The organism is Nocardiopsis moroccensis (genome assembly GCF_055763695.1).
In genome coordinates this window covers 173,015-230,685 of the sequence record NZ_CP199747.1, presented here as the reverse complement: position 1 = coordinate 230,685, position 57,671 = coordinate 173,015, and the positions used below count along the sequence as shown (strand labels likewise).

Annotated in this window: 46 protein-coding genes (2 of these 46 running past the window's edge); 33 read left to right on the top strand and 13 right to left on the bottom strand. The window is 70.9% G+C overall.

Annotated features, from left to right (window positions below):
- Positions 1-932, bottom strand: partial view of a hypothetical protein gene (locus ACUKCB_RS00935; protein ID WP_473038551.1) — the 5' portion only. 157 nt of this gene lie to the left of the window's left edge; only the first 932 of its 1,089 coding nucleotides appear in the window; it begins with the start codon at positions 930-932; the stop codon falls past the left edge of the window.
- A gap of 333 nt (positions 933-1,265) precedes the next feature.
- Between ACUKCB_RS00935 and ACUKCB_RS00930 the strand changes: the two genes are divergently transcribed.
- Positions 1,266-3,347, top strand: coding sequence for an acyltransferase family protein (locus tag ACUKCB_RS00930; RefSeq protein ID WP_473038550.1), 2,082 nt, complete (start codon positions 1,266-1,268; stop codon positions 3,345-3,347).
- Between the two features lie 57 nt (positions 3,348-3,404).
- On the opposite strand, the gene ACUKCB_RS00925 is transcribed toward ACUKCB_RS00930, so the two are convergent.
- Together ACUKCB_RS00925 and ACUKCB_RS00920 are read right to left on the bottom strand one after the other, a co-directional pair.
- Positions 3,405-4,418: a serine/threonine protein kinase gene (locus tag ACUKCB_RS00925; protein ID WP_473038549.1), complete on the bottom strand. Its 1,014-nt coding sequence runs from the start codon at positions 4,416-4,418 to the stop codon at positions 3,405-3,407.
- 237 nt (positions 4,419-4,655) lie between these two features.
- The gene (locus ACUKCB_RS00920) at positions 4,656-5,027 is read right to left on the bottom strand and encodes a hypothetical protein (RefSeq protein WP_473038548.1); all 372 of its coding nucleotides are present in this window, start codon (positions 5,025-5,027) and stop codon (positions 4,656-4,658) included.
- A gap of 878 nt (positions 5,028-5,905) precedes the next feature.
- On the opposite strand from ACUKCB_RS00920, the gene ACUKCB_RS00915 reads away from it, so the two are divergent.
- The 5 genes from ACUKCB_RS00915 to ACUKCB_RS00895 all read left to right on the top strand — a co-directional run bounded on the left by ACUKCB_RS00915 (position 5,906) and on the right by ACUKCB_RS00895 (position 13,143).
- Complete coding sequence (locus tag ACUKCB_RS00915; protein ID WP_473038547.1) at positions 5,906-7,609, top strand: SaeA-related protein; 1,704 nt, start codon at positions 5,906-5,908, stop codon at positions 7,607-7,609.
- On the top strand, positions 7,606-8,805 hold the full coding sequence (locus ACUKCB_RS00910) for a TRAFAC clade GTPase domain-containing protein (protein WP_473038546.1): 1,200 nt from the start codon (positions 7,606-7,608) through the stop codon (positions 8,803-8,805). Before ACUKCB_RS00915 ends, ACUKCB_RS00910 begins: the two co-directional genes overlap by 4 nt.
- A gap of 77 nt (positions 8,806-8,882) precedes the next feature.
- Positions 8,883-11,408, top strand: coding sequence for a GTPase-associated protein 1-related protein (locus ACUKCB_RS00905; protein WP_473038545.1), 2,526 nt, complete (start codon positions 8,883-8,885; stop codon positions 11,406-11,408).
- Positions 11,405-12,994, top strand: a complete 1,590-nt coding sequence (locus tag ACUKCB_RS00900) for a TRAFAC clade GTPase domain-containing protein (RefSeq protein WP_473038544.1) — start codon at positions 11,405-11,407, stop codon at positions 12,992-12,994. The genes ACUKCB_RS00905 and ACUKCB_RS00900 overlap by 4 nt, the downstream gene beginning before the upstream one ends.
- Positions 12,991-13,143 (top strand): hypothetical protein, encoded by a 153-nt coding sequence (locus ACUKCB_RS00895; RefSeq protein ID WP_473038542.1) that lies wholly within the window; start codon positions 12,991-12,993, stop codon positions 13,141-13,143. The genes ACUKCB_RS00900 and ACUKCB_RS00895 overlap by 4 nt, the downstream gene beginning before the upstream one ends.
- A 144-nt stretch (positions 13,144-13,287) precedes the next feature.
- Here ACUKCB_RS00895 and ACUKCB_RS00890 read toward each other — a convergent pair whose 3' ends face one another.
- Entirely contained in the window at positions 13,288-13,722 is a 435-nt protein-coding gene (locus tag ACUKCB_RS00890) for a YkvA family protein (RefSeq protein WP_473038541.1), read from the bottom strand.
- Positions 13,723-14,492: 770 nt separating this feature from the next.
- Between ACUKCB_RS00890 and ACUKCB_RS00885 the strand changes: the two genes are divergently transcribed.
- From ACUKCB_RS00885 to ACUKCB_RS00850, 8 genes are all read left to right on the top strand, one after another.
- Complete coding sequence (locus ACUKCB_RS00885; protein ID WP_473038540.1) at positions 14,493-15,605, top strand: hypothetical protein; 1,113 nt, start codon at positions 14,493-14,495, stop codon at positions 15,603-15,605.
- Positions 15,606-15,669: 64 nt separating this feature from the next.
- Positions 15,670-16,461, top strand: coding sequence for a Flp pilus assembly protein CpaB (gene cpaB / locus ACUKCB_RS00880; RefSeq protein ID WP_473038538.1), 792 nt, complete (start codon positions 15,670-15,672; stop codon positions 16,459-16,461).
- Positions 16,462-16,467: 6 nt separating this feature from the next.
- Positions 16,468-17,868 carry a CpaE/TadZ family protein gene (locus ACUKCB_RS00875; protein WP_473038537.1) on the top strand — a complete coding sequence of 467 codons (1,401 nt, stop codon included), beginning with the start codon at positions 16,468-16,470 and terminating at the stop codon, positions 17,866-17,868.
- Positions 17,861-18,328 (top strand): pilus assembly protein, encoded by a 468-nt coding sequence (locus ACUKCB_RS00870; protein ID WP_473038536.1) that lies wholly within the window; start codon positions 17,861-17,863, stop codon positions 18,326-18,328. The genes ACUKCB_RS00875 and ACUKCB_RS00870 overlap by 8 nt, the downstream gene beginning before the upstream one ends.
- A complete protein-coding gene (locus tag ACUKCB_RS00865; RefSeq protein ID WP_473038535.1) occupies positions 18,325-18,759 on the top strand; it encodes a TadE/TadG family type IV pilus assembly protein in 435 nt (144 codons plus the stop codon). The genes ACUKCB_RS00870 and ACUKCB_RS00865 overlap by 4 nt, the downstream gene beginning before the upstream one ends.
- A 56-nt stretch (positions 18,760-18,815) precedes the next feature.
- Positions 18,816-20,141: a CpaF family protein gene (locus ACUKCB_RS00860; protein ID WP_473038534.1), complete on the top strand. Its 1,326-nt coding sequence runs from the start codon at positions 18,816-18,818 to the stop codon at positions 20,139-20,141.
- A gap of 49 nt (positions 20,142-20,190) precedes the next feature.
- Entirely contained in the window at positions 20,191-21,123 is a 933-nt protein-coding gene (locus ACUKCB_RS00855) for a type II secretion system F family protein (RefSeq protein ID WP_473038533.1), read from the top strand.
- 48 nt (positions 21,124-21,171) lie between these two features.
- On the top strand, positions 21,172-22,074 hold the full coding sequence (locus ACUKCB_RS00850; protein ID WP_473038532.1) for a type II secretion system F family protein: 903 nt from the start codon (positions 21,172-21,174) through the stop codon (positions 22,072-22,074).
- Positions 22,075-22,154: 80 nt separating this feature from the next.
- On the opposite strand, the gene ACUKCB_RS00845 is transcribed toward ACUKCB_RS00850, so the two are convergent.
- Both ACUKCB_RS00845 and ACUKCB_RS00840 read right to left on the bottom strand, forming a co-directional pair.
- The gene (locus ACUKCB_RS00845; protein ID WP_473038531.1) at positions 22,155-23,204 is read right to left on the bottom strand and encodes a nitroreductase/quinone reductase family protein; all 1,050 of its coding nucleotides are present in this window, start codon (positions 23,202-23,204) and stop codon (positions 22,155-22,157) included.
- A 512-nt stretch (positions 23,205-23,716) separates the two neighbouring features.
- Positions 23,717-25,936 (bottom strand): serine/threonine protein kinase, encoded by a 2,220-nt coding sequence (locus ACUKCB_RS00840; RefSeq protein WP_473038530.1) that lies wholly within the window; start codon positions 25,934-25,936, stop codon positions 23,717-23,719.
- Positions 25,937-26,910: 974 nt separating this feature from the next.
- Between ACUKCB_RS00840 and ACUKCB_RS00835 the strand changes: the two genes are divergently transcribed.
- Positions 26,911-28,227 (top strand): MATE family efflux transporter, encoded by a 1,317-nt coding sequence (locus tag ACUKCB_RS00835; protein WP_473038529.1) that lies wholly within the window; start codon positions 26,911-26,913, stop codon positions 28,225-28,227.
- A 59-nt stretch (positions 28,228-28,286) separates the two neighbouring features.
- Here the strand turns inward: ACUKCB_RS00835 and ACUKCB_RS00830 are convergent, their stop codons facing one another.
- The gene (locus ACUKCB_RS00830; protein ID WP_473037630.1) at positions 28,287-29,498 is read right to left on the bottom strand and encodes an IS30 family transposase; all 1,212 of its coding nucleotides are present in this window, start codon (positions 29,496-29,498) and stop codon (positions 28,287-28,289) included.
- Positions 29,499-29,629: 131 nt separating this feature from the next.
- On the opposite strand from ACUKCB_RS00830, the gene ACUKCB_RS00825 reads away from it, so the two are divergent.
- Entirely contained in the window at positions 29,630-30,379 is a 750-nt protein-coding gene (locus ACUKCB_RS00825) for a TioE family transcriptional regulator (RefSeq protein WP_473038528.1), read from the top strand.
- On the opposite strand, the gene ACUKCB_RS00820 is transcribed toward ACUKCB_RS00825, so the two are convergent.
- Positions 30,370-32,622, bottom strand: a complete 2,253-nt coding sequence (locus ACUKCB_RS00820; RefSeq protein WP_473038527.1) for a serine/threonine-protein kinase — start codon at positions 32,620-32,622, stop codon at positions 30,370-30,372. The two genes, ACUKCB_RS00825 and ACUKCB_RS00820, sit on opposite strands and share 10 nt — an antisense overlap.
- 1,523 nt (positions 32,623-34,145) lie before the next feature.
- Positions 34,146-34,430, bottom strand: coding sequence for an ArsR/SmtB family transcription factor (locus ACUKCB_RS00815; RefSeq protein ID WP_473040877.1), 285 nt, complete (start codon positions 34,428-34,430; stop codon positions 34,146-34,148).
- 257 nt (positions 34,431-34,687) lie between these two features.
- Between ACUKCB_RS00815 and ACUKCB_RS00810 the strand changes: the two genes are divergently transcribed.
- Both ACUKCB_RS00810 and ACUKCB_RS00805 read left to right on the top strand, forming a co-directional pair.
- Positions 34,688-35,749, top strand: coding sequence for an LLM class flavin-dependent oxidoreductase (locus ACUKCB_RS00810; RefSeq protein ID WP_473038526.1), 1,062 nt, complete (start codon positions 34,688-34,690; stop codon positions 35,747-35,749).
- Between the two features lie 292 nt (positions 35,750-36,041).
- Positions 36,042-38,933, top strand: a complete 2,892-nt coding sequence (locus tag ACUKCB_RS00805) for an ABC transporter substrate-binding protein (RefSeq protein ID WP_473038524.1) — start codon at positions 36,042-36,044, stop codon at positions 38,931-38,933.
- Between the two features lie 190 nt (positions 38,934-39,123).
- Here the strand turns inward: ACUKCB_RS00805 and ACUKCB_RS00800 are convergent, their stop codons facing one another.
- Complete coding sequence (locus ACUKCB_RS00800; RefSeq protein ID WP_473038523.1) at positions 39,124-39,366, bottom strand: GntR family transcriptional regulator; 243 nt, start codon at positions 39,364-39,366, stop codon at positions 39,124-39,126.
- 160 nt (positions 39,367-39,526) lie between these two features.
- On the opposite strand from ACUKCB_RS00800, the gene ACUKCB_RS00795 reads away from it, so the two are divergent.
- Both ACUKCB_RS00795 and ACUKCB_RS00790 read left to right on the top strand, forming a co-directional pair.
- On the top strand, positions 39,527-39,874 hold the full coding sequence (locus ACUKCB_RS00795) for a hypothetical protein (protein WP_473038522.1): 348 nt from the start codon (positions 39,527-39,529) through the stop codon (positions 39,872-39,874).
- Complete coding sequence (locus tag ACUKCB_RS00790) at positions 39,871-40,236, top strand: hypothetical protein (protein ID WP_473038521.1); 366 nt, start codon at positions 39,871-39,873, stop codon at positions 40,234-40,236. Before ACUKCB_RS00795 ends, ACUKCB_RS00790 begins: the two co-directional genes overlap by 4 nt.
- A gap of 277 nt (positions 40,237-40,513) precedes the next feature.
- Here ACUKCB_RS00790 and ACUKCB_RS00785 read toward each other — a convergent pair whose 3' ends face one another.
- Positions 40,514-40,981 carry a hypothetical protein gene (locus ACUKCB_RS00785; protein WP_473038520.1) on the bottom strand — a complete coding sequence of 156 codons (468 nt, stop codon included), beginning with the start codon at positions 40,979-40,981 and terminating at the stop codon, positions 40,514-40,516.
- Positions 40,982-41,394: 413 nt separating this feature from the next.
- Positions 41,395-42,513 carry a TIGR04222 domain-containing membrane protein gene (locus ACUKCB_RS00780; RefSeq protein WP_473038519.1) on the bottom strand — a complete coding sequence of 373 codons (1,119 nt, stop codon included), beginning with the start codon at positions 42,511-42,513 and terminating at the stop codon, positions 41,395-41,397.
- Positions 42,514-43,311: 798 nt separating this feature from the next.
- On the opposite strand from ACUKCB_RS00780, the gene ACUKCB_RS00775 reads away from it, so the two are divergent.
- From ACUKCB_RS00775 to ACUKCB_RS00715, 13 genes are all read left to right on the top strand, one after another.
- Positions 43,312-43,524, top strand: a complete 213-nt coding sequence (locus ACUKCB_RS00775; protein ID WP_473038518.1) for a hypothetical protein — start codon at positions 43,312-43,314, stop codon at positions 43,522-43,524.
- Between the two features lie 179 nt (positions 43,525-43,703).
- The gene (locus tag ACUKCB_RS00770; RefSeq protein WP_473038517.1) at positions 43,704-44,684 is read left to right on the top strand and encodes an OmpA family protein; all 981 of its coding nucleotides are present in this window, start codon (positions 43,704-43,706) and stop codon (positions 44,682-44,684) included.
- An 8-nt stretch (positions 44,685-44,692) separates the two neighbouring features.
- Positions 44,693-45,220, top strand: coding sequence for a hypothetical protein (locus tag ACUKCB_RS00765; protein ID WP_473038516.1), 528 nt, complete (start codon positions 44,693-44,695; stop codon positions 45,218-45,220).
- A gap of 78 nt (positions 45,221-45,298) precedes the next feature.
- Positions 45,299-45,988, top strand: coding sequence for an aggregation-promoting factor C-terminal-like domain-containing protein (locus tag ACUKCB_RS00760; RefSeq protein ID WP_473038515.1), 690 nt, complete (start codon positions 45,299-45,301; stop codon positions 45,986-45,988).
- A 945-nt stretch (positions 45,989-46,933) separates the two neighbouring features.
- Positions 46,934-48,406: a catalase gene (locus ACUKCB_RS00755; protein ID WP_473038514.1), complete on the top strand. Its 1,473-nt coding sequence runs from the start codon at positions 46,934-46,936 to the stop codon at positions 48,404-48,406.
- A gap of 155 nt (positions 48,407-48,561) precedes the next feature.
- Entirely contained in the window at positions 48,562-48,954 is a 393-nt protein-coding gene (locus ACUKCB_RS00750) for a VOC family protein (protein ID WP_473038513.1), read from the top strand.
- Positions 48,955-49,293: 339 nt separating this feature from the next.
- Positions 49,294-51,879, top strand: a complete 2,586-nt coding sequence (locus ACUKCB_RS00745; protein WP_473038512.1) for a glycosyltransferase family 4 protein — start codon at positions 49,294-49,296, stop codon at positions 51,877-51,879.
- Between the two features lie 142 nt (positions 51,880-52,021).
- Positions 52,022-52,423, top strand: a complete 402-nt coding sequence (locus ACUKCB_RS00740) for a hypothetical protein (RefSeq protein WP_473038511.1) — start codon at positions 52,022-52,024, stop codon at positions 52,421-52,423.
- A gap of 77 nt (positions 52,424-52,500) precedes the next feature.
- Positions 52,501-53,199, top strand: coding sequence for a DsbA family protein (locus ACUKCB_RS00735; protein WP_473038510.1), 699 nt, complete (start codon positions 52,501-52,503; stop codon positions 53,197-53,199).
- Positions 53,196-53,849, top strand: a complete 654-nt coding sequence (locus ACUKCB_RS00730; protein WP_473038509.1) for a vitamin K epoxide reductase family protein — start codon at positions 53,196-53,198, stop codon at positions 53,847-53,849. Before ACUKCB_RS00735 ends, ACUKCB_RS00730 begins: the two co-directional genes overlap by 4 nt.
- 223 nt (positions 53,850-54,072) lie before the next feature.
- Positions 54,073-55,152, top strand: a complete 1,080-nt coding sequence (locus ACUKCB_RS00725; RefSeq protein ID WP_473038508.1) for a VldE C-terminal domain-containing protein — start codon at positions 54,073-54,075, stop codon at positions 55,150-55,152.
- Between the two features lie 334 nt (positions 55,153-55,486).
- A complete protein-coding gene (locus ACUKCB_RS00720; RefSeq protein ID WP_473038507.1) occupies positions 55,487-56,224 on the top strand; it encodes an endonuclease domain-containing protein in 738 nt (245 codons plus the stop codon).
- A gap of 158 nt (positions 56,225-56,382) precedes the next feature.
- Positions 56,383-57,204: a hypothetical protein gene (locus ACUKCB_RS00715; protein WP_473038506.1), complete on the top strand. Its 822-nt coding sequence runs from the start codon at positions 56,383-56,385 to the stop codon at positions 57,202-57,204.
- A gap of 59 nt (positions 57,205-57,263) precedes the next feature.
- Here the strand turns inward: ACUKCB_RS00715 and ACUKCB_RS00710 are convergent, their stop codons facing one another.
- Positions 57,264-57,671, bottom strand: partial view of a pectate lyase family protein gene (locus ACUKCB_RS00710; RefSeq protein WP_473038505.1) — the 3' end only. 726 nt of this gene lie beyond the right edge of the window; the window shows 408 of its 1,134 coding nt (coding positions 727-1,134); the start codon falls outside the window, past its right edge; its stop codon occupies positions 57,264-57,266.

Sequence of the window (57,671 nt, the reverse complement as noted above, 5' to 3'; positions counted from 1 at the left end):
TCCATGGCGTCCGCGCCCTCGCCCGCCTCCTGCTCGGCGGGCCACCAGTAGCTCTCGTAGCCCTCCTCGTCGACCCCGCTCCCGGGCATCGGGATGTCGGGCTCGGGCGGCTCGAGGTCGGACAGCCCGAGCACGTCGGGTTCCTCGTGCCCGGCGTGCTGCGGCCGGGGTCGCGGGGGGAGATCGGTGGACAACGCCCGCCCGGGCTCACCGGACACCGCCGCACGGCCCCGCTCGGCCTCGTGCTCGGCGGTCCAAAGGGCGCGGTCCTTGCGCAGGCAGGCCATGCGGCGGAGGCGTTCGTCGTCCTCGGCGGACAGTTCCAGCCGGACCTCGTCCGCCCACACCTGGATGGTGCCTCCGGCGACGGGGGCCTCCACCGCGAACACCGACCCGAGTTCGCTCTCGGTCACCGAACGGTCCTCGGGATGCACCTCGCACAGGATGTCCCGGGCACGCAGCACGATCGAGTGGACGGCCGGTCCCGCGGGGTTGCGCAGGCTCAGGTCGACGCGGTGGGCCCAGCGCCAGTGGACGAGCGCGGAGAACTCGAACACGTAGTCGTCCAGAGCGCTCGGCAGTTCGGTGCGGCGCGTGCGGACCCCCCGGGTCCCGCTCTCGCCGCGCGGCGCCTCGATGGGTGCGGGCTCATCGCCCCGGTCCGGCCGATCCGAACGGCCCCGGAGGTCCCGCCCCGGAACCCGCACGTCCTCGGCCTTCCCGTCCCCGGCCGGACCCCCACCCGTCACCAGGCCCAGGAGCGCCTCCAGGACGGCGTCCAGCGGGGCGGGGCGTGCCAGGGCCGCACCCAACAACATCAAGGCGAACGGCAACCACAGGATCACCCATGGCCCGAACAGCGGAAACAGCACCGCGGGAACGGTCAACACCACGATGACCGCCACGAGGCGGGTACGGGCGAAGGTGGCCACGGGGGTGTCTCCTAGGTACGGGGGCAGGGGGCTCGCGACAAGGGGTCCTCTGGCAAGTGTGCCCGAGAACCGGCGTGCACGTGCCACCAACGCCGAGTCCGGGGCTCGCCTCCCCCTGCCGGGTCGCCGTTTCCCGCACCGAGCACTCGGATATGACCCCGTTGTCCCGGCCTCCCCGGAATACCGGGAAAGGACCTGGCCGACGAGAACGGCGGAGCAGGACGGCGGCGAAGACGCCGGGGTTCCCCTCCGGAGTGCGAAGAATCGGGAAACACTCGCGAAAGGCCCTGATTTTCCCTTCACGCGACCGGGCCCAGCACACATGATGACCCCATGCGATCACCCCATTCCCCTTCGTCAAGGGCCGTCCTGCCGAACCGGCCGGGTCAGCGCGGACACGGGAACCTCTTCCGCCCCGAGGTCCAGGGGCTGCGCGCCGTCGCCGTACTGCTGGTGCTCGTCTACCACCTGGACCCGGACCTGCTCCCGGGCGGTTACGTGGGTGTCGACGTCTTCTTCGTCATCTCCGGTTTCCTCATCACCTCCCTGCTCCTGCGGGAGGTCCGCGAGCACGGGCGGGTGTCGCTGGCCGGGTTCTACGTCCGGCGGGTACGGCGCCTGCTGCCCGCCGCCACGGTGGTGCTCCTGGCGACGGGGACGACCGCCCTGGCGGTGCTGCCGGTCACCCGGCTGGGTGAGACCGCCTGGCAGTTGTTCGCCTCCGCCGCGTACGTGGAGAACCTCTACCTGGCCGACCAGACGCTGGACTACCTCGCGGCGGAGATCCCGCCCAGCCCCGTGCAGCACTTCTGGTCGCTGTCGGTGGAGGAGCAGTTCTACCTGCTGTGGCCGCTGCTCTTCCTGCTGTGGGCGCTCCTCCTGCGGCGGCGTTCCGGGACCGGGGCCGGGACCTGGGCGCTCACCGCGGTTCTGGCCTCGGTGTTCGCCGCCTCCCTGGTCTGCTCGGTGGTACTGACCGCCGGCGGCTCCCCTGCCGCCTACTTCCTGCCGATCACCCGTGCCTGGGAGCTGGCGGCGGGCGGCCTCCTGGCGGTGTTCCTGTCCGGACGGGGCCTGCCACAACCACTCCGCCTCCCGCTGGGCTGGGCGGGCCTGGCCGCCATCGTGGCCTCCGCCGTGCTCTATGACTCCAGCACCCCCTTCCCCGGGTACACCGCCCTGCTGCCCGTCCTGGGATGTGTCGCGGTGATCGCCGCGGAACGCTCACCCGGCCCGTCGGCCTCGACGCTGCTGAGCACGGCCCCGGCCCGGTTCGTCGGGGACATCTCCTACGCCCTGTACCTGTGGCACTGGCCGCTCGTCGTGTTCGCGCTGGTCCTGCTCGGTCGGGACACCCTGGGGCCGCTCGGTGTCGCCGGTGTGGGGGCCCTGTCGTTCCTGCTGGCCTGGGCGACCAAGCTGTGGGTGGAGGACCCGGTGGCGCGGCACGGCCTGGTGCGCACGGGGCACGGCGCCTCGGCCGTGGCCCTGGCCGGGATCCTGGCGGTGGCCGCGGTCACCGCCGCCTCCCTGGTCCGGGTGGACCGCTTTCAGTCGACCGAGTTCGACCCGGAGGTCCACGTGGGCCCGAAGGCGATCGGCCTACCGCCGTCCCAGGACGAAGAGTGGATGTACCCCTCCCCCGTCGAGGCCGAGGACGACGTCCCCCAGGCCTACGCCGACGGCTGCCACGCGGGGTTCGACCAACGGGCCCCCTCCGAACCGCCGTGCGTCTACGGTCCGGAGGACGCGGCCACCACGGTGGCGCTCACCGGGGACTCGCACAGTACCCAGTGGTTCCCCGCGCTGGCGCAGATCGCCGAGGAGCGGGGGTGGCGGCTCACCGTGTACAACAAGTCGGCCTGCGCGTTCACCGCGGTCCCCGTCAGCAAGGGGGGCGAGCCCTACCCCGAGTGCCAGGAGTGGAACAGGGCGGTGGCCGAGGAGCTCCGGCGGCTGAAGCCGGACCTGCTGGTCACCAGCTCCTCGGCGGCAGGGGTGCCGCACGGCCACGAATCCGGACCGGAGGCGCGGAGCGCCATGGCCGAGGGCATGGTCGAGCAGTGGGAGCGGGTCACCGCCGACGGTGTCCCGGTCCTCGCTATCCGGGACACGCCCCGCACCAGCTCGGACGTGCTGGACTGCCTGGCCTCCTCCACCCGCGACCCCTCCGCCTGCGACCGGCCCGTCTCGAGGGCGCTGGAGCTCGAGGACCCCCAGGAACTGGCGGTCCGGGAGGTCGAAGGGGCCGAGTTGATCGACCTCACCGACCTGATCTGCACCGACGACACCTGCCCCGCGGTGGTCGGCAACGTCGTGGTCTACCGGGACTCGCACCACCTCACCGAGACCTACGCGCGCCTGCTCGCCGACGCCCTCGGCACCCGGATGGACGAGGCCTTGGGCCGGGACTGACCGACAGGTCCGGGGCGGGCCTGGCCCCGACCGCGCAGAACCCCAGCACCGCCGTGCTCAGCCGCCGTTGAGCCAGTCGAGTACGAGTACGGCGATCACGACCGGGACCGTCAGGATCGCGGCGTACATCTCGAGGCGCCTGTCCAGCGGCCGCTCGTGTTTGCGCCACTTGACGAAGGAGTGCTCCGGCGCAGTCCAGTGGTCGGCCAGGGCTACCCGGGCCACCTCTCTCGGGTCCAGTCCGGGGTTGCGGTCGGCCCCGGTGAGGCGTTCGAGGAGCTGGGCCGCCGTGGGGCGCTGCCCGGGTTCGGGGTGGATCGCGGCGCGCACCGGCTCGACCAGGTCCTCGGGCAGGCCCGTGAGGTCGGGGTCGCCCTCGGCCATCCGTCGGAGCACCTCCTGCCGAGTGTCCCCTTCGTAGGGCATCTGGTCGCAGGAGGCGTAGGCGAGCAGCATGCCCCAGGCGAACACGTCGGAGGCGGCCGTCACCGGGTCGTCGGGCCCGACCCGTTCCGGCAGCTGCGGGTCCCGGGTCCACATGAGCGGTTCCTGCGCTCCGGGACCGAGTCCGGTGTCCGCCACCACGGGCCCCTCGGGGCCGAGGAGGACGTTGAAGGGCGAGAGGTCGCCGTGGACGAGCCCGGCCGCGTGGATGTCGGCCAGCGCCTCGGCCGCACCCAGGGCGATGAGGCGTGTCTCCTGGGCGGGCGGGTCACCGTGCTCCACGACTCTGGTGTCGAGGCAGGGGCCCTCCACGTACGGCTGTACGTACCAGGGCTTCTCGGCGTCCAGGTCCGTGTCCGCGACGGGCAGGACGCGGGGGGAGTCGATTCGCCGGGCCTTGGCCAGGCCCTCGCGGAGCGCGTGCAGGTGCCAGGGGGCGAAGGGTTCGATCACCCGGGCGACGTGCCACTGGTGGGAGCGGTCGGAGACCGCGTAGCGGGTGCCGTAGGGGTCGAGGAGTCGGCCCTGGGCCCGGTAGGGGCCGATCTTGCCGGGGTCCTTGATGAGGCGCAGGAGGATCAGGGACTCGGGCCTGTACTTCTTCGCACTCTTGGGGGATGTACTCACGAATGTCCTTTATGTGAGGTTTTGAGCTCTCTGGACCCTACCCCTCCCCCTCCGAACTGCGCGTACACGGGACGGCCGGGCCGAGCAGCGGCGCCCCCGAGTCCCTCCAGGCCTCTGCGGCCCGGCCAGGGTCGGCGCGACCCGGTCAAGGCCGCCCCCACGCCGCTCCCCGCCGTCTCCGACTGATTTGCCCTGCCCCGGGACGGGCGGTGAGCGGCCAAAGGGGGCTGGGCGCGGTCAGTCGGCGGCGTTCACCAGATCGGTCAGTTCGGCCTCGGTAGCCCCGGCACGCAGCTGTACGTCGAAGGTGTAGCCCTCATCGCAGAACACCAGATCAAGATCTGCCGGGGCCAGCTCCCGGAAGGCGATCGCCAACCAGACAGCCTCTTCTTGCCAGACGTCCATGTACAGGCAGGTGCCGTCCTGGTGCAGATACGCCTCACCCGGGCCATGCTCCGTCTCGAACTCCCACAGGAGACTGCGCACTTCGCTGCGATGAGTCGAGTCGATCCCGACCTGCGGCCACCGAGCGGAGATCGCCTCCGTCAACGACTTCCGGTCGACACGCCATCCGCCCGCACCACCCTCGACAAACACCAGGAACGTCATAGCCGGGGTCTACCAGCCACCCCTGACAAGGCGCTGGTCGGCGTCGGCCCGAAGTTGGAATGGTCTCACTACAGGAAAACACGAGGAGGAGAAAGGAGGAACCCAGAAAGACACAATCCAAACCAAGGGAACTGATCCTCCTTTTCTGCCGCGACGGGACCGGGCACCCGTTTCCCTCGCACGACATCCACTCCGAACCCGAGTCGATGTCGGACCAGGGGACGACCTCGAAAATCCACCCGTGGGACAACACTCGCAAACGAACACACATCGGTCGAACCAGACTGACACCCGACACCACCGGACATCACGCCACCAGGACTTTCAGGCAACCATCCGGCAGACAACAGCCGGGACAACGGACACGGAGTGAAAGGGCACAACAATTCACCACAGCCCTCTCCGGAACGAACCCGTCTGCCCGCAAACGGAAAGGCGTTTCGGCACGTTCGGACAACACGCTCCGGAGTATGCTCGTGCAGACCTCACCGGCGGGGCCCATATCCGCCGTTCTCGGCCCGCCCCGTCGGACACCCCAGCCAGAACGGCGAAAGGCCGCCCGATGGAGATCACCGACGAACCGGAGCGTCAGGCCCCCGAGGCCACGACCTTCCCCTCGCCCGACACCGCGCCCGTCCCCGCACCCGAGCCCGGTACCACCGGGGTCCGCCGCCCGATCCCGCGCCCGCGCCGCGGACCGGGGCGCCGCCACCGGGCGCGCGGCTACGTCCGTCACCTCCCCGACGCCAACGAACCGCTTCCCGCTGCCGCCCAGGAGGGGACGGCCGCGAACCGGCCGGAACAGGCGGCGGGGGCCGGCACACGGGGGCGAACCGGTGCGGCGGTGACCGCGATCCGCGCGACCGACAGGAGCGAGCATGGCCTGGGACCAGCGGATCCACAGCCGGGACGAGCGGCGAGCACAGGAGGAACCCCGGCGGAGGGGGGTGCCGACGGGCCGGTCCGGTGAGGACGCACCCGACCGGGACCGTGGCGGCTCCGCCCCGGACACCGCCTGCCAACGGTTCCAGGCGCAGCCCCCGACGGAGGGCGGGGCGGCCGTCGAACCCGCCCCGCCGCAGGAGGTGACCGCCCGGGTGGACGGGCGGCGGGTGGTGGTGACCTGGCGGCCCGGCACCGGCCCGGGCGAACGGGCCTCCTACCGGGTGACGCGGCGGACCGGGCACGGGGCGACCGCGCGGGAGAGGCCGGTGGGCGAGGTTTCGGGCACCCGGGTGGTCGACGAGGAGCTTGCCGTGGGCAGTGAGGCCGTCTACACCGTGGTGGCGGTGAGCGACGGCCCCGGTACGTCCTCGGCCGCGCGGAGCCAGCCGGTGATGATCACACCCGAAGTCGCCGACCTGCGGGTGCGGTCCGACGAGACGTCGGTGACCGGTTCCTGGCGGACGCCGCCGGAGGCGGTCCGGGTGGAGGTGCTGCGGGCGGAGGGCGGCCCGCCCCGGGGAGCGGGCGACGGGGTGCCGATCTCCCACGACGGGACGGTGTTCGTGGACACGGACGTCCTCCCGGACACGGAGTACCACTACCGGGTGCGCGCGGTGTACGTGACCTCGCGGGGCCTGGCCCGGAGCTCGGCGGGACTGGTTCGCCGGGCCGGCCCCGGGCCCGTACCGGCCGCGGTGCGGGACCTGACGGTGGACGCGGTCGGGGCCGGGTTCGTGGCCTCGTGGTCCGCACCGCCCCGGGGCCGGGTGGTGCTGTTCACCTCCGAGCGGCCGCCGCCGTGGCCCCCGGGCCGGTCCGTGCCCGCCGACCGCTGGGCGGAGCTGGGTTCACAGGTCCCGGACGAGGTGTCGACCGGCCCCGACGGCCGGGCCGCAACCGAACTCCACCTGCCCGCGGGCACCGTGTACGTGCTGGCCGCGACCCTGGCGGGCGGTCAGGCAGTGGCGGGCGCCCGGACCCGGGTCGTCGCCGCTCCCCCGGTCACCGGCCTGCGTGCCGAACGGTTCGACACGGTGGTCCGGCTGAGCTGGGACTGGCCCGAGCACACCGCTACGGCGGTGGTGTCCTGGCGGGACGCCCGGAGCTCCCCGAACGGCCTGGACCGGAGCCCTGCCGCTCCGCTGGACGGTGCCGGCGCCGGTTCCGGCACGGTGCGCGGCTCACGGCTGCGGTACGAGGCCGAGGGCGGGTTCGAGGCGCACACGGGCCCCGGGCCGGTCGTGGTGACGGTCCGGACCGCCGTGCCCTCCGAGACCGGCGAGTCGCTCAGCACCCCGGTGAGCGTGCACGTGCCGGGCAGGGCGGTGCTCGACTACCGGGTGGAGACGGTCGGACTGCTGCGTCGGGAGCGGGTGGTGCACCTCAGTTCCCGGGACGCCTGTCACATGCCCGAGGTCGCGGTCGTGTACACGTCGGGCAGGGTGCAGCCGTACTCGGGGGAGCAGGGCCGGGTACTGGCGACGTTCCCGGCCCGGCCCCTGTCCGCGGGCGAGCGGGTGTCGGTGCGGGTCCAGCCGCCCCGGGAGCCCGGACCGGCCTGGCTGATGTGCTTCCCCGCGGACGGGGGCACGGCTGTGAGTCTGCGCCAACCCCCGGTGAGGGAGCTGCGTCTGTGAACCCGTGGGACGGGCCCCGGCTGGTGTGCCCCTACTGCTACTCGGCGTTCCCCGAACGCCGTATCCGCTTCCGCTGCCTGGGCAGACCGGGCCCGTCGGGCGAGATCTGCCCGACCGCCGAGGACCAGGCGCTCCGGAACCACCTGGGGCGACGCGAACGGCTCCCCCCGGTCTTCGAGGCCAACGGCAGGCGCCCCAGGGCGGTGTGCCCCGCCTGTTCCGGGACGACCGACCGCAAGGTGTGCGCGGTGTGCCACGCGCGGATGCCGGTGAACTTCGGACGGATGCGCGGCCGCACGATCGCCCTGGTGGGAGCTCGGGACGCGGGCAAGACCGTGTTCATGACGGTGCTCATCCACGAGCTGAGGAACCGGGTCGGTGACCGGTTCAACGCGTCCGTGGGCGGTTCGGACGACCACACCCGGCACCGTTTCGGCCCCGACTACGAGTCGCCCCTGTACGAGGAGGGCCGGCTGCTCCAGGGGACGCGGCGGGCCGCGGGCGCGGCCCGCGCCCCCCTGCTGTTCCGGTTCACCGGGCGGCGGCGAGGGCTGGCCGGCCCCCGCCCCAGGCACACCCTGCTGTCGTTCTTCGACACGGCCGGGGAGGACCTGAGCGACGAGGAGAGCGTGGAGGCCAACCTGCGCTACCTCAACAACGCGGACGGGGTGATCGTGCTGTTGGACCCGCTCCAGATGGACGGCGCCCGCCGGGCGGCGGCGTCCGGGACCCGGCTGCCCGTCCCGGAGGGCCCGGAGAACCAGCCCGTGCACATGCTGGAGCGCGTCACCGACCTGCTGATGCGCCGGGAGGGCAGACCGAACCGGCTGATCGGGGTGCCCATCGCGGTGTGTCTCACCAAACTCGACGCCCTGCGGGCGGAGATGGACGAGGGGTCGCCGCTGCATCGCCCACAGCCGGGTGCACCGTTCTTCGACGAGTCCGACAGCCAGGACGTGCACGCCCAGATCCAACAGCTCCTCCACCGCTGGGACGGGCCGGGGATCGACCACCACGTGCGCAACCACTACCGCAACGCCCGCTACTTCGGGGTGTCCGCACTGGGCGGTGCCCCCACCGGCGACAACCGGGTCCGGGGCGGGGTGCGACCGTACCGGGTGGCCGACCCGTTCCTGTGGTTGCTCTCGGAGTTCGGGGTCGTCCCGGCCGGAAGTGCGCCCCGGCCCCTGCCCTGACCGCGGTGTCCGTACCCGCGCCCCGCAGCCCGCACGTCCCACACCCCCGCACCGGCCTCACGGAAAGGGCACGGCCGATGGGTTCACCCCAGCTCTACTACACCTCGTGCGAACACGGCCTGTCGGGTTGCTCCGGCTACCAGTTCAACGCGGCGACCCCCGGGGTGGACCCGCGGGTACTGCGCGAGGTGGAGCGTTTCACCGTCTACGAGCCCCCTCGGCCACGGGACGCCGGGGACGCCGACCGGCACCCGGTCAACCTCTGCTACTCCCCCGACCTGGCCGGGTACCCGGTGCTGAGCCGGGTCGTCTCCAGCGGCGAGGACCCCTCCGGCCGGCCGGGGAACTACTTCGCGCACAGCCTGCTGCTGGTCGGGGGCGGCGCGTTCCTGCCCGCCGAGCAGTGGGGGGCGGGCTTTTGGGCGAGCGCCCCGGTCGCGGCCCCGGACCTGCCCGGGATCGTGCTCCCGCCGGGTCCGCTGGACCGGCGGCGGACCGCGCTGTGGCTGCTCGGCCGCCCGGAGCACGTCCTCGCGCGGCTGCTGGCCGCGGTGGACGGGGCGATCGACGGCGGTCCCCCTGTACTGCTGCTCGCCGACGACGAGGCCGCCGCCCACTGGGTGGCCGCCCTGTCCCACCTGCTACCGCCCCGGCGCGCTCGGGCGATGTCGTTCGCGACCTACAGCGGCAACCCCGAGGACTCCCCGGTGCACGTGGTGGCGGTTCCCCCGCACACCGACACCCGGCTGCTCCGGAGCAGGTTCACGGTCTTCGACCCCGAGGGCGGACAGCACACCGGACCAGCCGTGGCGGCGGTCCCGGCCGGGACCGCCGCCACGGAATCCGCCGGAGCACCCCGCCCGGGCGCCGAACCACCCGGGCCCGACACCGCGGCCGTGGTGTCCCTGCTCCTCGCGACGGGGGTGGAGGGCGCACCCGCGCTGTGGTCCGCCGCCCGCCCCTACTCCTCGGGGGCGGAGCGGTCGTTGGCCGACTGGCGGCCGGTGCTCGCCGCGGCCTCCCTCGCCGAGGGATCCGGCTGCGGTACCGGCCCGGACCTGGGCTCGGTACGCGCCTGGCTGCCCGGGGCGGTGTCCTGGCTGGCCCCGGAACGGGCCCGTCTCCTCATCGAGCGACTGTTGGACACCGGCACCGGGCATCTGCGCGACGACGAGCTGGTCCGGTTCCGGAAGGCGGCCCTGGACGCGGGGTCGACGGAGCTCACCGAACGCCTGGAGGAGGAGGCCGTGCACCGGTGCCTGGAGCGGATCGCGACCGGTTCCCCGACGCCCCCGGTGCCACCGGTGCGCTCCGAGCACGTGCGGGAGGCCGCCCGCGACCGTGTCCGCGACCTGCTCGACGGTGCACCCGGCCGGGTACCGCCGCCGGAACGGGCGGTGGAGCTCCTGCGCTGGGCACGGACCGCGGGCACGGTTCCGCACGCACCGGCCCTGGCACGGTACGGGCGCGACACCGTTGCCGCGCACCTGGCCGCCGCCCCGCCGGGCGCCGAACCCGACCCCGTCCTCGCCCGTCTGGTCCACGGGTACGAGGCGCTGCGCGGGGGCGCCGCCGCGGGGCTGACGGCACTGCCGCGGCCGGTGCTGGCGGACCTGGCGGCGGGCCCGACGGGGGCGCTGTTCGCCGAGGACCGGGGCGGTTCGTCCGCCGTGCTGCGCGAGCTTCGGCTGCTCGCCGCCGGTGACGGCGAACCGCTGCACCTGCTGCGCGGGGTGGTGGAGCTGCGGCAGGAGGCCCGCAACTGGGACCCTCCCGGGCCGGCCGCCCACGACCTGGACGAGGAACTGCTGTTCCGGGTGTGGGGGACCGGCCGGCGCCCCGACGCGGTGTCGGCGGTACTCGAGCTGGCCGGTGAGCAGACCCTGGTCTCCCCCGGAGTGGGCCGCTGGATCGCCGGGGCGCTGATGGCCGAACCGCACGAGGACGAGGACGGCGACTGGCAGCGGGCACTGCACGAGCTGGCCCGGCACCGGCTCGGGCGGCAACTCCCGGAGGACGCCCGGAGGCTGGTCGACGGATGGGCCGGAGCTTCGGCGGCGCTGGCCGGCCTGGACCGGCCCGGGGACGCGGAGGGGGCCGCACGGCTTCGGCCGGTCGCGGCGGCCGTCCTGGGGAGCGACGACCGGTTGGTCGCCACGGTCGCGTTGCGGGGGGTGGCCACCCGGTTGTTGCGGTGGCGCCCCGAACACGCCGCGGAGGCGCTGTCCGACTGTGCCGAGGAGGTGTTCGGCGCCTATTGTCGGGCGGCGTACCGGCGGTTGGCCCTGCCGCCGAGGCGGGGGCCTGCGGGCCTGCGGAGACGACCGTCCGAGACGGAGCTGGCCGTGCGCGTGTTCCGGACCGCCCTGGCCCTGGGTGCGGGAGCTCCACCGGACCCGACCGCTCGGGACGCCCGCCTGCTCGGGCAGGTGCTGGGACCGGCGCTGCGCACCTGGTCCCGGCGTGAGACCGGTCGGGCCCGCAGGGCCTTCGGGGACGACAGGAGGGGGCGGGAGTTCGGGGCGTGGGCGCGTTCGGTACGGGACCGGGGCGGGGGCGGCGGTCTGTTCGGGCGTCCCAGGAAGGGGGCTCGCGGAGCTTGAACGGACACTCTCCCCCCTGCTCCGCCTCCGACTTCCTGGTGCCGGGGCTGATCGTCCTCGTGCCCGGGTTCGTCCTGGCGCTGGGCGTCGTCTTCGGAGGGGACCCCGCCAAGGTGCTGGCCTTCCTGCTCAGCATCCTGACCGTTGCGGCGTCCCTTGCCCTGGCCTGCGGTTTCGCCGTCCTCACTCGGGTCTACGTCCGGGCTGTCCAGGGGGTGATCTTTCACGGGGACAACCCGCGTGTGCCCGGACCCGGGCCGGAGGACCCCGCCGAGTTCGGCTATCACGGCGGTCCGGCGTGGTGGGACCTCGCCGAGGTGAGCTCACGGGTCGCGGTCGGTACCGGCCCGTTCGCGGTCCTGCTGTTGCCGCACCTGGCCGTACAGGCCGTACTCGTGCTCACCCACCTGGCCTGGGCCTGGACCGCGGTGGCCGTCCTCCGGCTGGTGGACGGCGGACTGCTGCGGTACCGCAGGATCCGCATGCTGTGTCCGCGCTGCTTCGAGCACATGACCTACCCCTCGCACGAGTGCGACCGCTGCGGACGGGTGCACCGCGACGTACGGCCCGGCCGCCGAGGGCTGCTCCGCCGCCGGTGCCTGTGCGGACGGAGCATGCCGACACTGCTCCTCCTGGGCGCCACCGGGCTGGGCGCGCTGTGCCCGCACTGCGGTCAGGACATGGAGCACCGTCCGGGGGAGGCGCGGGAGCTCCCGGTCGCGCTGTTCGGGGGCACGGGGGCGGGCAAGACCCGGCTCACCCACGGGCTGTACGCGGCTCTGGAGCACGCCGCCGCCGGCCGGCCCGGAGCCCGGGTGGAACCGGCGGGCGAGGACACCCGGCGCCGGTTGGGGGACGGCGCGCCGGCTCTCGCCCCCGGTCGGAGGATGTCCCCGACCCAGCCGGGGCGCCGGGCGCGCGGGCTCGCGCTGCGGGTGACGGCCGGGCCGCGCGCCCTGCTCCTGCAGGTGTACGACGCCGCCGGGGAGTGGTTCGACCGCACCGACCGCACCGAGGAGCTCACCTACCTGGGCCGGACCGGGACGTTCGTACTGGTGGTGGATCCGTTGTCGGTGCCCGCGGTGTGGAACGCGCTCGGCGCCGGGGAGCAGCGGCGCCTGGCCGAGGAGCGTTCGCTCACCCCCGACCCCGAGCGGCCGTACATGCAGGTGCGCGACGAGGTCCAACGGCAGTACCTGACGTCGGGGCGGGGGCTGTGGCGAACCCGGCTGGCGGTCGTGGTCACCCGGGGCGACCTGTTGGCGGGGACGTCCCTCGCGCCCGCCGACGTGCCCGCGGAGCGGTGGGTACGGGAGGTGATGGGGCTGAACAACCTGTTGCGGGCGGCCCGAAGCGACTTCGGCTCGGTGGAGGTGTTCGTGACCGGGGCGGTCGTCGGTCCCGGGGGAGACCCGGACCCCAGTCTCACCACCCTGCTGCGGTGGCTGCTGGCCCCGGAGGCGGAGCCGTTCACCGGTCTCGCGGGCCCCGGCCCCGCACCGCCCCCACTCCCCGGATCCGTTCCGGACGCCGCGCGGGCGGAGTCGATGCGTACGGGGCCGACGCGGACGGGGCAGGACCGGTGACCGGGCCCGGCCCGCGCACCGCGCGCCGGATCACCGCGGTGCTGCTCCACACGGTGACGGCGGTGGTCACGGCCCTGGTCCTGGCGGGCCTGGGCGCGGTGGCGCTGTGGCTGGTCGGGATGGCCTGGGAGGGCCTCGTCGGCATCTGAGCCGCTCGAATTCAGGAGGTCCGGCCGGCGGAGGCGGTGATCACGTCGGCGATGGCCCAGGGGTCGGTCACCGGGATCGGCCGGCCCGTGTACGCCTCGGCGAGGAAGGTCCGGCCCGCCCGGGCTCCCGTCTTCCTGACCGGACTACCGGCCCTGCGGGGCGCTCTGCCCGGGCTGTCCGGGGTGCTGGCCCCGCTGGTCGGCGTGGGTGTGGGACCCGTGCGGGTTGGCCCGGTCGAAGGCTTCCTGGGCCCGGTGCTCGCGCTCCCAGATGACAAAGCGCTCGCTCTCGCCCAGCGCCATGGTGGTCAGCCACACGGCGACGGCGATGTCGTCGACCAGGCCGAAGACCGAGAGGATCAACTCGGGGACGAAGTCGATCGGGGAGACGACGTAGCCGACCAGCACCAGCATCATGAAGAGCTTGCCGCCGCTGAGTTCGTGGTAGCGGCCGCGCAGCTTCGCCCCGATCATGCGCGGAACCGCGCGGGCGCGCTGCCACACGGAGACCCGGCCGTCGGTGTTCTGGATGACCTGCCAAGCGGCCGCGCCGGCCGCGGCCCGGTTTGCCTTGCGCATCGTGTTCGTCTCCTCAGGGGGCATGTGACTTCTCAAGATATGACGCGAAGTCCCCCTGATTCGTTCCCGTTGCCGGGGAGGACAACCCCGAACGAGACGCACGTGCCACCACACCCGACCTCGCCACCGCCGCTCACCCCGCTCCCCGGTCCGTGATGGATGGTGCCGGTGGGGCGCGCGTGGCTCCTTTCACGCCGCCGGGGGCACTTCCACGACGGATTGTCCACAGGGATGGCCGGTGGCCCTGGTGGGGCCCGGCACGGGGAGGCATCCTTGGATGGGCGACACCCTTTCCTTCCGCCTCCCCCGGACCCTCTGCCCCGGAGCGGGTCCGCCCCTTCGGCCCTGAGCCGCCGACCAGCACGACGGTTCGACCCACGAGACAAAAACAAAGGGATAGAAAAGAACTTTTAGTAAAAAAGGTGCAACATCGGGTGGCCACATGCGGCCATCTCCGTCCACTCCCCTACGAGGTACGCCAGATGCGGGCACCGGAATCCGGACCTCCCTGCCAGCATCGGAGGCCTGACGCCGCCGACCGGGCCACGCCGTCCCCCCGGCGGAAACGGAACCGCGCCACAACACCCGTTTCCCAAGGCGGGGAATACCGGACCTCCCGCTCCGCCACACCCATTAGTTACGATGCGTGCGAGTGGCACCTACAGACGCGGGGCGCCTCTGCAGCATCCGAAACCGTCCGAGTGCGTAGATCCGATGGAGCTTTCCCAGTGTCCAATGCCCTACCTCGGTCGGCGACGACCGTAGCCCTGTTGGCGGACATCCCCAGCACGGGCCACGTGGGCGAGGCCGGAGCCCGACGGTTCACCATGCGGGGTGACGGTGTCGGCGCGCGCAGCGCCGCCTTCGTCGCCTTCGCCAGGCAGGAGGTGGGCGCGGGCCGCAAGGTCGTCGCGCTCTACCCGGCCTGGCAGGCCTCGGACGCCCAGCGGGCGGTCAACTTCGCCCGGGGCTCCCTGCGCACCGACCACATCGCCGGGATCGGCGTCGACCTGTCCCCCCTGGCCCTGTCCCTGGTCGCCGACCAACTCGCCTACCTGTCCCCCTACCTGCCACCGGGCGTGGTCGCGGCGCTCTGCGAAGAGCTCCCCAAACACCTGCTGGCCGGAGCCTGGCTGCGTACGGTCTCCGGGCTCTCCACCCTGCCCACGAGCCTGCGCCAGCACATGGGCTCGTACGCGCCCACGGTGTCCTTCCTCGCCTACTGCGCCCCCACCGCACAGGTGGGCCGGCTGCGCCCGGCCGAGGTCGCGGCCGGGCTGCCCTTCCGCCCGGTCCAGCCGGTACAGCTGTTGTACTCCACCCCGGACCCGGGCATCACCGGAGTGTTCGACGAGAACCTGCCCCGGGCCGTGCAGCCCGTGGCCACCCGACTCCTGCCCGCCCAACCCCTCGGCAGCACCTACTGGGGCACCGCCAAATACGTGGAGTTCGTGGCGTTGAGCGCCCACCCGCAGGCCCTCGCCTACGCCGCCGGCTCCATCAGGGCGAGCGCCTGTTCCTGGTGCGGTGAACCCATGTCCGCCAAACCCTGCCCCTTCTGTTCGGCCAACTCGACCACGGGTTCCGCCCAGGCACCCCGCCCGGGCCCCGCCGCGGCCCACGGCGCACACTCCCGACCCCCGAACGGACACCCTGTGCCGGAAGGGAACCCCGTACGGCACCGCGACGGGCGGGCCGGCGTCGCGGCACCGCCCGGGAACCCCGCCGCCCCCGCACCGCCCGAGCACCGCCCCGCCACAGCCGCCGGACCGGCCAACGGGCACGCCCCTCCCCCGGGACACGGACCCCTCGCCCCACCCGAGGGCCCGGCGTTCCCGGGCCGCGCCCCGCAGCCGGACCCGCCACGGACCTACTCCCGCTAGGGCCCCGCCGCTCCGTCCCCGGGCGGACGGCCCACGACGACACTGGAAACGGAAACCACCCCCTATGAACCCCCGTCAGCGACGCGGTGTCCTGCTCATGGTCGTGGCCGCTATCGGCGCCGTCGCCGTGTTCGCCTCCGTCTTCGCCTACCTCAACAGCCAACAGGAACAGATGGGCCGGTTCTCCACCGTCCTGCGTCTGGCCGAACCCGTGGAGGCCTACCAGCCGATCGGCCAGGACTCGGTCGAAAGGGTCGAGGTCCCCGCCGCCTACTTCGACCCGGAGGTCTTCATCACCGACCTGTCCGACGTCGACACCCCCTCCGGCCAGGAGCTGGTGGCCTCCACCCACCTGGAGGCCGGGGCCATCCTGCAGCGCGGCATGGTCGAGCCGCAGCCCACCCTGACCACCGGGGAGCGTGAGATCGCCATCATGGTCAACGCCGAGACCGGGGTGGCGGGCAAGGTGCAGCGCGGTTCGGTCGTGGACATCTACGGCACCTTCCAGGCGCGCGACCACGGTGAGGCCTGCGCGACCCGGGTCATCACCGAGGTGGAGGTCCTCGACATCGGGGAGCTGCGCAGCCAGGAGGAGGAGGGCGGCGGGGTGACCGGCGTGGTCCCGGTGACCTTCCGGCTCGACCCGCAGGCCGCCCTCCAGCTGGCCTACGCCGAGGAGTTCTCCACCAAGCTCCGGTTGGCCCTGGTCAGCGCCGCCGGCGGTGGAGACGCCGGAGAACCCCAGGTGTGCAGTGGTGACTTCGACGAGATCATCGAGGAGATCGCCGACGACCAGGGAACGCAACCATCCGATGGTGAACAGACCGAAGAGCGGCGTACGCCGCAGGGGGAGTAGGTACCGGTGAACTTCCGAGTCCTGGCGGGGATGCCCACATCCGAGACGGAGATGGTGTTCGCCGCGCGTTTCGAGGAACTGGCCGCGGCCGACCTCGTGGCCACCCGGCGCACGGGCACGGACCTGATCAACGGGGCCGGCGAGTACCCCGAGCTCGACGTGGTCCTGGTCCACCAGGACCTGGGCCCCGCACCGGTCCTGGAGACCGTCCGCGACCTGTCGCACCGGCACCCGCAGTTGGCGATCCTGCTCGTCTCCTCCGCCATGGACCAGGAGACGTTCACCGGGGCCATGGAGGCGGGCGCCCGGGGCGTGCTCTCCGCCGACTCCGGGCTGGCCGAGCTGGAGACGCGGATCGCCAAGGCCGCGGAGTGGTCGCGTACCCTCCGGCGCCACCTGGAATCGGCGGCGTTCGACCTGCCGGCCTCGGGGGTGCGCGGCCGGATCGTGACGGTCAGCGGCGCCAAGGGCGGGGTGGGCACCACCACCTGCGCCGTACACCTGGCGATGGCCGCGGCCCGGCGGGACCGGGTGGTGTGCCTGGTCGACCTGGACCTGCAGGCCGGCGACCTGCCCGCCTTCCTCAACCTCCAGCACCGCAGATCCATCGCGGACCTGGTGGACGCCGCCGACGACATCAGCCCCGGCATGCTCTCCGAAACCCTCTACGTGGACCCGCGCGGCCCGCACGTGCTGCTGGCGCCGGAGCACGGTGAACGCGGCGAGGACGTCGACGCACGGGCCACCCGCCGGATCCTGAGCGCCCTGCGCTCGCGGTACGAGATGGTGATCGTGGACTGCGGATCCAACATGAACGAGGCGACCGCGATGGCCGTGGAACTGGCCGACAGCGCGGTGGTCACGGTGACCCCGGACGTCCCCGCGCTGCGCGGCGCGCAGCGGCTGATGGCGATGTGGGAACGGCTGCAGATCCGTTCCCACGAGGACGTGTACTCGCTGGTCACCCGGCACAGCCGCAAGAACGAGATCCAGCCGGACTTCCTGCAGCAGTTGTTGGGGACCAAGGTGCTGCGCACCCCCGTCCCCGCCGCCTATCGGGCGCTGGAACCGGGCGAGAACAACGGCGACCCCACCAAGGTGACCGACGAGGGGCTGCGCAAGGCCTTCGCCCGGCTCGCCTCGGAGCTGGACCTGCTCGCACCGCCGACCGCCGGCGGCAGTGGCAGCAGGATCGGCAACGCCACGGCCTCCGGCGGTCTCCCCCCGGGGCTGGCCGCGCTGGCCTCACGCGCGCCCGGTACGCAGACCGGCCCCTCGACCCGCGACGTGTCCGGCTTCCTCGACGCCTCGGGCCCGCAGCAGGTCAACGGGTACGGGCCCCGGACGGGCACGTCCGACCCCTGGGGGCAAGGGTCACCGGGACCGAGGGGAGGTTTCGGTGGCTGAGGACCGCCGGGGCCCGGGGCGAACGCGGGGTACTCGGGGCCGCCGTGGTTCTCGGCGCTCCGGGCACGACCGTGGCGCGGTCTTCGTGGAGTTCGCCGCGATGGTGCCGTTCATGATGCTGGCGCTGGCCCTGGTCTGGCAGGTGCTGCTGCTCGGCGTCACCGCCATGTACGCCTCCCACGGGGCCGCCGAGGCGGCCCGGCAGGCCGCGGTCACCCCGGACGACCTCGAACGCATCGACGAGGAGGCGCGTAAACGGGTACGGGCGCCCTGGGACGCCGAGGACGTGCTGTCCACCGAGATCGTCGAACGCGACGGCGGGCGCTACGCCCGGGTGAGCCTGGACATGCCGGTGTTCCTGCCCGGCACGTCTGGCCCGTGGCAGATCACCGGTGAGGCGAAGGTCGTCACCGAGGTCACTCCGCGCGGACTGCCCGCCCCGGGGGAGGCGGACCGGTGACCGGACCGTCCACCGCACGCCGGCCCCACCGACGGCTGGTCGGCCGCAGGCCCCGCCGCCTGCTGTTCGGTCGCGTCCCCGACCGGGACCGCGACCGGGGCGGCCCCATCCTGGAGTTCGCCGCGATCCTGCCGATCCTGCTGTTCGCCGTGGTGGTGGCGATCGAGGCCTTCCTGGCCTTCGTGGCTATGGAACGGATCGAGTCGGCGGCCCGGGCCGGGGCCCGGGTGGCCGGAACCGAACAGCTGACGGGCGCCGAGGCGACGGCACGCAGCGCCCTGCCCGACTGGTTGGACGACGCGACCGTCACCAGCGGCACCAACGACAGTGACGGTTACTACGTCGAGGTCTCGCACCCGCTGCCGATCGTGTTCTCGTCGGTGGGGTTCGACCTGGCGCTGACCCGGCGGGTGGACATGCCGAACGTGTGAGGCGGAGCGGGAGCCCCCGCACCACCACGGCACCGCCAAGGGAGGAGACGAGGAACATGGGGCTGAAGGACCGGTTGGAGGAGGACCGCGCCGGCGAGGACCGCGCGGACCGCAGCAGCGTGACGCACTGGCGCCGCCGCCTGCTGAAGGAGATCAACCTGGAGGACCTGACCCGGCTGACCCTGGCCCAGCGCCGGGTCCGGCTGGAGAAGGTCGTCGGGCACATCCTGTCCCGTGAGGGCCCGGTGCTGTCGGACCGCGAGCGTTCGGTGCTGATCCGCAGGGTCGTGGACGAGGCCCTGGGGCTGGGTGTGCTGGAGCCGCTGCTGGCCGATGAGAGCATCACCGAGATCATGGTCAACGGGCCCGACAACGTGTTCGTGGAACGCGGCGGCCGAATGGAGCGCGTCGACGCCGCCTTCAACGGCGAGGAACAGCTCTACCAGACCATCGACCGCATCGTCTCGCTGGTCAACCGGCGGGTGGACGAGTCCTCGCCGATGGTGGACGCCCGCCTGCCCAGCGGCGAACGGGTCAACGTGATCATCCCCCCGCTGTCGCTGTCCGGGCCGGTCCTGACCATCCGGCGCTTCCCCAAGCCCTACCCCATCGAGGACCTGGTCCGGATGGGCAGCCTGGACCAGGCCACCGGCGTGCTGTTGTCGGCGATGGTGCGGGCCCGGTTCAACATCGTGGTGTCGGGCGGTACCGGCACCGGTAAGACGACCTTCCTCAACGCGCTGTCGGCCTTCGTCCCCAGCAGCGAACGGATCGTCACGATCGAGGACTCCGCGGAACTCCAGCTCATGCAGGAGCACGTGGTGCGCCTGGAGTCGCGCCCCGCCAACATCGAGGGGCGGGGGGCGATCGCCATCCGCGACCTGGTGCGCAACGCCCTGCGGATGCGCCCGGACCGCATCATCGTCGGTGAGGTCCGGGGCTCCGAGACCATCGACATGCTCCAGGCGATGAACACCGGCCACGACGGATCCCTGGTGACGGTGCACTCCAACTCCGCGGACGACGCCATCCACCGGTTGCAGACCCTGGCGACCATGGGTGAGGGCCAGATCCCCTACGAGGCGATCCGCGACCAGATCAACAACGCGGTGGACGCCATCGTGCACCTGGGCCGCTGGCCGGACGGCTCACGGCGGATCAACGAGATCGCCGTGGTGTCCTCGCGCAGACGCGAGGAGTTCCGCCTCGACCGGCTGATGGAGTTCGCCGCGCTGCCGATGAACCCCGACCGCGCCGTGCAGGGGCAGTTCCGGCACTACCCGCTGCCGCGCCATGTCGCCGGTCGGATCTACCAGGTGGGCGAGAGCATCCCCTCCTCGTTCGGGGTCGTCGCCGACGAACGAACCCAGGGCCGCCGGTGAGCGCCCGCACCGCGTCCGTCCGGACGACCTCGACCCGAAGGGAGACCGGGTGAACTGGCAGATAGCGGCCATCCTCGGCGGCCTCGCCCTGGTTCTGCTGCTGGTGCTGTGGGCGGTCCGAGAGTTCGTGACCAGTGCCGAGCAACGGCGGATGATCGCCTCCCGCAGCGCCCTGGCGCAGGCGGACTACGCCGCCTCCACCCCCATGGCCAGGCTGGACGCCAAGCTGCACCGCACCCAGTGGGGGGCCCGGCTCAGTCGCAGGCTGGCCCGTTCCGGCACGGACGTACGCCCGGTCACGTTCGTCGCGGCCCTGGTCGCCGGTTCCCTGCTGGCGGTCGTGGTGGTCTGGCAGGTGCTGGCTCCGTTCTTCGGACTGCTGGCCGCCGTCGGGGTGGCGTTCCTGTTCTTCTCCTACCTGCGCCGGGCCGAGGCCAAGCGGCGCGAGGAGTTCACCAACCAACTACCCGATCTGGCCCGGGTCCTGGGCAACGCGACCTCGGCCGGGCTGGCGCTGCCGACCGCGGTGGCGATCGCGGCGGACGAGCTGGACGGTCCGGCCGGTGAGGAGCTCGGTCGGCTGGCGGAGTCGATGAAGCTCGGCGCGACCTTCGAGGAGGCCATCTCCGACCTGCGCGAACGTATGCCCTCCCGGGAGCTCGGTGTACTGCTGTCCACTCTGCTGGTGGCTTCCAGGTCCGGTGGTTCCCTGGTCACCGCGTTGCGCAACATCTCCGCCACCCTGGAGAGCCGCAAGGAGACCCGGCGCGAGGTGCGGACCATCCTCAGCGAGACGACCTCCACCGTGTGGGCCCTCGGGTTCATGTCGGTGGGCGCGCTGTTCCTGATCAACGCGATCCAGCCGGGGATCATGCGCACGATGACCGGCAGCGCGGCCGGTATCGCGGTGCTGTTGGTCGTGGCGGCGCTGTTCACCGTCGGTTTCGTGCTGGTCTCCCGGATCACCAAGTTCAGGTTGTAGCCGCGAACCCTCCCCGCAACCCGCCCTCCGCCCCGAAGGACACCCCCGATGAACCTTCTGCCCCTCGCGGCCGCGCTCGCCTCCGCCCTGGTCGTACTGGTCGGCGTCTACGGCCTGTACCTGACCCTGTCGCAGACGCGGGTCCCGGTGGACGACCCGGTCGAGGCCCCGGTGCGCACCAAGAGCGACGAGACCTTCTTCCTGCACCGGATCACCGAGGCGATCGGGCGCCCCTTCTCCCGTTCGGTACTGGCCTCGCTGAGCACGAAGCAGAAGAAGTCGATCGCCGCCCGAATCGAGGCGGCGGGGCGCCCGGACGGGCTGACCGCCGAACGGTACGTGCAGCGCAAGATCGGCGAGATCACCATCTACGGCACGCTCGCGCTGCTGGTGCTCGTCTCGGACAGCAGCCCGTTCCTGGCCCTGTTCGCGGTGGCGTTCATGGGCCTGACCGACCTGAACCTGTACGTGCAGACCCAGGAGCGCGCCGACCAGGTGCAGACGCAGCTACCGGACTTCCTGGACGTACTCGCGGTCACGGTGAGCGCGGGGATGTCGTTCCGCGCCGCGGTCGGCCGGGTCGCGGCGTCGATGCCGGGCGTGCTGGCGGACGAGTTCACGATCGCGCTCCGCCAGATGGAGCTGGGCATCTCCCGCCGGGAGGCCTTCGACTCCCTGCGCCGCCGCAACCGCAACGATTCGCTGAGCAAGTTCGTCACCGCCATCCAGCAGGCCGAGGAGCTGGGCGCCCCGCTGAGCGACACCCTGGTGAACATCAGCAGGGACATGCGCCGGGCCGACGCCCAGTACATGCGCCGCAAGGCCCAGCAGCTCAACCCGAGGGTGACGATGGTGACCGCGGTGACCCTGCTTCCGGGCCTGCTGATCCTCATCGTCGGTTCGATGTTCCTGGGCACCGAGGTCAATCTCGGCACCATCCTCGGTGGTTAGGGGCGTCCACCGAACGCCCCGGAGGCGTTCGGTGTGCGCTTCGCGGGGTGTGGCCGGGCCCCGGCCACACCCCGCGGCCGCTACTGCGCGGGTCCCGGGGGCGGGAACGGGATCTCGGACAGGGTGGGGATGAGCGCCTCTTCCTCGAACTCCAGGTGGGCTCGGAGTTCCTCGGTCAGCCGGTCCAGTTCCGCCATGAACCGCACGGGGTCCGCCGCCCCCAGGTCGGTGAGCAGACCTTCCAGTTCACCCCGGAGCCGGTCGAGAGCGCGGTGTTCGGCGATCAGCCGCTCCACCGGTTCCCGCAGGTGGGGGAAGCCCTCGGCGAGCTGCGGGAACGCCGTGTCCTCGCTGGTGTGGTGGAAGTGCAGGGACTCGCAGAAGGCCAGGCAGTGCTGGCGGATCTGCAGGTTCAGCCCCACCTGGTGCGCCGCCCCGGCGGACCCCCGTGCGGCCAGGTACAGCTCCGCCTCCCTGCGCACGTGGACCAGCTGGCCGCGCAGCCACGCGTGGATCTGGAACAGCTTGTCCGCCAGGTTTTTGACCTCGGCGGGGCCGGAGACGTCGGAGCGCTGCAGCTCCACCACCGGCAGCCGCCGCTCCACCTGCTCCTGGTACTCGCCGAACCCGGGTTCGCGGCGGACGATCTCCTGGAAGACCCGGTCCCGCTCCTCCCCCTCCACGGGTACGGCGACGGCTTCGTGGCTGTCGTCGCCCGGCATCTCCACGAACGCCATCGGGTGGGCGAGCAGGTTGCGGTACCAGTCGGGGTGCCTGGGTGAGCCGCCCGCGGAACCCACCACGTAGACGCGGCCGTCGATCCGCAGGAAGCCGAGCGGGGTGGTGTACTCCCGGCCCGAACGCGCCCCGGTGGTGGTGAGCAGCAGCAGGTCGCCGCCCTCGAACAGGCCGCCCACGCGGCCGCCGTTGGTGCGGAACTCCTCGACCACCGGCTCGTTCCACGGGCTCACCACCGGTTCGGAGCGCGGGTACGGTGCCGGTGCGGGCGCCCGTTCCCCCTCCTCGGGCCGCGCGCCCCGGCCGGCCCGGCCCCCGCCCGTGGCCGCCACGGCGGCGGTCTCGTCGTCGGGGTTCTCGTTGTTCGGATTGTTCTGGTCGTTCTCCGTCAAGGGACGGTCCTCTCACCGGATTCTGTGGAGGCGGTCGTCCCCGCCGGGCACACCTGTGGCACGGTTCGCCTGCGCGCAGGGCAGGAACACGGCAGAGCGAAAGCGTGTGGTCCGGTGCGCCGGGGCGGAGCGGCACAAGACCGTGCGGCCGGGTGCACCGGGAGTGTGTTCGGGGAGACCGCCGGAATCGTCTGCCTGTGCCGACAGGCGGTCGAACGGCCGGTACACGGGCCGGGGCCGGGCGCACGCCGGACTCCACGGGCCGCTGGGCCCCGCGGTCTCGACGGCCGCACCTCACCAGCGCCGCGAACGGCTCAGCCGCTCAGATTCGGTACGCGAAGTGTGTGCCCACGATTGGCTCCCCGAACATGTCAAGGCGCCTCCATACGATCCGACCGGCCCACTGCTCTTTGGTCGGACGCACGCGACGCACGAGCAATATAGGCAGCTGCCCGGTCGGGGGTCAAGGCGTCCGTGGTCGGGCCGCGGAACGGTCGGCGCCGACCGTTCCGTCAGTTCCCGGCGCCGTCACCTTCGCCGGCCGGGCACTGTGTCATGTCGCTCTCGCCCGGCGCACCGCCCGGCAGGGCGAAGAACTCCGAACCCAGCCGGTCCTGGTCGCGCCACTCCAGAGTGCCGTCCACGTCGTAGCAGTGCCCGCTCACGTCACCGGCCAGCGCGCCCGAGTACGCCGCGGGCCGGTAGGCCACCCCGGCCCGGCCCGGGGCGCCCTGGATCTGCACGGTGACCTCGGCGGAGGGGTTCTCCGGATCCAGCACCGCCAGCGTCGTCCACGGGACGCTGAACTCACTGCCGCTCCCGCCGCGGATCACCTCCCGCTCCGACCCGCCGCTGATCTGCGGGTCGAGCGGCGTGAGTGTCAGGAAGTCCTCCGCGTACACCGGGTGGGAGCCCACGTTCGGGTGGTAGGTGAGTTCCGCCGTGAACTCGACCCCCGAACCGGTGTCCCGTACCCCGGTCATGCACACGCTCACCACCGGGAAGGCCTCCAGGCCCGTGGAGACCAGGCCGAAGTCGACCGTGTCGTGGTCGAGCGGGGAGACGAACGGCCAGGCCTCGGGGTTGGTGTTCGGTTGGCCCTCGGGCCCCGGGGTGAGGAGCGCGGCGTACACGTCCGGGGAGGCCGCTTCGGGGTTGAAGGGGCGCCAGGGCGCGTGCGCCTGCTGGCCTCCCACACGTTCGGCGTCGTCGCAGTCCGGAGCCCCGGGGGCGGCCGCGTCCCCGGGATCCTCGTCGTCCCCTGTGCCGGCCCCGTCCGGGTCCGCCGTGGGCTCCTCGGCGACGACGGTGTCGGCGGGTGACTCCTTCAGGGAATCGAACAGCAGGTAGCCGCCGCCGAGGGCCGCGGCCATGCCGAGTGCGCCCACGCCGAGCCACACACCGAGCCTGCTTCCGCGGCCGGTCGCCTCCCCGTCGTCGGGGTCGATCCCGTCGCCCATCGCGGACAGGTCCTGTTCTCCGGTCTGCGCGGGTCCGAACAGGTAGGCGGCTGCCCCCTGGTCCTGGGCCGTCCCTGTCCTGCCGGAGCTGCTCAGCCCCGGGACGGGCCCGTTCTGACCGACGGAGAGCCGGGCGGGCGGGTGGCCGTAGGCCTCGGCGGCCGATTCCGGACCCCACTCCTCGTTCGCGGCGGCCCCCGAACCGGCACCCGCGGCGGTGCCCTGTCCCCCTGGAGCGTCGGGGGCCTCCCGGTCCCCGGCGCCTCCGGAGCCGGCCCTCGCGCGCTCCTGTTCCAGGGCGAGCGCGGCGTCGGTCCACCGGGCCGGGTCGTGCCAGCTCAGGTCGGGGACCGGCCAGTGCTGTCCGATGAGCGCGCGGAGCTCCTCCGGCCAGGTCTCGGCGGTGGCCTGCTCGTCGATACCGAGCATCAGCAGGCATTCCAGGTACGCGTCCTCCGCGGAGGGGCGCTGGGCCGGATCCGGGGAGAACGCGCGTTCGAGCAGCGGACGCAGCTCCTGCGGGAGCGCTCTCAGGTCAACGCGGGCCTCACGTGCCCGGCGGGCCATCTCCCACAGGATCTGCCCGGGGATCCGCCCCGGGGTGTGCCCGGCCGGGGAGGTCCCGAACGGCGGCTCTCCGGTGGCCGCCAACACCACCAGGCAGGCCCAGCCGTGGACGTCGGAGGCCCGGGACGCGTCCGTGCCCTCGTAGCGTTCGGGGGCCAGCCAGCCCAGGCTCTTGGCGCTCTGCACGGGCGCGGCACCGTCGATCCGCGCCGTGATCCCGAAGTCCAGCACCTTGGGGCCGTCAGCGGAGGCCACCACGTTGCCGGGCCGCATGTCACCGTGCACGGTGCCCGCGGCGTGGATGGCCGCGAGCGCCTCGGCGATCCCGGCTGCCAGCACCAGCAGTGCGTCACCGCTCAGGCGCCCGTGTACCCGCACGTGCTGCTGCAGCCCGAGACCGGGCGCGTACGCGATCGCGGACCACGGGCGCCCCTCGTGGGTGCCGCTGTCCCGCACGCCCACCGCGCACACACCGCCGAACAGGCGCGCGGACACGGCCTCACCGCTCACACCGGATTCGGAGGCCCACTCGGTACCGGCGATCATGAGAGCCGTCGGCTCGTGGTCAGGTGAGACCCCGGCGAAGAGGGTGCCCATGGCATCGGCGCCCAGACGCCCGATCAGCCGGTAGCGGCCCACCTGGAGCGGGTCGCCGTCGGTCAGAGGGGTGACGTTCGGCGGCAGAGCGGGAAGGGAAAAGTCCATTGGGGGCAGCTTTCCACACATCAGGGACGGTTGTGGTGGGCTGTGCCGGGATAGCACATTCGATCCCGTGGTTCTGTGAATCTACCTAATTTGCGGGGCACCCGATGCCGGGATCCCCCTTTTCCGTGTACGCGCGGGACCGATTCACACCGGCTCGCGCCCCTTCGCCCCGAGGCCCTCGTGCCCCGCCCGGGGCACCGGAAGCGCCTGTTCGCCAAGGCCCCGCGCCTTTTGCGCGTCCGGCCCGGAGCGGCTTGCGGAGCGGACTCCGGGGCCGCGCCCGACGGGCACCCTCGGTGAGTCCGTTATGAGAAGGAAAGGAAATCGGTGCAGTCCGCCGCCAACCACCCGCCCCGGCCCGCGCCACCGCCCCTCGCCTGCCGCCGGATCCGTTCCGCGGCCGTCTCCCGCCCCTGCCGCGCCCCGGCCGGAGCGCGGCCCGGGTTCGTGCGCGTACCCGTTCCGAAACCACAAGAACATCCCCGGTCACACCGTCATCGCTGACCGCACTGGCCGCTTCTGGTCACTTCCGCCCCGGATCCGGGCGGGGCCGGCCCGCCGGCCGTCCTACGGCCTGCTCCGCGACGACCGTCCGCACCTGCGGTCATCCCCCACGGTCCGGGGAGCACACCCACCCGTGAAAACACCTTTCCGAGAAAGGGTAAATCCTCGATCAGAACACACAGCGAGCACCGAAGCAAAAAATCAAGGAACCTTCGAAAAAGGCGCTGATAACTTTTTCGGGAAACCTCCGAGACCGCGTCGACAGGAAAGCCATGGCCGACGAACGCCCACGGGGCGCCACCGATCACACCCCCGGGCAGCAGCCGGGATCCCCGTCGGGGCCCCCGCACGAAGCCCCCGCCGCAGCCGCAGCGCCGGGACCCGTGGCCCCACTCTCCGGGGAACCCCGGCCAGCCTTCCCCCAACTCGTCGGTAACATCGCCGGAAAGGCCTTTCCGCTCTATCTCTCCATGGCCGCCACGGTCTTCGGGACCATGGTCACAGCGGGCGTTCTCGGCCATACCGGGACCGCCGTACTCGCCGCCTACGCGATGACCGTCGCCCTGTACAACCCCGCCTCCATGGTGGTCCAGGGCGCGCTGCGCGGTTCCATGCCCTTCGTGGCGGGCAACGCCGAGGATCCGGCCGCGCTCGCCCCCACCGTCCGCAACGCCCTCTGGCCGGCCCTGTGCATCGGCCTCCTCGGCGGCGCCGTCGTGGCCTCGGTCCCGTTGGTCGCCCGTCTGATCGGGGTCCCCGACCAGACGGTGGCGGCCTTCGGCCTCCTCCCGTACCTGATGGCGCTCGCCCTGCTCGCCAACGCCTTCCAGGCCTGTGCGACCACCCTGCTCATCGGCCTGGGGCGCTCCGGACAGGCGATGACGGTGGGCCTGGTCGGCACCGCCCTGTCGGTGGTGCTGGTGCCCGCACTGGTCCTGGTACTGGGGCTGGGCGCCACCGGCGCGGGGCTCGCCGTCCTGCTGACCGCGCTCGCGGTCACGGCCGTGGCCCACACCCTGCTACGGCGCGGAACCGTCCTGGCCGGGCAGAACCTCGGCCCGGGCTCCCCGGACTGGGCGGGGATCTGGCACATCGCCCGGGTCGGCCTGCCCATGGGTTCGACGATGCTCATCAAGTTCGGGGTGCTGGGCCTACTCGCGATGGCGGTGGCCCGGACCGGATCCACCGAGGCCGCCGCCCACCAGGTCATGGTGACCCTGGCGACCTTCGTCTTCCTGCCCGCGACCGCGACCGGCCAGGCCGCGGTCCCGTTCATGGCCCGCGCCGCGCGGGCGGAGCCCCGGAACACCTCCCCGGCTCCCGGCCGCTCCTCCCCCGCAGGGGAGGTGGCCCGCGCAGACGAGGGGTTCGCCGAGGTCAGGCGGACACTGCTCGCCGGGCTGGCCCTGGCGCTGCCGGTCATCGCACTGATCATGCTCCTGATCGGGGCGGCCGTCGGCCCGGCCATCGGGGCCCTGACCCCCGACCCGGAGGTCGTGGCGCTGGTCACCGCGCTGCTCCCGGCCGTGTTCGTGGTCGTCCTCGCCGACGGTGCGCAGGCGATGCCCGGAATGGGTCTGCTCGCGCTCAAGCGCACCACCCCGACCCTGTACGCCTTCGCGGTGTGCTTCGGCCTGCTGGCCCTGGCCGCCTTCCCCGTGGCCGCGGCGGGCGGCCTGACCTGGCTCTGGTGGGCCTACGCGCTGGCCAACCTCGGTCTGGTCCTCGGCCAGGGCGGGAGTTTCCTCCTGCTGACCCGCACCCCGCCCGGCCCCTCCCCCGTGTGAAGCGGCCCCGGACGCCCCCGGCGGTTTCTAGGGATCGTTGCAACACGTGGTCAGTCGGTTCAGGCCGCGAGTAGTTTATGCAAGCGCTCGGCTGGGGTTTCCCAGCCGAGCGTTTTGCGTGGGCGGCCGTTGAGCTCGGCCGCGACCGCCTCAAGGCGCTCCCGGTTGTGGAGGGTCAGGTCGGTGCCCTTGGGGAAGTACTGCCGCAGCAGACCGTTGGTGTTTTCGTTCGAGCCGCGCTGCCAAGGACTGGCCGGGTCGCAGAAGTAGACCGGGACGTCCGTGGCGACCGTGAAGGAGCCGTGGGAGGCCATCTCGCTGCCCTGGTCCCAGGTCAGCGACCGCACCAGATGAGTGGGCAGGCGTTGGACGGTGTCCGCCAGGGCGTCACGGACGTGCTCCGCGCTGCGGCCGTGGGGCAGGTGCACGAGCATCACGTAGCGCGTGGCGCGTTCAACCAGGGTGCCGATGGCCGATGCCCCGTCCTTGCCGATGATCAGGTCGCCCTCCCAGTGACCGGGCACGGCCCGGTCCTCGACCTCCGCGGGGCGCTCGCTGATCATCACCATCGGGGTGGAGAACCGCGGGGTGCGCTGCTGGGCTTGGCGGCGCGGTTTGCGGCGTGCCCGGCCCGATCGCAGCGCCTTGGCCAACTCTCGGCGGAGTTCGCCTCGGCCTTGGACGTAGAGGGCCTGGTAGATCGTCTCGTGGACCACGTGCAGCTCCGGTTGGCCGGGAAAGGCTATCCGCAGAGCCTGACAGATCTGTTCAGGGCTCCACTTCTTGTCGAGGCGGTCCTGGATGAAGTCCCGAAGAAGGGGGGTGTGGCCGATCTTCCCCCTCTTGGGGCGGGGACGGCGGGCCTCGGCCCGGGCCTGGGCCGCGTGCGGGCGGTACTGGCCGTTGACCGGGTGCCGATTGCGGCGGATTTCCCGGCTGATCGTGGAGGGGGCGCGGTCCAGCTCCGCGGCGATCTGCCGGATGGTGGCCTTTTCCCTCAGCCGGTCGGCGATGTGGATCCGGTCGGCTTCATGCAGGTAGCGCGAGGGGCCGGAGGGCTCCACCGTGGTGATCGGTGGAGCCCCGCCGGTCCTTGCGGACGGGGCGCGGCCGTTACGCCATCGCTTCCCGGTCCGATAGTTGATCCCGACGATCCGGCACGCTTCCTGACTACTCACGCCTTGCTGCACGAGCTCAAGGTAGACGCGTCGCTCATCGGTCAGCTTACGGCGACCCCGGTTGACGGATCGGTTCCGGATCTTGAAATCCATCGCACTCCCTAGCAGGAGTGTTGCGACAACCACTAGAACCTAAGCCCCGAGCGCCTGCCCGGAAGTACTGTTGAGACCTCCACACGTGCGAACAGCAGCCCGCGCCCCGAAGCCTCGAACAGGGGAGATCCTTGCGACCCTCCGACCTCGCCCGCGAGCACGGCCTCTCGGCCCAGGCGGTCCGCAACTACGAGCGGGACGGGTTCATCCCGCCCGCCGAACGCACCAGCAGCGGATACCGGGTCTACACCGAGGTGCACGCGGCGGCGCTCCGCGCCTACCTGGCCCTGGTCGCGGCGTTCGGGTACGCGTACGGCGGCCGGATCATGCACGCGATCCACGAGGGGGACCTCGACCACGCCTTCACGGTCATCGACCACGGCCACGCCCAGCTGCTCCGCGACAGACGGACCCTCGACGCCGTACGCGAGGCCGTGGGCCACCTGACCGCGACCGCCCGGGAGCAGGAGCCCGACCCCGGAGCGGAAGGGGGCGCCACCCCGGGCCGTCCCGGGGCCCCCGGCCTGCGCACCATCGGCGAACTCGCGCACCGCCTCGGCGTCACCGCGGCGACCCTGCGCAACTGGGAGGAGGCCGGCATCCTCACCCCCGTGCGGGACCCCGGGACCGGGTACCGCGGTTTCGGCGCGAACGACGTCCGCGACGCCGATCTCGCCCACCTCCTCAGACGCGGGGGCTACCCGCTGGAGCACATCGCCACGGTGGTCCACCAGATCCGCACCGCCGGAGGCACCGACGAACTGGCGGGAGCCCTGGACGGCTGGCAGCGGAAGCTGACCGCGCGGGGACGCGCCATGCTCACCGCGGCCACCCGGCTGGACGCCTATCTGAACACGGTCGGCCCCGCCCCCTACAGGTAGTCGTCCAGCCGCTCGTCGCCGCGCTCGGCCGTGTTCTGCGCGGTGCCCCCGCTCGGGGACCACTCCAGCGTGGCCTCCGGGTCCTCCCCGAGGGTCCCCTCGCCGGAGCGCTCCCCCGCCCCCGCCGACGGGCCCGGTTCCACGCCGCCCGCGGATCCGGCCTCCGTACCGTCCGTCCCGTCCGGGCGGCCCGCGACCGGATGCTCCGCGTCCTCCGGCAGATCGGCCAGCTCCCGGCGCACCCGCCGCACCGACTGTTCGTGGTCGCGGGCCATCAACGCCCCGATCACCCCGAACAGCACCCCGGCCACCCCCAGAACCACCACCAGGGGTGCCAGGCTGTCCCAGTACACGACGCCCGCCAGCACACCGAGTACCACCAGCACCGTGCCCAGGCCGTAGAAGAACCGCACCAGCCTCCCGGGGTCGCGCCGCCCCAACCGTTCCAGTTCGGCCGTGACGCGCTTCCTCTCCCCGGCGATCCGCTCCGCCTCCGGCTGCGCCCTGCGGTACTCGTTCACCTGCTCGACCCGCTCGGCCAGCGCACGGAAGTCGTCCCGGTGGGCATGGAAGGCGACCGCGGCGGGCCAGGGATCGTCGGCGTTGAGCACGGCCCGGTACACCTGGTCGCGTTCGGAACCCTCCGGGATGCTCCTGACCGCCCAAGCCGCCAGCTCGGGCGGCCCCTGGCCCGCCCGGCGGTCGGTGGCCAGTATGTGGACCAGGTCGCCGCGGCCCGGCGGCGGGATCTCGGCGGGGGCGAGTCCGAACCCCTTGCCGAGCTGCTCCAGCCACGCCTCGCACTTGCGCAGGGTGTCGAACATGACCGGGGCCTGGCGGGCGACCCGGGCGAACCGCCCGCAGCCGCGGTCCGTGCCGCAATCGTGGTCGGTCTGGACGCAGTGGTGGCGGCTGAACGGCTCGAGAAGGTTGCCGTGTTCCACGAGGTGGACGAGGCGCTGGTGCGCCCTGTCCCGGTAGGGCCAGGCCCTGCCGTCCCGGGTGCCGAACAGGGCGCCCCAGGACATGTCGAGCCCGTGGAAGAGCGGGGGCAGGGCCGGGTCGAGTTCGGCGATGAGGTTGACGGCCTGCACGTCGGCGCCGCCCCAGTCCTCCGGGAGCTGGGCGACGATCCGGCGGGCCTGCTCACGCTCCTCCGGTAACCAGCGCAGCAGGTCCTGCCGCAACGGCGCGCTCCGTAGGAGGTCGAGTGCCTTCTCCCAGTCGCGCTGGATGCCCCGGGCGAGCGCGGCGACGCTGGAGTAGGACTCCCCACCGAATTCGAAGAGCTCGTCCCGGTCGGGCGGGGCGTGGGTGATGGTCGGGATCGCGGAGATGTCTATCGTGCCGCTTCCCTGGCCGATGCGTGTGCCCATGGCCATGATGTCGAGCCCGGGGCGCCCGCCGATACCGGCCAGCATGTCGGGGGAGTTCCCGCTGTCCGGTTCCTCCACGCCCAGGAGGGTGGCGAGGAGCCGGTCCGAGGTGGGGCGCAATTGGGGGTCCTTGTACAGGCACCAGCGCACGATCGCCGCGAGGTTCTCGGGCAGGCCCTTGAGGTCGGGTTTCTCGAACAGGACCTTGCGCAGGGTCACCGCCAGGTTCTCCCCGGCGAAGGCGTCCTTGCCGGTTCCGGCGAAGGCGATGACCGACCCCCAGGCGAACACGTCGATCGCGGGGGTGACCCGGGTGCCGAGGAACTGTTCGGGTGCCATGTAGCGCGGGGTCCCCAGGAGGGCGCTCGCCGAGACGGGGCTGTTCTCCAGGGCGCGGGCGATCCCGAAGTCGATCACCCGGATGCCGTCGGGGGCGACCATGATGTTGGAGGGGGTGAAGTCGCGGTGGATCACCCCGGAGGCGTGGATGGCGGTGAGCGCGGTGGCGGTGGCGACGGCGATCCGGTAGAGGTCGCCCTCGGAGCGGGGGCCGCCGTCCTCCCCGTCGGCGTGCACGGCCTGCCGGAGGGTCTGCCCCTCCACGTACTCGGTGACCACCCACGGCGGATCCCCGTCGGGGTCGGCGTCCAGCACCCGGGCGATGCAGAACTCCGCGACCCTCTTGCTGTTCTCGACCTCGGCCCTGAACCGGGCCCGGAACGTCGGGTCGTCGGCGTAGTGGTGGTGCAGCACCTTGACCGCGCCGAGTGCACCGCTGCTGTCGCGTCCGAGGTAGACCGTGCCGAACCCGCCCCTGCCGAGTACTTCCAGGAGTTCGTATCCGCCGAGTTCATCGCCGATCTTCACAGGTGATCTCTCCAAGCCGGGGGGAAGCGCAGAGCGTCGTTCGGGTGGTGTGATGCAGGGAAGGCACACATGGTGCCACGAAACACCCGATTTTCGGGGTTTTTGCCCCTCATCCCTTCCCCTGACCGGCCGTTTCACTCAGGTCCGCCGACGTCCGCCCGGAGCCGCTCGGGGCCGCGGCCACCTGCTCCCGCTCCGGAGCACACCTTCCGCACCGCCGGGACCCTTCCGCCCCTGTCTCCCGGATCTCTCGGACAGCGGGCCCGTCGGACAGTGACCCCCATGCGGGACCCGCATATCCCTTGACCCGCGCGGAGGCGGGACGGCACCGGCCGGTCGGGGCCGACGGGGCAGGGGCACGGAGCGGGTCGGGACGGCCGAGTACGGGAGTCGGGCGCACCCCCGAACCCTGAACAGCCGTTCTCCTGCCCCGGAGAACAATTCTCGCCCCCCCCGGGAAAACCACTCAGGAAAGCATTTTCTGTTTTTCCGGCATCCCGCTCCGACCTTCCGAATAGCGTGTCCCGGCACCGCCGCGAGGCGAACCGTCCCGGCCGCTGCGGCCGGCGGACACACCACGACCCGAGCGCCCGCGCACGAACCGGCCCGTCCCCCGGAAACGGCGATCGACTCGCCCCGCGGTGGCCTCGGGGCAGGCACGGGACAGCCCGGCTGGCACCAAGCGATCACTTAAGAGCCCAAACCGCCAACAAAAGGCGATCCACCCCACCCGCTTCGACCAATCCGGGACCATCGGGTCCCAGCACGGTCGGCTCCCCCGGCCCGCCGAACAATCAAGTTGGTAAATTGCCACTGAACGCCTGCGGACCACCGGCGTTCTCAGGCATACTCAGAGCGTCGGCCGGCAGACCGAAGCGGGCTTTGCGCCCGCAGCAGTCGCGACACCGACAAGACGCATACGTCGTTCCGTGCATTCGTCCGTTTTCGGGGTTCGTCGGATGGTTCGCGTTCGCCATCAGCCATGCCCGAGGAGCAGGTGCAGAATGGTTCCGCGAGGCGATATAGTGCGTCTACAGGGTCCCGCTTTCCCACGTTCGTCACACGAGGAGAAGGCGGACCGAAAAGGGAGGATCCTTGCGGAAGTGAATACTTAGGGGGACTTCCGAAAGGATCAACCCGCCCGTGAGCGAGGGCATTGGATTCGGGGGAATTCACGTTCGCCAAGCACGTGGATGTGCCACTCGCCACCAAGGGGTCTCCGAATCCTCCGGTCACCTCCCGGCCGCAAGGCCACCGGAGGGACATCAAGGGGAACGGAGGGTACGGAGACCCCGGTCTCAAAAAAGGGGGGTGGATGTCCCTCGGTCCTGCAACAAGGGGGAACCAGGGCTGGGGGGCATCCTCTGCCGAACCGCAGAACCAGGCCGCCCGAGCGGAGAAAGCCGACCCCGGACCGGGAACTCAACGGGTCCGGGCTTCGTTGCGCCTGCGTGAGTGAAGACATGACGCGTCCTGGCCACTGGAGCCGCCCAGGCCGCGTTCGGTGGCCACGCGCCCTGACCCTAGGGCGCCTGCGGCTCCCGGCAGTTCAGCACCGTCTCCAGCAGCCCGGGGAACCGTCCCTCGACCTCGTGGTCGCGCAACGAGACGTAGCAGCGCGTGCCCTCGGTCCGGTTCTGCACGAGACCGGCGTTGCGCAGGATCTTCAGGTGGTGGCTCAGGGTCGACTGCGCGATCGGCAGTTCGATGTCCTTCCACGCCCGCTCGCCCTCGAAGTCCGCGAGCATGCACACGATCCGCAGCCGGGTGGGTTCGGCGAGCGCGGACAGGACCGTGACCAGATCCACGTCGCCCAGAGCCGGGTGCCCCTGCCCCCTGGACACCCCCTTGGGTGTTCCCCCGGAAACCAAGCCCCCACCTCCACTTCCGCTGCCGTTCGGCCACTGCGGTCACCCGCCCGGAGGCCCGTCGGCCCCTCCACCGGGCTCCCATAACCCGCCTCCGGTGCGCGGACGGGATTTGGTATGCGTCCGGCACCGAGTGTACCGTCAATGTTCGATGATCGTCGATCGTCGAACATTCGAGGTCAGTGGGGGTAACTGAGATGTCGGAAGCAGCTGGAAAGCCTGAGGTGGCGACCGGAGCCGCGCCCGCGGCCGGGCCCGCGCTGTCCGTCCTGGACCACGCCAGCATCGTCGAGGGCTCCACCCCCGGCGAGGCCATCCGCGACGCCCGCGAGCTGGCCCAGAACCTGGAGCGCTGGGGTTACAACCGCTTCTGGCTGTCCGAGCACCACAACATGCGGGCCATCGCCAGCGCCGCCACCTCGGTCTCGCTCGGCTTCATCGCCGAGGGCACGTCCACCATCCGGGTGGGTTCGGGCGGGGTCATGCTCCCGAACCACTCGCCCCTGGTCATCGCTGAGCAGTTCGGCACCCTGGAGTCCCTCTACCCGGGGCGGATCGACCTCGGCCTGGGCCGTGCCCCCGGCACCGACCCGCGCACCATGCGCGCCCTGCGCCGCGACAACAGCTCCTCCTCGACCTTCCCGCAGGACGTCCAGGAGCTCCAGGCGTTCTTCGAGCCCGCCGCTCCCGGCCAGCCGGTGCGCGCGGTCCCCGGCGAGGGCCTGCGGGTGCCGCTGTGGATCCTCGGCTCCAGCCTGTTCGGCGCCCAACTCGCCGCGCACCTGGGACTGCCGTACGCGTTCGCCTCGCACTTCGCGCCGAACGCCCTCTACGACGCCCTGGCCGCCTACCGGGAGGGCTTCACCCCCTCGGAGCAGGCCGCCCAGCCGTACACGATGGCGGGGATCAACGTGTTCGTCGCCGAGACCGACGCCGAGGCGCAGAACCTGTTCACCTCCATGCAGCAGGCCTTCCTGGGCACCCTGCGCAACGCGCGCGGCCTGCTGCAGCCGCCGGTGGAGCGCAGCTCCCTGGACACGGTGTGGCGCCCCGGGGAGAAGGAGCAGCTGGACATGATGCTGCGCTACTCCTTCGTGGGTTCCCCGGAGACCGTGAAGCCGAAGATCGACCAGTTCGTCGCCGACACGGGGGTGGACGAGCTGATGATCTCGTCGATGATCTACGACAAGAAGGCCCGCTTCGCCTCCTACGAGGCGCTGGCCGAGATGTTCGACCTCCAGGCGCCCGCGGGTGGCTGAGGACGGGTCGCGGCCGACAGCGGGCCGCGCAAAGCCCTGACCGGGGGTACTTGGTCAAGGGTGCGGGACCGGGCCAGGCAGGGCCCGGAACCGTTTCCCCCGGTCACCGGGGTGCGGGGCGGGGTCGCGAAGGGCCCCGCCCCGCGCTTTCGTCCGGGCCACCCCGCAGAGGCAAGTCGGCACGGGAATCCGGGATGTCCGGGGCGCACGGGAACTGGTTGACTGATTCCGGCATCACACCCAGCGCCCCTGAACCCAGCGCGCCCCCCGTTCCCGGTCAAGAAGGCAGGCCGTGCCCCTCCCCTCCCCCGACACACCCCCGATGACCCCGTTGGAACCCGCCGACCCGCGGACCGTCCCCCCGTTCGACCTCCGGGGCCGGTTGGGCGCGGGCGGAATGGGCGTCGTCTACGCCGCCCTGTCCCCCGACGACCACTGGGTCGCCGTGAAGGTGATCCGCCCCGAGTTCGCCGCCGACCAGGACTTCCGCCAGCGGTTCACCCGCGAGGTCCAGTTGATGAGCCGGATCCGGGCGCGCTGCATCGCCTCGGTCCTGGCCTACGACACCTCCGCCGAACAGCCCTGGTTCGCGACGGCGTTCCTCCCCGGACCGACCCTGAACGAGCGGGTGCGCTCGGAGGGGGCCCTGCCCGAGACCAAGGCGCGGGTCCTGGCCGCGGGTATGGCAGAGGCCATCGCGGCCATCCACTCGGCCGGGATCGTGCACCGGGACCTGAAGCCGTCCAACGTGATCCTGGCCCCCGACGGGCCGAAGGTGCTCGACTTCGGGATCGCACACGCCCTGGACGGCACCCAGCTGACGAGGACGGGCGGGCTGATGGGCTCCCCCGGCTGGATGAGCCCGGAGCGCTTCCGGGGCGGCGTCGGACCCGGGGCCGACGTGTTCTCGTGGGGCGCGCTGGTGGTCTACGCGGTGACCGGGCGGCCGCCGTTCGGCAGGGGTTCGGCCGAGGAGCTGATGTTCCGGCTGCTGAGCGAGGAGCCGGACCTGAGCGGGGTTCCGGAGGACCTTAGGGAGCTCGTCGCCCGGTCACTGGCCAAGGAACCCGGGGACCGGCCCAGTGCGGCGGAACTGGTCCGGAGTCTGGCGGGGGAGGCCGGCACGGGGCCCGCACCGGCTTCGCCGGACGAGATGGCCACCATGGTCAATACGCTCATCGCCAGGGACTGGACGGGGGCGTCCGTGTCCCCGGCCTCGTCAACCTCTCCGGGCTCCCACACCCCGTCACCCGGTGCCGCACCCGACCAGTCACACACCGCTGTCCCGTCCGGGCCGCACTCCCCGCCCCGGTCGGGCCCACAGGCACCGCCGCCTCCGCAGGACTCCCCCCACCCGCACAGCCCGACCCCGGGTTCTCCTCCCCCGAACTCCCACGTTCCTCCTGCTCCCCTGCCGGATCCTTCCTCCCCGGACTCCCACACCCCCTCGACTCCCCTGCCGAACCCTGCCAAGTCAGGCACCTCACGCCTGCTGCTGGGGCTCATGGCCGCCGCGGCCACCCTGCTCCTCATCGGGGGTGTCACCGGCTGGCTGCTGCTGCGCGACGGCGAAGAGGGGCAGGCGGCCGACGGCGGGGAGGGAGAGGGATCCGAGGTCCTGGAGGGAGCCGCCGAGGACCAGTCCGAGCCGTTCGTCTTCGCGACCTCCGACCGGATCAAAAGCCTCGACCCGGCGCTGGCCACGGACAGCGCCACCTTCCGCTACAGCCGCCAGGTGTTCGAGACCCTGCTACGCCACGACCCCGCCGACGGCCAGATCGTCGGTGGGCTGGCCGAGGACTGGGAGCACTCCGACGACGGCACCGAGTGGACCTTCCATCTGCGTGAGGGCGTGCGGTTCCACGACGGCGACGAACTGGACGCCGCAGCCGTCTGCGCCAACTTCGACCGCTGGTACAACCTCACCGGCATCTACCAGCAGTCCAGGTACACCTACCACTGGCAGTCGGTGTTCGGCGGGTTCGCCGAGAACATCAACGCCGACCTGCCGGAATCCAACTACGTCCTCTGCGAGGCCGCCGACGACCTGACCGCGGTCATCACCGTCGACGAGTACCGACCGGCCCTCCCCGGCGGCTTCACACTCGCCTCCTTCGGCATCATGAGCCCCTCCAGCGTGGCGGAGGTCGCCGACGAGTCGCTCATGGGCCCGCTCGCCGACTACTCCTCGAACCCGGAGATCATGGCCGGGAGCGGACCGTTCCGGATCACCGAATGGAACCACATACAGAAGGTGGTCACCCTGGAGCGGTTCGACGACCACAGGGACAGCTCCCCGGGGATCGACACCGTGGTCATGCGCAGCATCGGCAACGAGGCCGATCGCCGTCAGTCGCTGGAGTCCGGAGAGATCCACGGCTACGAGCTCACGAACCCGAAGGACAGGGCACCGCTGGTGCAGGCCGGTTTCCAGGTGCCCTCCCGAGACCCGTACGACCTCCTCTACCTGGGTTACCAGCAGGAGGCGCACGAGGCCCTCAAGGTTCCGGAGGTCCGTGAGGCCCTGGCGCGGGCCGTCGACCGCCAGCGCATCGTCAACGCGGTCATGCCCTACGGCAGTGAGGTCGCCACCCAGTTCGTGCCCCGGGCCGTCAACGGTTGGTCCCCGGATGTGCGGGCCATCGAACACTCACCGGAAGCGGCCCAGGAGATGCTCGCGGACGCGGGCCACGGGGACCTGACACTCGAGTTCTGCTATCCGGACGACATCACCCGCCCCTACATGTCCGCCCCGAAGGAGATCCAGGGCCTCATCACCCGGGACCTGGAGGCCGTCGGCGTGACGGTGGAGCCGGTCGCCCAGCGGTGGAACGACTACGTCGAGAGTGTCCAGGCCGGAGAGTGTGAGCTGTACCTGCACGGGTGGACCGGTGACTACAACGACACCCACAACTTCATCGGCCCCTACTTCTCCGGGTACACCCCCATGTTCGGGTTCGAGGACGAGGACCTCTTCGGGGCCATGGCCGAGGCTGCGGCCCTCCCGGAGGCGGGCGCGCGTACCGCCGCCCACGAGGACCTGAACGAGCAGATCATGGAGGTGCTGCCGGGCCTGCCGATCGCCAGTTCACCGTCGGTCGTCGTGTTCTCGGGAAACGTGCAAACCCCGACGACGGGCTCACTGCCCGGCCACGAGGACCTCAGCGAGGTGTTCTGGAAGTAGGGCCTGCGGTCGGCCTTCGGTCATACGGGCGGGGCGGGCGGGGAAGGGCTGCCTCCCGGCTCCGCGCTCCGTGAACGGGATGGTCCGCCCGGGTCACTCCAGTGGCAGGACGAAGACCCCCATCCCCCGCACCGTCTGAACGGCTCCATCTACCAGCCCGCTGGCCTTCGTGCCATTGGCACCGGAAGCTCTAGTCGCTCTCATCCGGCGCGACGAACGTTCCGCGTTGGGGAAGGGTCACCACCCAGCCCTCCTCGCGCAGCAGAGCGATGGCTCGGCGGGCGGTCTCCCTCGCGATCCCGTACTCAGCCACCATCGCCGATTCGGAGGGCAACGGGTCACGCGGCTTGAGCTCACCGGCCTTGATCTGTCCGCGAAGCTGGTCGGCCACCTGGATGTACAGGGGCGTGGGATCGAAACGGTCGACATGCATATCTGAGACGTTAAGCATGAGCCATACGCATTGCATATGGCAGACGTCCTAGACGAGCTAGACAAGATAGACGTATGATGTGGCCTTGACCTGAACATGAAGCGGCCCGGCGGTGCTACCAACACCCCGGGCCCGGTCCACCTGGAAAAGGCAGGCAGACATGCATACCCTACTGTCCCTGTTCGCCGTGCTCGCAAGGCTTCTCAGGCCCACACAGGGCACGCACACCAGCCCGTGCGGCTACCTGTGGGAACTGGGAGCCGAAGCCCGACGCAACCGTTCCCGCCGAGTGCGCCGGTACGCCCTACCCGTCAGGCCCGCCGAACCCGCGCTCGCCCAGCCCGAGCCCGTCGAGCCCACTCCCCCGGCACCCGCCCCCTCGGTTCCCGCGCCCAGGCGACCCGTCGAGGACAGCTGTGCCACGGCCCACCCCCAGGCCGAGATCGTGCGCGGCCCCTACCGGGCCTGGGAACGCCACCGGTCCACCCTTCGGGGGCTGGTCGCATGAACCAGCACACCGACAGCCGCTCCGATGCCCTGGCGGACCGGCTCACCCGGTTGCTCAACGACCCCGGCCTGCCTGACGACGCCGTCACCCGGCTGATCTCGGCCGACGCGGTCTTCGGACACCTCGACGGCCTCCTGCGTTCCGGCGACGAACTCCCTCTGCGCTGGGCCACCCGGTTGGGGGGCGGCACGACGGAAGCCCGTGAGGTGACCGACCACTACGACGCCCTGTCCGAAGCCCTCCGGGCAACCGGCGAGAACGTCTCCTGCTGGCGCGCCCTGTGCAGGGCCCGAGACCGCTGGTCCCTGCTGAAAGCCGCCCTGGTCTCCGGCTCCCCGCTGCCCGAGCCCTGGAAACGCTGAGCACCACCAGGAGCACCGAACCCTCCGAGAACACCGTGGCCCGGCCGGGAGTCCCCTCCCTGCCGGGCCACGGCCCCTGACGGGGTTTCTCCAGTCTCCCCGGAGACTTCGGAGAAGGTGGACGTGGCGTCAGAAGAAGGCTGTGCTGGCAGAAGATTCCGTGGTGTCAGAAGAGCACGCGGTCGGCGCAGCAAGCAGGAACACGACGGCGCTGACTAACGGACACGAAGCCCGTGCGGGTCGCGGTCTGAACGCAAGGGCGGGACCGCAGCCACCCCTACCAGCCGACCTCTTCTGTTACGGCCCACACCGAAACCCGCTCCCCTTCGGGGGCACTGAACACAACACTGCGGTCGACGTTCTCACCCTGCTTCGCTGACGAACATATCCAGGGACCGACCAGTTCTGCTTCTCCGATAAAGTGCCGCTCGCGCTGTTCCTCGAGTAATCCACCCCCGGACACGACACGGTAGTTGCCGATGTCTCCGCTCTGGCAGAAGGCTCTGGCCTCCTCTTCGCTGGGCAGGGTGAAGGTGGCGACATACGTCGGAAGCGAATCGACGTCACCGACGGAGAACACCTCGACGGACTCGGCAGAGTCGGGAATCTCGGCTCCGGAGAGCTCCTCGAAGTGGCTCGGATCGGCTTCCGCGGTGGGCTCAGCAGGGGGTTCAGGAACCTCTTCGGTCAGGAAACAGCCAACCAGAAGTACGGCCAGTGCGGGGGCGGCGCCTCGTGGCGTCATCGGCGCTCACCTGACCCCGAACCGCTTGCCAGTCCTTCGTCATGCACACCGCCGACAAAAGGGTTGGTGGCCCCAAGTGCCGGTCACCCTCTCCGTACCAGTCGCACTTCGGGCTCAGGAGAGCCCCATGCTCTTCCCTCCTGGCGATACTCCCGATGGGCCCTGTCGAAGCCCCCAACCTCGTGCGACTGGTTCGGGAGCTCGCTATGCACCATCCGCATAGGGAGCTCGATACGGACCCCCGGCAGGGCTTTCGGCACTTCTCCCTGGGGCCCAGGAGGACCCGAAATCGAAGTTCAAGGCCACTGGGGCAGACAAAGCGGACACCATCGGACTGTTCGACGTTCTTTCTGGAATCCCGGGTGGGTCGTGGGAACTGGGCCAACGGTGGAAGCCCTTCGCTGCCCACCGGTTCAGTCACCGCCCCCGCCGCCCCCGCCGTCTCCACCGGAGCCACCCGAGTCCCCACCTCCCCAGAAATTCCCTCCGCCGCTGTCGCCACCCGAGGAACCGCCGCTGGAAGCCGAACCGGACCCGTCCACCGCGCACAGGTCAGCGATCTCGCAAAGGCTGACCCAGTCGAGTTCGAAGCCCTCGCGCGGCTCCGGGGTCTGTTCCCCGACCCTTCGCGGGCTCTCTTCGAGCACCTGAGCCGAGCCGGTGTGCGTCACGATGCGAACGGCGTCATCGCCGGAACCGTCCCGCCCCCGGTCTCTCGGTGAGGCCTCACGGCCCATCCGGCTGATCCCGAGCACAGCGGTGTAGCGCAGCGCCTCCTCGCGGCCCATCGTCCGCCCCTCGGCAGCGGCGGCCTCGTAGGTGTCCGTCGCCAGCCCGAGGATCCGCTTCCCGGCAACGGTCGCGGTCGAGGCGTTCCGGCCGCCGTGACCCAGGTACAGACCCCGAGCAAAACCGCCCAGCACCGCGAGCACACCGCCCAGCACGGCCAGCGCGACCGTCCACTCATCCTGCTCGTAGGCGTTAGTCAGCACCACCCCAGCAGCGAACAGAACCACACCCGCGTAGGAGAGGACCCGGGAGATCGACCCTCCGTTGTGGAAGTCCGCGAGTGCCTTGGCGAGCCCTTCTGAACGGGCGATCAGGCGCCGATCAGCGAGCTTCTCCCGAACCCGGTCGATGCCCCGACTGGACGTGGCGGTCTGGATGAGCCCGCGCGAAGTCAGGCCGGTCCGGTCCCTGAACGCCTTGACCAGGTCCCGACGGACGGGGTCCTTCTCGGTGACGTAGGCGTTCGAGGGGCCCACGAGCGTGAAGAAACCACTACGGACCTGGCGGCGGATGCGCCCCGAGAGGAACAGGTCCATGAACGCGACCTCCCCGACCCGAGTGGCGCCGGCCACCAGGTAAGCGAGCTCCGCAGGAGTGAGGTCCTCCGGGGTCAGCGGGATTTTCGGTTCGGGGACCGCGACGACCTCTGCCCTGATCGACCGGTTCGCGGTGAACACCCTGAAGAACGGGAAGAAGCCAACGGCCAGGCCGAGCAGCGCCCCCAGGAGGGGGATCAGCAACATGACGTTCAAGTTCGGGGCCTTTCTGTCAGGTCGGCCGGTGGGGCGGGGCCGGGTGGGGTGAGGCGAGTGGGGCAGGCGGGGACTGGGGGGAGCGGATGAAGCTATGAGAGCGGTCGGGAGCGGCAGAGGAACAGCTGGGGAGGCAGGGAGGTGCGCGCGGGGCGGGGACGTTCAGGAAGGGGGGCGGGCTACGGGAAGGCTCGTGTGCGGCTGACCTCTGTGGTGTCCCACAGGAGAAGCGGGGAACATGAGAGCCCCCAGCCTCTGGGCTCTGCGCACCACCTGCCCGGGTCCGCAGGACCTCCGAGACCTCCGAAGCTGCTCAGGCCACACCGAGCGAGTGGTGCCCCTGCTGACCGAGGGCCGGTGTAGGGCTTGGCGCAAGGGGAGAGAATCATGAGACCCGAACAATTCAACACCATGAGCGGGCCAGGCTCTCGGTTGCCCGGACTTTCACGCCCATCCATGACGGTGGTCGAGGACACATGCAATCATGGTGACCCGTTGAACACAGATCGCTACCCCTGGCGGCCGAATCGTGCACACTCACCCCTTGGAAACCAGCTCCTGCCTGGGAAGTCTCCGCTCTTCAGGAGGAGCACCAAGACCTACAGGGACACACAAGTTGCATGGCCACATCCGGCCAAGGCAAGGGGCAACTGACCACGCTGATCCGATAGTGGGGTTTGTGGTCCCAAGGTTCAGCCCCAGGTCACCGATGAAGCCGGGCCCCAGGTCCACCGGTCAACAACCGCGCTGCCGTGGCGAAGAAAACCACCTCCCCCAGGAGCTAACTCCATGAACAGCTTGCACAAGATATGGGTGACCCTCAGCGCCCTGACCCTCCCGCGGCCTGGACACGACAGGGACAAGGGCGCTGGCTTCGTCGAATATGGGGCTCTTATTGTATTCATTGCCCTGATTGCTGGAGTCATCATGACTTCCGGAATAGAAAATCGAATCGTAAATGGAATAACATCTACCATCGATGGAATTTTCAGAGAAGAATAGAGAATGCAGCCCAGAATCCTCGAAGCCTAGCAAAACGCACCCACGATTGAAATAATAAGCATAAAACCAAAAACTCGATAAATCAGGAACCACCGGGAGAGCGGGAAATTTTGGCCCCCAAAATAACATCTCCTCAAAGGAAGGAAAGAAATCAGCTATGGGTGATCTCAGCTTCAGCCATGCTCCTCCTCACCACATCTGGGTGCGTTGTTAATTCTGGAGAAACACCCGAAGGAGACGAAAGAGACCTATCAACAAGGCCTCCGAGCGAGGCAGTCGCCAACCCAGATAAGGAAAATATCGATGTTCTCGCCAGTTCAGTATCTACGGCAACAGAAATCGGATCCGATCTACAGATCGATGTCAACAAGCTAGAGAGGCTCAAGAATGACCTTCTACGCCTCCAAATTAGCATAACCAACAATTCCTCCGAGAGTTTTGATATCGGAGTCGGCCTCGCCAATGGCCTTGAGCGCAACACTGGAAGCGCCATTACCCTCATCGATAATCTGAATCAGAAGCGCTATCTCAGTCAAGAACTAAGCGATGGGAGTTGCTTCTGCGGAACCCTAGAAGGTTCTATCGAAAGCGACACCACAGAGACCCTCTGGGTGATATTTCCAAATGCACCAGAAAACACAGAAATCATGACTGTTACCACCCCTCTCACTTCTCCTTTTTTTGATATACCCATCAGCGACGCGACAGAGTCAGTAGAGAGCACTAACCTTGGCGACCCGAAAATCCTAGACCTCACTCTGATATCCGATAGCCTTGAGGAAGATCAGACCGGGCGAACCGAAATTGGTGATGAAGTCAGCATCATTCTATCCTCAGATGTTCTTTTTGAAACTAACAGTTCCGACCTAAGTGGAGAAGCCCAGGAAATCCTGGCTCAGGTCGCCCAGGAGATCGATGACGCGAGTTCCTCCGTGGTGTCCATCGACGGTTATGCGGACAATACTGGGGGTGACTCCATCAACATCCCGCTCTCCAAGGAACGTGCAGAAAGTGTTGAGTCAGTCCTGAACGACCTAATCAACCGCGAAGGTGTCACGTTCGAAGTGGCAGGACATGGCTCTGCTGACCCCATCGCCGATAACACCACCGAAGAGGGGCGAGAACGAAACCGTCGGGTCAGTGTCACGTTCGAGAAATAGGGGAATAAATGAACAGAAATATTAAGACAGCCGGAATCATCACACTAACACTGGCTCTTCCTTTCACTACAGCTTCGGGCGTTCTGGCTGCCCCAGCCCCGCAGACCGAAAACCTGGAATCGCTCGGAACAGCAGAATCAAATGAATCAATTAGTTCCGGGCTTTCCGCAGAAGCCCACGCTGCCGAGCGGAATGAATCCGGAAACCTTCTATCCGTAACCTGGAGCGTCGAAAACTCCGGAGCCAAAGAGGTCGATTTTGATTGGCCCCAAGGAACTTCCTACATGTACAGCAACAGAATGTCATATTCAGGTGTAACTGTAACTTCCTCCAGCGAGAACAAGAGATATCATCCACTCATGGATAGCAATGGTGACTGCCTTTGCTCAGGAAACAATTCCATCGAAAGTAAGAATTTTTTGCGCCCAGGAGAAAAGGTCGCCTACTGGTCGATGTACTCTGTGCCCGAGGACGTCGATTCCATCGACCTTGAAATCCCCGGGTTCGAACCCATCGAGGACATCCCCATCTCCTGACTCCTGACGCGCCTCAACGCTCCCCCAAGCACACCACCCCAACCACACCCCCACTCCTGGACTCTTCTGGAGGCGGAGTTGACCACCCCCCACCGCCCTGAGCTCGGGGATCCCCGACGGCCCTCGCCGAACCGGCCGCCCAACCGCACTGACGAGCGGGGGCGCCCGCCGCGGACCGCCACCCGCCGAGGTGCCGGCAGCGCCCTGCTCTGGTTGCGGCCGGAATCCGCGAACCAGCGGGACCGCGGAGCGGGGTTCGTGGAGACCGCGGCAGCAGCGATCCTGGCCGCACTGATCATCACCACCGTCTACGCCTCGGAGGTGAGCTCCACCTTCAACGAGGGTGTCCGGCAGATGGTCTGCCTGGTCAACGGCCCCAACTGCGGGGAGGAGACCTGGGTGGACCACGACCGCCCGGAGGAACCAGAGGAGTACGAGTGGGGCACAGGCGACAACGCCAACCTCAGTGACAACAAGAACCTGGGGATGCAGGCGGCCTCCGCCGCCCCGTACAACTGGACCGACCAGGAGTGGACCTGCCTGGACAACCTGTGGTCACAGCAGTCGGCCTGGGACCACAACGTGCTCGACCAGCAGACGGGCGCCCGCGGGATCGTCGGCTTCAACCCGGCCCTGCACGGCGAGATGCCCGCCGGGTTCCGGGACAGCGCGTCGACACAGATCGACTGGGGCCTGGACTACATCCAGCAGACCTACGGCGCCCCCTGCGAAGCCTGGAACTACTGGCAGAGCACCAGGACGTACTAGCCCCCTACTAAGGCGCGCACACCACCCCGATGACGAGGCAGCCGGGTGTCCCTCAGGTCGAGGGCTTTGGCGATCACGGCCATGGAGGCCACCGAGACCGTGGAGAACCCCGCCGCGATGGTGGCCGCCTCCCCCGACCCCTGTACCGGCCGGACCGGTGGACGCGGTCGGTGATGATCAGGCACGGCGCGTAGCCGACCACGAACGAGGCGACGGTGTCGACGGCCGGATCCGCCTCCCCGAACGGTTGGGTGCCAGGGCTCTCGGCCGGTCGGTTCCCGCGCCCCGGAAGCGGACGCGAGGCCTGGTTCGTCAAGCTCTGCGGGCACCCACCACGACTTGAGGGCGGCCCGGTGCTCCGGGCCCGCACGCGGGAGAAGCCCGCCGTCCCGCCTCGCGTGCGTTGACCACCTTCCCCCGCTCCCCATCCGCGCCCCCGCATCCTCCTCCGAAGCCTCCCGATCCGTTCAGGTCGGGTTCCCCGGGGGTTCGGGAGGGAGCGCTTTCATGCATCTCGTACGGGCGGGCCCGGCTCCCCGCACCCGGGCCGGGCGGTCCGTCAAGGGTCTCCTGTCGTCGGAACGGGGACCTTCGGGGCTACGGACCACCAGCATGACCTCCTAGATTGGAGTTATTCCAGAAAAGTGTTTCAATGGGCGCATGCGCCAGCCGGGAACAGGGTCCTCCCCGGGAGGGCTTCGCCATGGGTGCTCCGTCCCCGGAGCGACCGGCCCGGGAGGATGAGGCCGTCTCCCCGGCCGACAGGCCACGGCCCGCCGCAGGCCGGGCGTCCGGCACGGGACCGCGCGGCGGCGGGTCCGGACCCACCGCGGGGCCCGAGCGCCCCCGAGGCCCGAAGCGCCCCCAGGGCCCGCCCACGGCAGGAGGCCCACGCACGACCGGCTCTGAGAGCGCAGCGCCACAGAGATCGAGGACGAGGTAGCAATGTCGCACGACAACACCGATCCGCTGACCACAGCCGCCGGCGCCCCCGTCGCGGACAACCAGAACAGCCTGACGGCCGGACCCCGCGGGCCCATGCTGCTGCAGGACCTGTGGTTCCTCGAGAAGCTCGCGCACTTCGACCGCGAGGTCATCCCCGAGCGCCGTATGCACGCCAAGGGTTCCGGCGCCTTCGGTACCTTCCGGGTCACCAAGGACATCACCCGGTACAGCAAGGCCGCTCTCTTCTCCGAGGTCGGCAAGGAGACCGAGGTCTTCCTCCGCTTCTCCACCGTCGCCGGTGAGCGAGGTGCCGCCGACGCCGAGCGCGACATCCGCGGCTTCGCCCTGCGCTTCTACACCGAGGAGGGCAACTGGGACGTGGTCGGCAACAACACCCCGGTCTTCTTCTTCCGCGACCCGCTGAAGTTCCCCGACCTCAACCGTGCCGTGAAGCGCGACCCGCGCACCAACATGCGCTCGGCGGAGAACAACTGGGACTTCTGGACCAACCTCCCCGAGGCCCTGCACCAGGTCACCATCGTCATGTCGGACCGCGGCATCCCCGCGAGCTACCGGCACATGCACGGCTTCGGCTCGCACACCTTCTCGTTCGTCAACGAGGCCGGTGAGCGGTTCTGGACCAAGTTCCACTTCCGCACCCAGCAGGGCATCAAGAACCTCACCGACCAGGAGGCCGCCGAGGTCATCGCCGGGGACCGCGAGTCCTCCCAGCGCGACCTCTACGAGGCCATCGAGCGCGGCGACTACCCGAAGTGGACGTTCTACGTCCAGATCATGCCCGAGGCGGACGCGGAGCACTACCGCTTCCACCCCTTCGACCTCACCAAGGTCTGGTCGAAGAAGGACTACCCGCTCATCGAGGTCGGCGAGTTCGAGCTCAACCGCAACCCGGAGAACTACCACGCGGACGTCGAGCAGGCCTCCTTCACCCCGGCCAACATCGTGCCGGGCATCGGCATCTCGCCCGACCGCATGCTCCAGGGCCGCCTGTTCTCCTACGGTGACGCCGCCCGCTACCGCCTAGGCGTCAACCACCACCAGATCCCGGTGAACCAGCCGCGCGGCGCCCGGATGGTCAACACCTACCACCGCGACGGTGCGATGCGGGTGGACGGCAACCAGGGCGGTGTCCCCGGTATCGAACCGAACTCCTACGGCCGCTGGAGCGAGCAGCCCCAGTACGCCGAGCCGGCGCTGGCCGTGGGCGCGACCGCCGACCGGTTCGACTACCGCGAGGACGACGACAACTACTTCGAGCAGCCCGGTGACCTGTTCCGCCTGATGAGCCCGGAGCAGCAGCAGGTCCTGTTCGAGAACACCGCCCGGGCGATCGACGGTGCCTCCGAGGCCACCATCGAGCGGCACATCGGGAACTGCACGAAGGCCGACCCGGCCTACGGCGAGGGTGTCCGCAAGGCCATCGAGTCCCACCAGGCGGGCAAGCTCGCCTAGGGTTTCGGCGCCTCCTGCGGGGGTGCCGGGGCAGCTCCGGGTCCGGGCCCCGTGCCCGACCCGGGGCAGCCTCCCCCGAGCCGTGACGCCTTCGCCGTCGAGGGCTGCGGTTAGCGTGGGGGCTTCGGTAGATCCGTGACCCAGGAGGTCCTGACATGACCAGTAGGTTCACCGAACTCGGGATCGACTGTGCCGATCCCGACCGGCTCGCCCGGTTCTGGTGCTCGGCCTTGGACTACGAGGTGCGGGAGCGGGACGAGGAGGACGGGGCCGTCACCATCGGTGCTCCGGCGGGGCCCGGGGCCGAGGCCCCATCGGGCCCGGTGCCGCCGACGTTGACGTTCGCGCGCGTACCCGAGGGCAAAACCGTCAAGAACAGGCTCCACATCGACCTCAGCCCGGCCGACAGGGAGCAGGACGAAGAGGTGCTCCGGCTGCTGGACCTGGGCGCTCGGCGCGCCGACGTCGGCCAGGGCGAGGAGAGCTGGGTCGTGCTCACCGACCCGGAGGGGAACGAGTTCTGCGTCCTCGCGGGCCGCCGCCCCTGATCAGGGACCGCGGGCCGCGTCCAGGACCACAGGCCGCGCCGGAGGCGGAACGCCGCACCGGGCCTGCCGGGCCCCCGGCCGTGGCCTGCGCCGCCCGGATGTGACCATTCTGGCTTTATCGCCCAATACAGGTGAACTCGCCGCAAAACACCAACAGGTGGCGGCAAACCTTTGGACACTCCCGAACAGATCCGGATCTTTAGCGCCATTCCACCCATAGCCTGATCGCTCAAACACCCACATCGCCCCCGGCCAGGGGCGCGGATCGGTGTGGGAGCAACGGGTTCGGCGCCGCGGCGCACAGCGTGCGCGTGACGGCGCCGAGAACACGGGGGCTCGATGAAGATCGCCTATCTGATCAACGACATGTACGGCATCGGTGGAACCGTGCGCACCGTCGCCAACCAGGCGGCGGCGCTGTCCGCACGGCACGAGGTGGAGATCGTCTCGGTGTTCCGACACCGCGCCGACCCCGTCCTCCCCGTCCCCGCCCAGGTCGGCCTGCGTCCGCTCGTCGACATCCGCCAGCAGGACGACCGGGCGACCGGGATCGGCGGACGACCGCTGTACGAGGGATCGGAGCGGGCCGGACTCCCGCCACTGCTCTTCCCTCCGGAGGACGGCCGCGGCAGCACGCACAGCCGCCTCACCGACGACCGTCTGGAGGAGTACCTCGCCACCACCGACGCCGACGTGGTCGTCGGCACCCGCCCAGGGCTCAACGTGGTGATCGCGCGGGCCGCACCCGACAGGATCGTCAAGGTCGGCCAGGAGCACCTCACCTACGAACAGCACTCCGAGGAACTCCGGCGGGTCATGGCCGCCGAGTACCCGAGCCTCGACGCCTTCGTCACCGTCACCGAGGCCGACGCGCGCACCTACGCGGAGCAGATGCCGATGCCGGGGGTGCGGGTGCTGTCCATCCCCAACTCGGTGCCCGCACCGCCCTTCACCGTCAACGGCCACAACACCCGCACGATCGTCTCCGCCGGCAGGCTCGCCCCCAGCAAACGGCACGACCTGCTGGTGCAGGCCTTCTCCATGGTCAGCGACGAGTTCCCGGACTGGACGCTGCGGATCTACGGCCGGGGAAGCCGACGCGGTCCGCTCGGCAGACTCGTGGGTTCGCTGGGACTGCAGGACCGGGTGTGGCTGATGGGCCCGCACCCCAGGGTCGAGGAGGTGTGGGCGCAAGGGGCGTTCGCGGCGGTGACCTCCAGCGAGGAACCGTTCGGGATGACCATCGTGGAGGCCATGCGGTCCGGGTTGCCGGTGGTGAGCACCGACTGTCCGCACGGCCCGGCGTCGATCATCCGGGACCGGGAGGACGGGCTGCTCGTCCCCAACCGGTCCGCACCGGGCATCGCCGAGGGGCTGGCCGAGCTGATGGGCGACGACCAGCTGCGGCGCCGGATGTCGTCGGCGGCGCTCACCGACTCCGAACGCTTCGACCCGGCCAACGTGGTGCTGTTGCACGAGGAGCTGTTCTCCGAGCTCGCGGGGGTCGGCCCGCCGTCCCCGGCAGCACTGACCGTGCCCGCGCCCCGGCCCGAACCGCCCGCGGCCTGCCGGGTGGAGGCCGGCCCGGACGGGACGTCGGTGCTGTCGTTCGGCCCGGCGGCGGAGTCCCCCGGGGCCGGGTCCGCACAGGTTCCCGAACGAGTGGTGCTGGCCAAACCCGGCAGGCGCGTCGAGCTGTTCCCGGACGCCGAGGGCCGCGTGGTGGTGGACGCGTCCCGGGGAGCGGAGGCCGCACCAGCGACGGACGCCGGGGCGCGTACGAGGGCCGGAGCGGGGGCCGCGACGGTGACGGGGCCCGGCCGGGCGTCCGGGAATGGCGCGAGGACCGGGAGGAGCACGGGCCTGGTCACCGGCGAGTGGCAGGTGTTCCGGGTGGACCGGGGTGTGGAGGCCCCGGTGCGGGACGTGGAGATCCACCAGCACGGATACCCGCTGTCGCCCGCCCGCACCAACGGGCTCTGTCTGGTCGTTCCCGCCCGCTCCGCGAAGGGACGCCTGGTCCTGCACGTGCGCCGTTCGGCGCACCACGCGGAGATCGAACACGTGGAGATCGCGGACGGGCTGATCACCGTTCAGGGCCGGGTGCTGGGGCAGCAGAGCCCCGACGCCCGGGCCCGCCTGGTGGTGCGGCTGCGCGCCTCTCCGCAGACCCGCCGTGAGTTCCCGTCGGCGGTCGCGGCCGGCGGCGAGTTCACCGCCGTCATCGATCCCGAGCAGGTGGTGCGCGGGCGGGACGGCGACTCCGAGAAGTGGGAGATGCGGGTGCTGCTGTCCGACGGCAGTGAGTGCACGGTGGGCAGGCACCTGTCCGGGGTCGTCGGGTACAAGCAGATCATCGAGTACGCGTCCCAGCAGGTGAGGCCCGCGCGGGGGGTGGGCACCAGGGTGCGCCCGTACTACACGGTCAACGACAGGCTGGGGCTGCTGACCTCCCCGACGGCCCCGAGCCTGCCGGTCGACCGGGTGCGGGTGCGCCCGGCGGGCCGCCACGGCGGCCGGCTGCACTTCGAGGTGTCCCTGGGTACACCGGTCCCCGAGGGGGTGTCCTTCGCGGTGGAGGTCGTGCGAGGCACCGGGGCGGGTCATCGGTATCCGCTGCAGGCCCTGCCCAACCGTGCCGGCCGCGAGGAGGGACGCCTGGTGGGGATGGTGCCACTGCTCGACCACATCGACTACCGGGGACTGTCCGTGCTGCGGACGTCCTGGCAGTTGAGGTTGAAGGCGGGACCCGCCGGGGCCATGGCGAAACTGGGCGCGAAAGCCGTCCCGGACAGCACGGCCCGCAGGTGGAGCCACGGCGCGTACGTGCGGTCCGCGACCGTCGCACCCCTAGGTTCGGGGGACCTGAAGGTGACCGTGGCCGACGTCCACGTGGTGGAGGCCCTGAACCGCCGGATCCACTGAGGGAGCCGGTGGCAGGACGCCGCCCGGCGGGCGGGGCGGGGGTGCGCTCCGCGCCCCGCCCGCCGCACGGGGCACCCCGGCCCGCCCGGCTCCGAGCGACCCCGGACCCCGCGCCCGGGAACACACCGCTACAGTTCCCCTCATGAACGGGCACACCACCACACACCGGCTGCGCGCCCTCGCGGCGCCGTTGGTCGCGCTGGTCGTGCTCTGCTTCCTCTGCGCCCTCTGCCATCCCGGCACCGTCCTCCCGGAGGCCGGGAAGGCGGGGGCCGCCTCGGTTCAGGGGGCGGAACCGGCGGCTCCGGGCCAGAACGCGGACTCCCCCGACCCCGTCGGGGACCAGGGGTCCGAACACACCTGCCCGGTGCCGGACGAACAGGGACTCCTCACCGCCCACCCCGTGCTCGCGCCGGGCTCCACGCCGGTTCTGTGCGCCCCCGCCGCCCCGAGGGCCGGCCCCTCGGTGCCGAGTCCGGACCAGGCCCCCGCCGCCCCGTACGGCTGCGGGCTGCTCACCCTCCTCTGCGTCCAGCGGGTCTAGAAGCACCGGTGCGCCCCACCGCCGTGGGGTCCGCCACCGTGCCCGAACCCGAAAACACCGGACCGCTGGGATCACCCGTGAGCAAGAACCTGATCATCACCCTCTGTCTCCTCCTCGTCGCCGCCCTCGGAATCGGCCTGCTCGCCTACCTCGACCGGAACGGGGAGAGCACCGCCGCGCAGGACACGGCCGGACCGTCCTCCCCCGCCCCCTCCTCCGAGGAACAGCCCACCGCCCCCGCCGGGGTGCTCGTCCGGGAGGACAGCCGCCACCTCGACCGGGTGGACGGCGCCCGGGTCACCGTGGTGGAGTTCCTCGACTTCGAATGCGAGGCCTGCCGCGCCCAGTTCCCCGTCATGGAACGGGTCCGCGAGGACTACGACGGCCGGATCAACATGGTCATCCGCTACTTCCCGCTCCCCGGACACCTCAACTCCGGGCCCGCCGCGGCGGCCGTCGAGGCCGCCGCCCAACAGGACGCCCTCGAGGACATGTACGCGCGGATGTACCGGACGCAGGGCGAGTGGGGCGAGTCCCGCCAGGACCAGAGCGAGGTGTTCGTGGGCTTCGCCGAGGACCTGGGCCTGGACACGGACGAGTTCGTCGAGACGATGGAGTCCGACCGGACCCGGGAGCGGGTCCAGGCCGACTTCGACGACGGACTCGCGCTGGGCGTGCAGGGCACCCCGACCATCTACGTGAACGGCCGTCTCGCGCCGAGCATGCCGAGCTACGAGGTCCTGTCCGCGATGATCGACGCGGAGCTGGAGCGATGAGCGCCCGCACGGCCCAGCGCGCTCCGGGCCCGAACCCCGGCTCGGATGTGCCCGTCATCAGCCGGGCGCTGCCGTGGGTGTTGGTGGTGGGCGGGCTGGTCGGGCTGCTCTCGGCCACCGCGCTGCTGGTGGAGAAGATCCGCTCCCTGGCCGATCCGGACCACGTGCCCGCGTGCAGCTTCAACCCGGTGCTGTCCTGCGGGACGGTGATGTCGACCCCGCAGGCCGAGGCGTTCGGGATCCCGAACCCGGTCCTCGGGGTGGCCTGCTTCGCCGTGGTGACCACCGTGGGGGCGACGCTGCTCGCCGGCACCGGCCCGGAGCCCGGGTTCCGGCGGTGGTTCTGGCTGGGCCTCCAGGCGGGCTGTGTGTTCGGGGTGGTGTTCGTGCACTGGCTGATCTTCCAGAGCCTGTACCGGATCGGGGCGCTGTGCCCGTACTGCGTGGTGGTGTGGGCGGTGACGATCCCGCTCTTCTGGTACGTCACGCTGCACAACGTCCGGAGCGGGCACCTGCCGACCCCGGCCCTCCTGCGCCGCCCCGTGGGCGTGCTGGCCCGCAACCACACGGTGGTTCTCACGGCGTGGGGGCTGGTGATCGCGGCAGCGGTGGCCCAGGCCTTCTGGAGCTACTGGACGAGCCTGGTGTGACCGACGAGCTTTCCCGGTGCTTCCGGCTCCACCTGGGAGAACGGTGACGGGTTGTCCACAGAGGGCGAGCCCGCCTCTGTACCTGGGGACCGGGGCAGGTTAAGCTGCGCCGGACAGGACTCCGCGCGGCAAGGGGTCGTTCGCACACGGACCCGCCGCGCACGGCTCCCCGCCAACCAGACTGTTCCCCCCGTCCCCCGGGGGGTCGACCCCCCGGACAAGCATGCGACGGACCTCCCCTCATTCGGTACGCGGAAGCCAACTCCAGGGACGCCGCGACGACGGCCAGGCGAACATCCTGCTCCTGTTCGGGATGACCCTGGCCCTGCTCGCGCTCACCGTCCTGTTCGTGCGCGTGGGCGGCGCCAACGACATGCGTTCGCGGGCGCAGACGGCCGCCGACGCCGCCGCGCTGGCCGCGGTGGGCGCCCTCCGGGACCACGCCGCGGCCCAGCTCGCGGACGGTGTCTACCCGATGCCCCGGTTCGACGAGGAGGTCGCGAAGAGCCGCGCCGAGAGGTACGCGCGCAACAACGGGGCCGTGCTCACCGACATCCGGGCCAGCGACAACGTCATGGGGCGTTCCGGCAACATCGTGCGGGTGGAGATCCGCGGCGCACTCTGCCAGAAGGAGTTGACCGAGGACGCTTCGCGGGACTGGAACGACGTGGTGTGCGACGGCGAGGAGGACGATTCCTCCTCCTTCAGCGGCACCGCCTCGGCGATCGCGATCATCGAACTCTCCTCGGAGTGCGGCCGTGACACGGACGGGCTCTCGTGCGACGACCGGGCCGTGGGCGACGCGGGGCAGGCCTCGGGCATGTTCGACGTGCACCTCGTCGACCAGGAGGGGCAGTACCGGTTCGACCCGAACGCCGTGTTCGGCGGCGGGGCGATCGTGGACTGCGGCTCCCTGGGCGGCCTGAAGCCGCCCATGTGCGCCACGCACAAGGTCCTCAACCAGGAGTTCCCCGGCTTCTACCTCAGCGCGGGCGGTTACCGGGACGAGCAAGACAGCGATCACGGCCACGGCGAGGCCGTGGACTACATGATGGCCGATCTGGGTGCGACCCCGACCCCGGCCATGCACGCGACCGCCATCGAGGTGATCGACTTCCTGATCCAGAACCACCAGGAGCTGAAGGTCAAGGGGATCATCTACGACTACCACATCTGGAACCCGCTCAAGGACAGGACGGGGCCGTGGATGCAGGTCCGGCGGCTGGCCGGCGACAGAGGCAGCCCGACCCAGAACCACGTGGACCACATCCACCTGTCGGTCGGGGAGCCGCCCTTCCGGTGACCGGCGCGGCCGCCGGGGGCGGTGGGGCCGCGCCGCCACCGCCCCCTGCGGTCGAGGTGCCCGGGGCCGACCGGGCCCGTCCGGGTTTTCCACAGGTTCTGACGGGGTCTTGTCCGAGGTGTCCCGGAAACCGAACCTGGAGGTATGAAGCCAGAGCACGCGCCCCCTCCCGGCTGTCCCCCGCTCTTCCCGCGGCCCCGCCCCGCCCCCGCAGCCGTGCCCGTCCGCCCGCCGCCCGACCACGACCTCCTCCTGCGCACGCTCCGCCCCGTCCTGGCCCACCTGTCCGCGGAGGCCGTCGCCTTCGGACGCACCGCCGCCTACGGGTGGGGGGGTGGACCTGTACCCACGGGGCACCGCCATCACCCGCAACCGGCTGCACGTGACCGTACCCCCCGGGGTCACGGGTGCCGGCGGAGCCGGGGGCGCCGCGCACCGCGAACGCGTCCCGGCGTCCTCGCGCGCCCTGGTGCGGGGGGTACGGGTGACGTCTCCGGCCCGGACCGCGCTGGACGTGGCGGCAGGCGCCTCCTCCCTGTACACGGCCACCGCCACGCTGGACCGCTTCCTCTCGCTGCGGCTCACCACCGGCCCGGAACTGCACGACGCCCTGCGAATCCACCCCCGGCGCGCACAGAGGCGGCTGGAACGGGCCCTACGACTGTCCGACCCGCGCAGCCAGTCCCCAGCGGAGAGTTGGGCCCGGGTCCTGTTGCACCAGGCGGGCCTGCCACCGGTCCGGCCGCAGTGCCCGGTGCACACCGCCCAGGGCCTGTTCCACGCGGACCTGGGTTGGCCCCCGTACCGGGTCGCGGTGGAGTACGACAGCGCCGAGCACCACTCCGCCCGCCACGAGATGGCCCGTGACCGGCTGCGGTACGCCGCCATGGCGGAGGCGGGATGGCTGGTGGTCCCCATCGGGGTGTACGACCTGTGTGCACATCCCGACAGGTTCCTACGCCGGGTGCCGGCCGCCCTGGCGGACCGCGGTTGGTCGGCACCGCCCGAGCGGACGGCGGACATCCGGCGTGCCGTCCGCCGCTTCGAGCGCAGGCCGCCACGACTGGGGTGAGGGGATGCCGCAGCCGCCGCAACGGGTGTATGACCCGGTTCGTCACTGTCAGCGGAGATTATGTTCGCTCGGTATCCGAACGGAGCGGTGAGTCACCGCGTCGTACTCCGCGTAGGCGGTACCCCCCGAACCCGAACCGCAGAATCGAGGCGCTGTCAGTGTCGACGTCGATGCCGTCCACCGGGCAGGAGCCGGACGACGAGGGTCCCGGCCGGCCCAACTGGCTGCTGAGTCTGCTCGTGGCCCTGGCCTGCCTGGCCGTGGTCGTCAGCGGATGGAGCGTGGCCCGGCTGACGCTGGGCGGTGCCGGACCCGCGGTGGAGGAGGACGACCCGCCCAGGGTGTCGCGGACGTCGGCCGCGGAGATCGACCCCCGGGACGCGGAGGCGTTCCTGGAGTTGGCGGCACGGGAACTGCGTGAGGCACCCTCCTTCCAGATCAGCTACACGCAGAGCACGGACGGGGAGGAGACCGGGCGCGGTTGGGCCCGCCACGAACCCGACGCCGACGCCGCGTTCGAACACTTCTTCAGAACGGCCTCGGGGGTCCGGGTCCACCGGTACGACCTGCCCGGCACCGGGTTGATGATGACCGCGGAGCAGGGCCTTTCCGGGATGACGGTGCTGGATCCGCCCTCGGAAGCGGACCTGCGCCTGTGTTCGGTGGAGTTCGCGCTGGCCACCCTGGACGAGTTGGCGGACTCCGCCGAGGACCTGAAGCTGGTGGGGACGGAGGAGCTCACCCTGCCGTCGGGTACGGAGGGGGTCGTGGCCGGCACACACACCGCCCACCGGTACACGGGGACGTTCCCGGCCCCGGTGGGCGGCTACGAACCGGAGACCGGACGCAACACCCTGACCCGGGTCACCGGGGCCGAGTTCGACCTGTGGGTGGACGAGGACGGGCATCCGCGAAGACTCAGCTTCACCTCACCGGAGGGGATCGGCGGGACCTACGACTACCACGACCTGTCCGACTGAGCCGGTGGGGTGCGGGCCGCCCCTCCGGCCGGCGTCGCCCTCGGCCCGGCACCGTTCCCTCAGTCCGCACCGGCCTCGTTCATGACCAGGTCGGGGACGCTGACGGTGTCGTCGAGCTCGTAGGCGTAGGGCGGGTCGGGCACGCTGCCGCGCAGCTCGGGCTGTTCGGAGTCGACCAGCAGGTTGGCCCGGGTCACCACGTTGCCCGGATCGTCCGGTTCGGTGGACACCGAGACCGGGGTGCCCTCGAAGTAGTTGCCTTCGACCAGCACGTTGGATCCGTGGGCGGACTGGACGCCGTACTCGGGGTTGGCCCGGAAGTAGTTGTTGAACACGTGGACGTGTTCGGCGTTGCGGGCGCGCGGGTGCCGACCGGAGGTGCCGTCGAAGAAGTTGTGGTGCACGGTGACCCGGAGCGCCCCGGGGGCGTCGTCGTCGGCACCGATACCGACCGCGGACTCGGCGTC

Bases quoted from the DNA above. Each gene is read 5' to 3' on its own strand.
- ACUKCB_RS00770 (WP_473038517.1), top strand. From the start codon at position 43,704: ATGCTCCTCCTCACCACATCTGGGTGCGTTGTTAATTCTGGAGAAACA.
- ACUKCB_RS00790 (WP_473038521.1), top strand. From the start codon at position 39,871: ATGAACCAGCACACCGACAGCCGCTCCGATGCCCTGGCGGACCGGCTC.
- ACUKCB_RS00800 (WP_473038523.1), bottom strand. From the start codon at position 39,366: ATGCATGTCGACCGTTTCGATCCCACGCCCCTGTACATCCAGGTGGCC.
- ACUKCB_RS00780 (WP_473038519.1), bottom strand. From the start codon at position 42,513: ATGTTGCTGATCCCCCTCCTGGGGGCGCTGCTCGGCCTGGCCGTTGGC.
- ACUKCB_RS00905 (WP_473038545.1), top strand. From the start codon at position 8,883: ATGGGTTCACCCCAGCTCTACTACACCTCGTGCGAACACGGCCTGTCG.
- ACUKCB_RS00835 (WP_473038529.1), top strand. From the start codon at position 26,911: ATGGCCGCCACGGTCTTCGGGACCATGGTCACAGCGGGCGTTCTCGGC.
- ACUKCB_RS00745 (WP_473038512.1), top strand. From the start codon at position 49,294: ATGAAGATCGCCTATCTGATCAACGACATGTACGGCATCGGTGGAACC.
- ACUKCB_RS00920 (WP_473038548.1), bottom strand. From the start codon at position 5,027: ATGACGTTCCTGGTGTTTGTCGAGGGTGGTGCGGGCGGATGGCGTGTC.
- cpaB (WP_473038538.1), top strand. From the start codon at position 15,670: ATGAACCCCCGTCAGCGACGCGGTGTCCTGCTCATGGTCGTGGCCGCT.
- ACUKCB_RS00740 (WP_473038511.1), top strand. From the start codon at position 52,022: ATGAACGGGCACACCACCACACACCGGCTGCGCGCCCTCGCGGCGCCG.
- ACUKCB_RS00765 (WP_473038516.1), top strand. From the start codon at position 44,693: ATGAACAGAAATATTAAGACAGCCGGAATCATCACACTAACACTGGCT.
- ACUKCB_RS00850 (WP_473038532.1), top strand. From the start codon at position 21,172: ATGAACCTTCTGCCCCTCGCGGCCGCGCTCGCCTCCGCCCTGGTCGTA.
- ACUKCB_RS00840 (WP_473038530.1), bottom strand. From the start codon at position 25,936: ATGGACTTTTCCCTTCCCGCTCTGCCGCCGAACGTCACCCCTCTGACC.
- ACUKCB_RS00810 (WP_473038526.1), top strand. From the start codon at position 34,688: ATGTCGGAAGCAGCTGGAAAGCCTGAGGTGGCGACCGGAGCCGCGCCC.
- ACUKCB_RS00755 (WP_473038514.1), top strand. From the start codon at position 46,934: ATGTCGCACGACAACACCGATCCGCTGACCACAGCCGCCGGCGCCCCC.
- ACUKCB_RS00725 (WP_473038508.1), top strand. From the start codon at position 54,073: ATGCGACGGACCTCCCCTCATTCGGTACGCGGAAGCCAACTCCAGGGA.
- ACUKCB_RS00730 (WP_473038509.1), top strand. From the start codon at position 53,196: ATGAGCGCCCGCACGGCCCAGCGCGCTCCGGGCCCGAACCCCGGCTCG.
- ACUKCB_RS00915 (WP_473038547.1), top strand. From the start codon at position 5,906: ATGGCCTGGGACCAGCGGATCCACAGCCGGGACGAGCGGCGAGCACAG.
- ACUKCB_RS00795 (WP_473038522.1), top strand. From the start codon at position 39,527: ATGCATACCCTACTGTCCCTGTTCGCCGTGCTCGCAAGGCTTCTCAGG.
- ACUKCB_RS00890 (WP_473038541.1), bottom strand. From the start codon at position 13,722: ATGCGCAAGGCAAACCGGGCCGCGGCCGGCGCGGCCGCTTGGCAGGTC.
- ACUKCB_RS00830 (WP_473037630.1), bottom strand. From the start codon at position 29,498: ATGGATTTCAAGATCCGGAACCGATCCGTCAACCGGGGTCGCCGTAAG.
- ACUKCB_RS00775 (WP_473038518.1), top strand. From the start codon at position 43,312: ATGAACAGCTTGCACAAGATATGGGTGACCCTCAGCGCCCTGACCCTC.
- ACUKCB_RS00785 (WP_473038520.1), bottom strand. From the start codon at position 40,981: ATGACGCCACGAGGCGCCGCCCCCGCACTGGCCGTACTTCTGGTTGGC.
- ACUKCB_RS00930 (WP_473038550.1), top strand. From the start codon at position 1,266: ATGCGATCACCCCATTCCCCTTCGTCAAGGGCCGTCCTGCCGAACCGG.
- ACUKCB_RS00860 (WP_473038534.1), top strand. From the start codon at position 18,816: ATGGGGCTGAAGGACCGGTTGGAGGAGGACCGCGCCGGCGAGGACCGC.
- ACUKCB_RS00750 (WP_473038513.1), top strand. From the start codon at position 48,562: ATGACCAGTAGGTTCACCGAACTCGGGATCGACTGTGCCGATCCCGAC.